This is a genomic window from Achromobacter sp. Root170 (assembly GCF_001428165.1).
GTDB lineage: Bacteria > Pseudomonadota > Gammaproteobacteria > Burkholderiales > Burkholderiaceae_B > Achromobacter > Achromobacter mucicolens.
This window is the reverse complement of sequence record NZ_LMHN01000001.1, coordinates 1157370-1214885: the sequence shown is the minus strand read 5'-3', so window position 1 is coordinate 1214885 and position 57516 is coordinate 1157370. Positions and strand designations below refer to the sequence as shown.

The 57516-nt window shown below is 66.6% G+C and carries 49 protein-coding genes and 1 pseudogene (1 of these 50 cut by a window edge); 23 read left to right on the top strand and 27 right to left on the bottom strand.

The window, feature by feature from the left end; all coding sequences use genetic code 11:
- The 6 genes from ASD87_RS05590 to ASD87_RS05565 all read left to right on the top strand — a co-directional run.
- Positions 1–492 carry the 3' portion of a DUF802 domain-containing protein gene (locus ASD87_RS05590; RefSeq protein ID WP_056318221.1) on the top strand. It extends 2805 nt beyond the left edge of the window, so 492 of the gene's 3297 nt are visible here — the last part of the coding sequence; the start codon falls outside the window, past its left edge; the stop codon is at positions 490–492.
- Positions 489–1139, top strand: a complete 651-nt coding sequence (locus ASD87_RS05585; RefSeq protein ID WP_056318218.1) for an OmpA family protein — start codon at positions 489–491, stop codon at positions 1137–1139. Before ASD87_RS05590 ends, ASD87_RS05585 begins: the two co-directional genes overlap by 4 nt.
- A complete protein-coding gene (locus tag ASD87_RS05580) occupies positions 1129–1848 on the top strand; it encodes a DUF2894 domain-containing protein (protein ID WP_056318215.1) in 720 nt (239 codons plus the stop codon). Before ASD87_RS05585 ends, ASD87_RS05580 begins: the two co-directional genes overlap by 11 nt.
- Before the next feature lie 74 nt (positions 1849–1922).
- Positions 1923–2168 carry a ParD-like family protein gene (locus tag ASD87_RS05575; protein WP_056318213.1) on the top strand — a complete coding sequence of 82 codons (246 nt, stop codon included), beginning with the start codon at positions 1923–1925 and terminating at the stop codon, positions 2166–2168.
- A complete protein-coding gene (map, locus tag ASD87_RS05570) occupies positions 2169–2960 on the top strand; it encodes a type I methionyl aminopeptidase (protein ID WP_056318211.1) in 792 nt (263 codons plus the stop codon).
- Between the two features lie 105 nt (positions 2961–3065).
- Positions 3066–4316, top strand: coding sequence for an MFS transporter (locus ASD87_RS05565; protein WP_056318209.1), 1251 nt, complete (start codon positions 3066–3068; stop codon positions 4314–4316).
- Here the strand turns inward: ASD87_RS05565 and ASD87_RS05560 are convergent.
- The 5 genes from ASD87_RS05560 to ASD87_RS05540 form a co-directional block, all read right to left on the bottom strand.
- Positions 4294–5160: a carboxylesterase gene (locus ASD87_RS05560; protein WP_082586198.1), complete on the bottom strand. Its 867-nt coding sequence runs from the start codon at positions 5158–5160 to the stop codon at positions 4294–4296. The genes ASD87_RS05565 and ASD87_RS05560 overlap by 23 nt on opposite strands.
- Positions 5157–6314: a glycosyltransferase family 4 protein gene (locus ASD87_RS05555; protein WP_056318208.1), complete on the bottom strand. Its 1158-nt coding sequence runs from the start codon at positions 6312–6314 to the stop codon at positions 5157–5159. Before ASD87_RS05555 ends, ASD87_RS05560 begins: the two co-directional genes overlap by 4 nt.
- Positions 6289–7245 (bottom strand): glycosyltransferase family 9 protein, encoded by a 957-nt coding sequence (locus tag ASD87_RS05550; protein ID WP_056318206.1) that lies wholly within the window; start codon positions 7243–7245, stop codon positions 6289–6291. Before ASD87_RS05550 ends, ASD87_RS05555 begins: the two co-directional genes overlap by 26 nt.
- Before the next feature lie 160 nt (positions 7246–7405).
- Complete coding sequence (locus tag ASD87_RS05545; protein ID WP_056318204.1) at positions 7406–8713, bottom strand: ATP-binding protein; 1308 nt, start codon at positions 8711–8713, stop codon at positions 7406–7408.
- Positions 8706–9407, bottom strand: a complete 702-nt coding sequence (locus ASD87_RS05540; RefSeq protein WP_056318199.1) for a response regulator — start codon at positions 9405–9407, stop codon at positions 8706–8708. Before ASD87_RS05540 ends, ASD87_RS05545 begins: the two co-directional genes overlap by 8 nt.
- A 243-nt stretch (positions 9408–9650) precedes the next feature.
- On the opposite strand from ASD87_RS05540, the gene ASD87_RS05535 reads away from it, so the two are divergent.
- Positions 9651–10274, top strand: a complete 624-nt coding sequence (locus ASD87_RS05535; RefSeq protein ID WP_056318194.1) for a glutathione S-transferase family protein — start codon at positions 9651–9653, stop codon at positions 10272–10274.
- A 46-nt stretch (positions 10275–10320) separates the two neighbouring features.
- Here the strand turns inward: ASD87_RS05535 and sodC are convergent, their stop codons facing one another.
- The 4 genes from sodC to ASD87_RS05515 form a co-directional block, all read right to left on the bottom strand.
- Positions 10321–10845: a superoxide dismutase family protein gene (sodC, locus tag ASD87_RS05530; RefSeq protein WP_056318192.1), complete on the bottom strand. Its 525-nt coding sequence runs from the start codon at positions 10843–10845 to the stop codon at positions 10321–10323.
- Positions 10846–11011: 166 nt separating this feature from the next.
- Positions 11012–12340 carry a DUF445 domain-containing protein gene (locus ASD87_RS05525; RefSeq protein WP_056318190.1) on the bottom strand — a complete coding sequence of 443 codons (1329 nt, stop codon included), beginning with the start codon at positions 12338–12340 and terminating at the stop codon, positions 11012–11014.
- A gap of 78 nt (positions 12341–12418) precedes the next feature.
- Positions 12419–13633: an AI-2E family transporter gene (locus ASD87_RS05520; RefSeq protein ID WP_056318187.1), complete on the bottom strand. Its 1215-nt coding sequence runs from the start codon at positions 13631–13633 to the stop codon at positions 12419–12421.
- Between the two features lie 53 nt (positions 13634–13686).
- Complete coding sequence (locus tag ASD87_RS05515; RefSeq protein ID WP_056318184.1) at positions 13687–14619, bottom strand: LysR family transcriptional regulator; 933 nt, start codon at positions 14617–14619, stop codon at positions 13687–13689.
- A 207-nt stretch (positions 14620–14826) separates the two neighbouring features.
- On the opposite strand from ASD87_RS05515, the gene ASD87_RS05510 reads away from it, so the two are divergent.
- From ASD87_RS05510 to ASD87_RS05480, 7 genes are all read left to right on the top strand, one after another.
- Positions 14827–16947, top strand: a complete 2121-nt coding sequence (locus ASD87_RS05510) for a 3-hydroxyacyl-CoA dehydrogenase NAD-binding domain-containing protein (protein WP_056318183.1) — start codon at positions 14827–14829, stop codon at positions 16945–16947.
- Positions 16948–16971: 24 nt separating this feature from the next.
- Complete coding sequence (locus tag ASD87_RS05505; protein ID WP_056318180.1) at positions 16972–18153, top strand: acetyl-CoA C-acyltransferase; 1182 nt, start codon at positions 16972–16974, stop codon at positions 18151–18153.
- Between the two features lie 9 nt (positions 18154–18162).
- Complete coding sequence (locus ASD87_RS05500; protein WP_056318178.1) at positions 18163–19359, top strand: acyl-CoA dehydrogenase family protein; 1197 nt, start codon at positions 18163–18165, stop codon at positions 19357–19359.
- A 9-nt stretch (positions 19360–19368) separates the two neighbouring features.
- Positions 19369–20502 (top strand): acyl-CoA dehydrogenase family protein, encoded by a 1134-nt coding sequence (locus ASD87_RS05495; protein ID WP_056318175.1) that lies wholly within the window; start codon positions 19369–19371, stop codon positions 20500–20502.
- A gap of 16 nt (positions 20503–20518) precedes the next feature.
- A complete protein-coding gene (locus ASD87_RS05490; protein WP_056318172.1) occupies positions 20519–22459 on the top strand; it encodes an acyl-CoA synthetase in 1941 nt (646 codons plus the stop codon).
- A 39-nt stretch (positions 22460–22498) separates the two neighbouring features.
- Complete coding sequence (locus ASD87_RS05485) at positions 22499–23482, top strand: tripartite tricarboxylate transporter substrate binding protein (protein WP_056318169.1); 984 nt, start codon at positions 22499–22501, stop codon at positions 23480–23482.
- 161 nt (positions 23483–23643) lie between these two features.
- Positions 23644–24330: a GntR family transcriptional regulator gene (locus tag ASD87_RS05480; RefSeq protein ID WP_056318165.1), complete on the top strand. Its 687-nt coding sequence runs from the start codon at positions 23644–23646 to the stop codon at positions 24328–24330.
- Positions 24331–24346: 16 nt separating this feature from the next.
- Here the strand turns inward: ASD87_RS05480 and ASD87_RS05475 are convergent, their stop codons facing one another.
- On the bottom strand, positions 24347–25219 hold the full coding sequence (locus tag ASD87_RS05475; RefSeq protein WP_056318163.1) for a LysR family transcriptional regulator: 873 nt from the start codon (positions 25217–25219) through the stop codon (positions 24347–24349).
- 137 nt (positions 25220–25356) lie between these two features.
- Here ASD87_RS05475 and ASD87_RS05470 point away from each other — a divergent pair, with 137 nt between their 5' ends.
- On the top strand, positions 25357–26877 hold the full coding sequence (locus tag ASD87_RS05470; protein WP_056318160.1) for an MFS transporter: 1521 nt from the start codon (positions 25357–25359) through the stop codon (positions 26875–26877).
- 50 nt (positions 26878–26927) lie between these two features.
- On the opposite strand, the gene ASD87_RS05465 is transcribed toward ASD87_RS05470, so the two are convergent.
- Positions 26928–28211: a cystathionine gamma-synthase family protein gene (locus ASD87_RS05465; protein WP_056318157.1), complete on the bottom strand. Its 1284-nt coding sequence runs from the start codon at positions 28209–28211 to the stop codon at positions 26928–26930.
- Positions 28212–28431: 220 nt separating this feature from the next.
- Here ASD87_RS05465 and ASD87_RS05460 point away from each other — a divergent pair, with 220 nt between their 5' ends.
- Genes ASD87_RS05460 through ASD87_RS05440 form a run of 5 tightly spaced genes read left to right on the top strand, consistent with a single transcriptional unit; the run spans position 28432 to position 32809 of the window.
- Positions 28432–29307 (top strand): NAD(P)-dependent oxidoreductase, encoded by an 876-nt coding sequence (locus ASD87_RS05460; protein WP_056318155.1) that lies wholly within the window; start codon positions 28432–28434, stop codon positions 29305–29307.
- A 59-nt stretch (positions 29308–29366) separates the two neighbouring features.
- Positions 29367–30332 (top strand): tripartite tricarboxylate transporter substrate binding protein, encoded by a 966-nt coding sequence (locus ASD87_RS05455; protein ID WP_056318153.1) that lies wholly within the window; start codon positions 29367–29369, stop codon positions 30330–30332.
- Between the two features lie 36 nt (positions 30333–30368).
- Entirely contained in the window at positions 30369–31040 is a 672-nt protein-coding gene (locus ASD87_RS05450) for an RraA family protein (protein ID WP_056318150.1), read from the top strand.
- 2 nt (positions 31041–31042) lie between these two features.
- Positions 31043–32095, top strand: a complete 1053-nt coding sequence (locus tag ASD87_RS05445; RefSeq protein ID WP_056318145.1) for an NAD(P)-dependent oxidoreductase — start codon at positions 31043–31045, stop codon at positions 32093–32095.
- A gap of 54 nt (positions 32096–32149) precedes the next feature.
- Positions 32150–32809: a GntR family transcriptional regulator gene (locus ASD87_RS05440; protein WP_056318140.1), complete on the top strand. Its 660-nt coding sequence runs from the start codon at positions 32150–32152 to the stop codon at positions 32807–32809.
- 30 nt (positions 32810–32839) lie between these two features.
- On the opposite strand, the gene ASD87_RS05435 is transcribed toward ASD87_RS05440, so the two are convergent.
- From ASD87_RS05435 to ASD87_RS05400, 8 genes are all read right to left on the bottom strand, one after another.
- A complete protein-coding gene (locus ASD87_RS05435; protein WP_056318137.1) occupies positions 32840–33853 on the bottom strand; it encodes a PleD family two-component system response regulator in 1014 nt (337 codons plus the stop codon).
- Between the two features lie 34 nt (positions 33854–33887).
- Entirely contained in the window at positions 33888–34898 is a 1011-nt protein-coding gene (locus tag ASD87_RS05430) for a chemotaxis response regulator protein-glutamate methylesterase (protein WP_056318132.1), read from the bottom strand.
- Positions 34895–37207 carry a hybrid sensor histidine kinase/response regulator gene (locus ASD87_RS05425; RefSeq protein WP_056318129.1) on the bottom strand — a complete coding sequence of 771 codons (2313 nt, stop codon included), beginning with the start codon at positions 37205–37207 and terminating at the stop codon, positions 34895–34897. Before ASD87_RS05425 ends, ASD87_RS05430 begins: the two co-directional genes overlap by 4 nt.
- Positions 37204–37854 (bottom strand): chemotaxis protein CheW, encoded by a 651-nt coding sequence (locus ASD87_RS05420; protein WP_056318125.1) that lies wholly within the window; start codon positions 37852–37854, stop codon positions 37204–37206. The genes ASD87_RS05425 and ASD87_RS05420 overlap by 4 nt, the downstream gene beginning before the upstream one ends.
- A gap of 4 nt (positions 37855–37858) precedes the next feature.
- On the bottom strand, positions 37859–39145 hold the full coding sequence (locus ASD87_RS05415; protein ID WP_082586197.1) for a CheR family methyltransferase: 1287 nt from the start codon (positions 39143–39145) through the stop codon (positions 37859–37861).
- Positions 39142–39684, bottom strand: coding sequence for a chemotaxis protein CheW (locus tag ASD87_RS05410; protein ID WP_056318790.1), 543 nt, complete (start codon positions 39682–39684; stop codon positions 39142–39144). Before ASD87_RS05410 ends, ASD87_RS05415 begins: the two co-directional genes overlap by 4 nt.
- 8 nt (positions 39685–39692) lie before the next feature.
- A complete protein-coding gene (locus tag ASD87_RS05405; protein WP_056318122.1) occupies positions 39693–41312 on the bottom strand; it encodes a methyl-accepting chemotaxis protein in 1620 nt (539 codons plus the stop codon).
- Positions 41313–41564: 252 nt separating this feature from the next.
- Positions 41565–43031, bottom strand: coding sequence for an amidase (locus ASD87_RS05400; protein ID WP_056318118.1), 1467 nt, complete (start codon positions 43029–43031; stop codon positions 41565–41567).
- Between the two features lie 366 nt (positions 43032–43397).
- On the opposite strand from ASD87_RS05400, the gene ASD87_RS05395 reads away from it, so the two are divergent.
- Positions 43398–43760: a group III truncated hemoglobin gene (locus tag ASD87_RS05395; RefSeq protein ID WP_056318787.1), complete on the top strand. Its 363-nt coding sequence runs from the start codon at positions 43398–43400 to the stop codon at positions 43758–43760.
- A 12-nt stretch (positions 43761–43772) separates the two neighbouring features.
- Here ASD87_RS05395 and ASD87_RS05390 read toward each other — a convergent pair whose 3' ends face one another.
- The 5 genes from ASD87_RS05390 to ASD87_RS05370 all read right to left on the bottom strand — a co-directional run bounded on the left by ASD87_RS05390 (position 43773) and on the right by ASD87_RS05370 (position 51771).
- Positions 43773–46043 (bottom strand): ATP-dependent DNA helicase, encoded by a 2271-nt coding sequence (locus ASD87_RS05390; RefSeq protein WP_056318116.1) that lies wholly within the window; start codon positions 46041–46043, stop codon positions 43773–43775.
- Positions 46040–47686, bottom strand: coding sequence for a VRR-NUC domain-containing protein (locus ASD87_RS05385; RefSeq protein WP_056318114.1), 1647 nt, complete (start codon positions 47684–47686; stop codon positions 46040–46042). Before ASD87_RS05385 ends, ASD87_RS05390 begins: the two co-directional genes overlap by 4 nt.
- A 260-nt stretch (positions 47687–47946) precedes the next feature.
- Positions 47947–49266 (bottom strand): cytochrome c, encoded by a 1320-nt coding sequence (locus tag ASD87_RS05380; RefSeq protein ID WP_056318111.1) that lies wholly within the window; start codon positions 49264–49266, stop codon positions 47947–47949.
- A gap of 12 nt (positions 49267–49278) precedes the next feature.
- Positions 49279–51054 (bottom strand): GMC family oxidoreductase, encoded by a 1776-nt coding sequence (locus ASD87_RS05375; protein ID WP_056318109.1) that lies wholly within the window; start codon positions 51052–51054, stop codon positions 49279–49281.
- 3 nt (positions 51055–51057) lie between these two features.
- Positions 51058–51771 carry a gluconate 2-dehydrogenase subunit 3 family protein gene (locus ASD87_RS05370; protein ID WP_056318785.1) on the bottom strand — a complete coding sequence of 238 codons (714 nt, stop codon included), beginning with the start codon at positions 51769–51771 and terminating at the stop codon, positions 51058–51060.
- A 350-nt stretch (positions 51772–52121) separates the two neighbouring features.
- On the opposite strand from ASD87_RS05370, the gene ASD87_RS05365 reads away from it, so the two are divergent.
- Positions 52122–53735 (top strand): NAD(P)/FAD-dependent oxidoreductase, encoded by a 1614-nt coding sequence (locus tag ASD87_RS05365; RefSeq protein WP_056318106.1) that lies wholly within the window; start codon positions 52122–52124, stop codon positions 53733–53735.
- A gap of 63 nt (positions 53736–53798) precedes the next feature.
- On the opposite strand, the gene ASD87_RS05360 is transcribed toward ASD87_RS05365, so the two are convergent.
- From ASD87_RS05360 to ASD87_RS05350, 3 genes are all read right to left on the bottom strand, one after another.
- A complete protein-coding gene (locus ASD87_RS05360) occupies positions 53799–54458 on the bottom strand; it encodes an imm11 family protein (protein WP_056318104.1) in 660 nt (219 codons plus the stop codon).
- Positions 54459–54474: 16 nt separating this feature from the next.
- Complete coding sequence (locus tag ASD87_RS05355; RefSeq protein ID WP_056318102.1) at positions 54475–55287, bottom strand: SDR family NAD(P)-dependent oxidoreductase; 813 nt, start codon at positions 55285–55287, stop codon at positions 54475–54477.
- 334 nt (positions 55288–55621) lie between these two features.
- Complete coding sequence (locus ASD87_RS05350; protein WP_056318100.1) at positions 55622–56872, bottom strand: IS256 family transposase; 1251 nt, start codon at positions 56870–56872, stop codon at positions 55622–55624.
- A gap of 102 nt (positions 56873–56974) precedes the next feature.
- Here ASD87_RS05350 and ASD87_RS27185 point away from each other — a divergent pair.
- Positions 56975–57516, top strand: a pseudogene (locus ASD87_RS27185) (hypothetical protein); the annotation flags it as partial.

The following is a 57516-nucleotide window of genomic DNA, read 5'->3' as shown; positions in this document are numbered from 1 at the left end:
AGCATGGTGCGCGACAACGACATGCTCGAAGAACGCAACCGCCTGCTCGAGACGCTCGGCACGCTGCTGGACGCCGTCAACCACACCGCGGCCGAGCAGCGCACGGCCGTCGATGCCCTGGTGGCGTCGTCGGCAGACATGCTGGAACGCGTGGGCGCGCAGTTCACCGACAAGGTCGAGTCCGAAACCGGCAAGCTGACCGAAGTCGCCTCGCTGGTCACCAGCAGCGCGGTCGAGGTCGCCAGCCTGGGCGAATCCTTCGGCGCCGCCGTGCAGGCCTTCGGCGAATCGAACGACAAGCTCACGGCGCACCTGCAACGCATCGAAGCGGCGCTGGACAAATCCATCGCGCGCGGCGACGAGCAACTGTCCTACTACGTGGCGCAGGCCCGTGAGGTCGTCGACCTGAGCCTCATGTCGCAAAAGCAGATCATCGAGAACCTGCAGCAGCTCGCCGCCCAGCGCGCCACGGCCGGAGCGGAAACGGCATGAGCGAGGATATCGACGGCGGCGTGGAGCCGACGGCGCCGGCCTGGGCCGTCTTTGGCGACCTGATGTCGGTGTTGCTGGGCGCCTTCGTCCTCATCCTGGTCAGCGTCGTCGCGGTGCAGTTGCAGTTGTCGACGCAGCTTGAGGAAGAGGTCAAGCAGCGCCAGGAAGAGACGCAGCGCCGCGAGACGCTGGAACAGGCGCTGGCCGGCCCGCTTGCCGCTGGCCGCGTGACGCTCGTGAACGGCCGCATCGGCATCAGCGGCAGCGTGCTCTTCGCCCTGAACTCCGATCAGCTTCAACCCGAAGGCCGCGAGATCCTGAAAAGCCTGATCGAACCGCTGTCCGCCTACCTGAAGACCCACAACGAAATCCTGATGGTCAGCGGCTTCACCGACGACCAGCAGGTGCGCGAGGGCAACCGCCGCTTTGCCGACAACTGGGATCTTTCCGCGCAGCGCGCCCTCACCGTGACGCGCGCGCTCATCGACGAAGGCGTACCGTCGTCAATGGTCTTTGCGGCGGCCTTCGGCGCCGAGCAGCCGGTCGCGTCCAACGCGGACGAGGAAGGCCGCGCCAAGAACCGGCGTGTCGAAATCACGCCCATCCCCAAACCCTCGAACGAAGCGGGTAAGCCCGGTGAGCAGTGACGGCAGCCGCGAGGCGGTCCTGGACCCGCGCGCCGTGCTGGACGGCTGGCGCGCCAGCGGCGCCGACCGCGCCGACCCGCTGCGTTTTCATCTGATCGACGCGCTGGCACGCCGCGCGGCTGCTTATGACGGCCCCGCCCGCGAGCGGATGGATGGGCGGCTGGCCGAGCTGATCCAGGCGTACGAATCGGCGCTGACGAACGCGGGCGCCGCGGAGGACCTCCCTGGTTCACCGCCTGCCCCCGAACACGGCCCCCTCGCCGGCCTGGTCGCCTACCTGGACAACCCCGGTGCACCCGGCCAACCGCAGGCTGCGGACGCGCAAGCCCACCGCGCGTGCGCCGAGCGGCTCGACCCGCTGGGCCTGCGCGCCGCCTATCCCGAGCTGCCGCTCCTCGACGAATTCCAGACGCTCTGGTCCCGCTTCAGCGCCGACCGCCAGGTTCGCCAGTCGCAGGAACAGGTCCACAAGAACGCCGGCCCGCTCAACTCCAATCAGCTCGTGCACCGCGCGCTCTCCCTGATGCGCGAAATGTCGCCCGGTTACCTGCAGCAGTTCCTGTCATACACGGACGCGCTGATGTGGATGGAGCAAATGACCGCGGCGGCCGCCCCGGCGCCCAAGGAAGCGCCCCGTGCCGGCGCCGCCAAAAAGTCCGCGCGCAGTAAGCCCCGCAAACCAGCCAAGGAAAGCAAGGAATCCGCCTGAGGCCGATTTGCACGCGGCGGCTCGGCGCAGTACGATACGTTCCATATACGAAACATATACGGATTACATCCACCATGGGTATCGTCAAAATTTCCGAGCAGATGCACGAGAACCTGCGCGTTGCCAGCGGCGCCCTCAGCCGCTCCATCAATTCCCAGGCCGAACACTGGATGCGCATCGGCATGCTCTCCGAGCTTTATCCCGAACTGCGCCATGCCGACATCTGCCAATTGCTGATCCGCATCGACCAGGCCGAAGGCTTCACCATCGCCTCCCTCTCGCAAGGGTTGCCGCAACCCGCGCAGCAGGAGGCCGCATAAATGGCCAAGAAGGTTTCCATCAAATCGGCCGCCGACATCGAAATGGCCCGCAAGGCGGGCGCCATGGCGGCCGAAGTGCTGCACATGATCGGCGAACACGTTCGCCCCGGCGTCACCACCGACGAGCTTGACCGCGTCTGTCACGACTACATCGTCAACGTGCTGAAAGCCACGCCCGCCAACGTGGGCTACCACGGCTTTCCCAAGACCATCTGTGCGTCGGTCAATCACGTGATCTGCCACGGCATTCCGTCGGCCAAGGTGCTCAAGAACGGCGACATCCTGAACATCGACGTCGCGGTCATCAAGGACGGCTGGTTCGGCGACACCAGCCGCATGTATTACGTCGGCCAGCCCAGCCCCCTGGCGCGCCGCCTGGTCAACACCACCTATGAAGCCATGCGCGCGGGCATCATGGCCGTCAAGCCCGGCGCCACGCTGGGCGACATCGGCCACGCCATCCAGACCGTCGCGCACCGCGAGCACTTCAGCATCGTGCGCGAATACTGTGGCCACGGCATTGGCCAGATCTACCACGACGATCCGCAGGTGCTGCACTATGGCCGGCCTGGAGAAGGCCTGGTGCTGCAGCCCGGCATGATGTTCACGATCGAACCCATGATCAATGCCGGCAAGCCGCAGACCAAGCAACTGCCCGACGGCTGGACCGTCGTCACCAAGGACCGCTCGCTGTCCGCCCAATGGGAACACATGGTCGTCGTCACCGAGACCGGCTACGACGTGCTGACCACCTGGCCCGACGGCTTCGGCGACTACCCGCCCATTCCCTGACCGAAGCGCGTCCTTGCCGCAGCGCAAGGACCGGAGTGCGGGGCCGCAAGGGTACGATCAACATCGTGCCCTTGCCGTTTGCGCGGCGCCCGCCGCTCCCTTCCCATGCCCGCCCTGCCCTCCGCCTTCCGCCGCCTTGCGGCGTCGAACCTTGCCGCGCAATTCTCCGAGCAGATCGCGCTGGCGGCTGCGCCCTTGTATGCCGTGCTGACGCTGGGCGCCACCGCGGCGCAGACCGGCTATCTGCAGACCGCGCAAACGCTGCCGTTCCTGTTGCTTTCCCTGCCCGCCGGTGTGCTGGCCGACCGGATGTCGCGCCGAACCCTCATGACTGGCGCCGAGTGCGTGCGCGCGGCAAGCCTGATTGCACTGCTGACGCTTTTGTGGACGGGCGGCCTCAGCCTGCAATGGCTGGCGGCGCTGGGCTTTGCCGGGGCGGTGGGCACTGTCGCCTACAACGTCGCGGCCCCCGCGTTGGTGCCCAAGCTGGTTCCACCTGCCGAACTGTCCAACGCGAACCGCTGGCTGGAGCTGGCGCGCAGCGCCGCCTTTTCTGCCGGTCCGGCCGCGGGCGGCGCACTGGTCGGGTGGATGGGCGCATCCACCGCTTACGTGCTTGCCACCACCCTGTCGCTGCTGGCCGCCGTGTTTCTTGCCGGCCTGCCGCAAGATGCGCCCAAGCCCGCCATGCGGCGCCATCCGCTGACCGAACTGCGCGAAGGTGCGGCATTCGTCGCCACACATCCCTTGTTGCGCCCGGTTCTCTTGACCGCCCTCTTCTTCAATACCGCGTGGTTTATCCTGCTGGCCATCTACGTTGCCTACGCCGTGGATCGGCTGGGCTTGTCGGCCGCGGGCGTCGGCATCACGCTGGGCATCTACGGCGCGGGGATGCTGGCCGGCGCGCTGGCGGCACCGTGGCTCGCGCGCCGGCTGTCGTTCGGCGCGATGATCGGCGCGGGACCGCTATCCGCGTTGCTGGCCAGCATCATCCTGCTGACGACGCTGGCCTTTCCATCGGGCGCATGGGCGGCCGTGGGCTTCTTCCTGTTCGGCGCAGGGCCCATCCTGTGGACCATCACCACGACCACCCTGCGCCAATCGGTCACGCCCAACGCCTTGCTGGGCCGTGTGTCATCCGTCATCGTGACGGCCAATTTCGGCGCGCGGCCCATTGGCGCCCTGATCGGCGCCACCCTGGCTGCGAAGTTCGGCGTAGAAGCCTGCCTCTGGGTATCGACCGCCGGCTTCTTCATCCAGTTCGCCGTGCTGTTCACGTCGCCGGTGCTGCGGTTGGAAAGGCAGCCGGAATTGGTTCCTGCGCAACCCGCTATCAAGGCCAAGCAATCCCGCTGACGAATGCCGTGGCTCGCGAGACGACATCGCCGCATCCGCGGCCCATCGTGATCACATGCTCACGGTCTGCCAGCAGCTGCAAGTGCACATTCGTGTTGCGCGCCGTTTTCGCGATCTCGAACGCGCCGGATACGGTCGCGACGCCGTCGTGCCGTGCATGGATGACGAGGCACGGCGCTCGCACCATGTCCATCCGGCGCAGTACCGCGGCCGCCAGCTTACGCATCTGGCCCAGCGCCCCCCACGGCGTGCCCGGCAAGCCCGCGCGGCGCTGCCGTCCCGGCAGCGCGCGATGCCGGGCGATGCCCAGCACACGCAACACCGGCAGCAGGAAGGCCCTGCTTGCCCGGCGCGGACCCGCACGGCCGTCATGACGGAGCACGGGCGATAACGCCAGGACGCCAGCCACGTGGAACGGCCGTTCCTGCGCCAGGGCAAGGGCCAGCACGGCGCCCGTGGCGATTCCGCCGACGACGATGCGATCGGTCCGGCTGGCCAGCATATCCGCCCCCCGGCGCACGCTGGCCAGCCAATCCATCCACCCTGCGCCGGCCAATTCTTGGAGCGACCCGCAATGGCCCGCCAGCTTGACCGCCATGACGCTGTAGCCCTGTTCATTCAGTCCGCGCGCCAGTTCATGCATTTCCCAGGGCGCGCCGCCCAGGCGGTGGATCAGCAGGATTCCCGTGCGCGCGCGCTCGCCCTTGCCCACAAGCAACTGCTCGCCCGCCTGGGGCGACAACGGCGGCAGTGGGCCGTCGCATGCCGTCGCCGTCCGGATGACGGACGTCGCGCACGGGTCCGGACACGCCGTCACCTTGCAGACCCTGTCGAGCGTGGTCATGCCGACGCCCCCCCGCGCTGATAGCGTTCGGGCGGCAAGCGTGCGCCCACGGCCACGCGATACGCCTCGAGCGTGCGGAACATCTTTTCTCCCAGGCGCAGATGCGCATCTGCGAACGCCCGCGCGTTGGCCACAATGGCCTGGGCATGCCAAGGCCGGTTCCGGATCTGCAGGATGCAGTCGGCATACGCCGCGACGTCGCCCCGCGCGGCAAGCCACCCGGTACGGCCGGGCACGACGATCTCCGGCAGGCCACCCACATTGCTGGCAACCACGGGCCGCTCGCCGGCGAAGGACTCGGGCACGATGCGCGACCAGGCTTCGGTCGCGGACGGAACCAGCACCACGTCCGCGGCGCGGATCATGTCGGGCACGTCGGTCCGATGACCTGCAAACACGACATGCTCCGCGATGCCCAGATCCACGGCCAGGCGGTACAGCGAATACGCATACGGTTGTGTGCGCGCGGTTGCCATGCCCACGACCAGGGCCACCGCGGGCACGCCTTGAATGCGCAGGCGTTGCACCACGTGAAGCAGATCGGCCTGGCCTTTCTCCGGGCGCAGCATCCCCACGGTAGCGATGACGTAAGACGCCTTGGGCACCGGTATCCCCAAGCCGCGACGGATCCGCAGGATGGCATCCGTCGCGTCACCGGACCGAAAGAACGCGTCGCCGGCCCACTCCCCGACCACGCTGATCCGGTCGTCCGGCACCAGCCGGGCCGCCAGCAGTTCTTGTTTGCCGACGTCGCTGGTGGCGATGACGTGGTCGCAGCCGAGTTTCCATTCCAGCCGGCGGCGCAAGGATGAACGCATGGGCTTGGCAAAATGACGCGTGCGCACGACGGCACACAGATCCCGGCACAGCGCGGCCGTCTTGGCGTCGGCGCGGCTATGGCTATCGATGACCTGGATGCGCATCGCCTGGACGGCCCGGCGCAGCGCCAGGACGGTCCTGGGCGAGTAGGCAGGGTTGAAGTCAATATCCACGGTCGTCAGCTTGCGCTCGCGCGCGGCGTGACTCACGGCGCTGCCCGAGGGCGACGCAATGGCGACTTCGTAGCCGTGAAGGTGCAGCCAGCTCGCCTGCTCCAGCGTGCGGAATTCCAATCCGCCCAGACTGCGCTCAGCCAGCGTGTGCAGTATGCGCATGATGATCCAATACATTCAGACAGGCCGCCAGCACTTCGCCGGGCGTGATCGAGTTGATGCCGCTTGGCGGATGCCGCGGCACCACGAACGCCGAACCGCGCCGGCGCCAGAACCACTCGGGATTCGCTTCGTTGAAAACGCCCACATACGGCACGCAAGCGCCTTGCGCGATGTGCGAAGGGCCGCAATCGTTGGCCACCACCAGCCGCGCGCGCAGCATGATGGCGCTCAGCTCGGCGATGGGCCGGCAATAGGCAATGGAGAAGTCGGGCCGCTGCATCGCGCGCAGGGCATCCCGCTCCGCGGCTTCCTGCTGGCCCAGCACAAAGAGAAAGCGGGTGCCGGCGCCCAGCAGCGGTTTCAGCCTGTCGGCCAGCCGCAGGTAGTTCGACAGGCTCCAGCGCTTGAAGTCGCCGGCGCCGCCTCCGGGAATCATCACCACGTCGCCGCCCAACGGCACGCGCAGGTGCGGACGCGCCAGCGTATAGAAACAGGCGCGAGTCGCCCCTTCCAGGTCGAATGGCCGGTACGACGCCAGCAAGCGCAGATTGGCCTGGCCGATGTATTCGGTGATGTCCTTGCGATGGCAATGCGTCCAGGCCACGTCGCTGAAGCGGGCATTGCGAAAGCCCAACCGGATCGCCGGGCGGCGCAGCAGATTGACCACGCCGAATCGCTCGCTGCTGTGATGCAGGCTGACGGACATGCGGGTCTCGGATTTCAGGCTGCGCAGGTAATCGATGAATGTCGAGGCACGCACGAACTCGTCGACCCACGGCAGCGCCCGGTAGAAATTGCCCACGTCGTCACGGGCGACCACCTTCAGCCGGCGCGATGGCCACCATGTCTTGAGCTGATACAGCGTTGGCATGGCGACGATCTGGTCGCCCAGCTGCGGCTGGCTTCTGACATACACAACGATCTCCGACACCTGCGGCCTCCGTATTGACGGCCAGTTGGCCGATGGCCGGCAATGTATCGGGAGCCGTCAGGCAAATTTCCCGGATCTCTTTAACAATTGTGAAGAAGCATTAAGCGGCCCGGCATACCACTGCACAACGCCGGCGGCCGCGCGCGGCGGGCGGGTCAGATCAGGCCGCGTGCCAGCGAATCACGAAGCGGGCGCCGCCCAGCGGGCTCTCGGACACCAGCGCCTCGCCGTTGTGCCATCGCGCCACGCGGCGCACAATCGCCAGGCCCAGCCCGGTACCGCCAGTGCCGCGCGCTCGGCTTTCGTCGAGCCGGATGAAGGGATCGAACACGCGCTCGCGATCGGCGGGCGGCACGCCCGGCCCGTCGTCGTCCACCGTCAGCACGTACTGCCGTGGCGCGGGGCTGGCAAGTCCGACCTGCACCTGCCCGCCGGCGTGGCGGATGGCGTTCTGCAGCAGATTGAGCAAGGCGCGCGTCATGTAGCGCGGGTGCAGCCGCACGTCGCCTGCATCGCAGTGCGTCACCACGCACTGCACCCCCGACAATTCGGCCTCGAACGACGCATGCTGCACAACGGAATCGAGCCACCCGCGGGCGTCCTGGGCTTGAAGCGGAATGTCGTCGCTCTTGTGTTCCAGACGGGCGTACATCAGCAATTCCGACGCCATGCTGTCCAGCTCGGCGACATCGTTCTTCATGTCTTCGACCAGTCGCCGGCGCGCGGCGGGATCGGCCTCTTGCTCGATCATGTCCAGCTCGAACGACAAGCGGGCGATGGGCGTGCGCAGTTCGTGCGATACGGCGTTGGTCAGTTCGCGCTGATTGCTGATCAGCGCGCTGATGCGTTCGGACATCTGGTTGAAGGTGTCGCCCAGCCCACGGATGCTGGAAAACCGCGACAGCTGGGCGCGCACCCGCAGGTCGCCCTGCCCCATCCGCTGCGCGGCGGTCTTCAGCGCCTCCAGGTCGCGCCAGACCGGCAGCGCCCACACCAGCATGAAGGCGCACAACAGCACGCCCAAGGCCGCGTAGATCGCGACGATCACCCACGTGCCGACGAGCGGCTCGGGCGGCAGCTTGACCATCAGCCACTGCGCGCCCGGGCCCGGTATGGCGGCCACGAAGCTCATCAGGTTGTCGCGCAGGAAGAACCCGCCCGCGTCGATGGTGCGCCGTTCATCGCCGGTCAGCGCGAAATCGGCCGCGTTGTAGTCGGCCGGCTCCAGCACCTGCAACGCCAGCCCGTAATGCGGCGCCAGCGTGTTGCGCACGTAGTCGGGGCGCGCGTCCGGCGGCACGTGGGCCAGCTCCTGCTTCAGGCTATGCAACTGGCCTCGCACGGCTTCGCGCGTGTAATTGGCCGTCTCCGACTCAAAAAGATAGTTTGCCGCCCGGTCGACGACTTCGTTGGACAGCACGAAGCCAATGGCCAGCACCACGAAGATGCGCAGGACGAACTTAAGCATCGTCCAGCTCGTGACCCTTGGGCGAGAACAGGTAGCCCTTGCCCCAGATGGTCTTGATGCGGGCCGGATCCCGCGGATCATCATCGAGCTTGCGCCGTAATTTGCTGATGCACACATCCACGGTGCGATCCAGCCCATTGAATTCGATGCCGCGCACCGCGTTCAGCAGATCGTCGCGCGTCAACACCTGCCCAGCCTGGCTGGCAAGCGCCCAGAGCATTTCGAATTCCAGTGTCGTCAGGTCGACCTCGACCCCAGACTGCATCACCGCGCGCGTCTGGCGGTCGATGGACAGCGCGCCGAAATCCAGGCGTTCAGGCTGCAGCTCGGTCTGGTTGTGGCGCCGCATCAAGGCGCGGATCCGCGCCAGCAGGACGCGCGGTTCCACGGGCTTGATGACGTAATCGTCCGCGCCGGACTCCAGGCCCAGGATGTGATCCAGATCGTCTTCGCGCGCCGTCAGCATCAGGATCGGCGCAGTCGAGAACGCACGCAGGTCGCGGCAGACCTGCAAGCCGTCGCGGCCCGGCAGCATCAGGTCCAGGATGGTGATGGCCGGCTCGTGGCGGCGGAACGCATCCACCGCGTGATCGCCGCGATAAGCCTGGGCGACATTGAAACCGTGTTGTTCCAGAAACTGCGCGATCAGGCGCGCCAGCTTCGTATCGTCTTCGACTAACAGGGCCTTGGTCATGGTGGGCAGACAGAGGTTCATGCACCGTCACGGTGCAATGGCGCGGCAAGCATACACCGAAGCCCGACCTCTGCCGCGCGCGCGACGCCGGCTCCCCACTCATACCGGGGCAGTCGGACACGTGTGATGTGACGGCATTCTGTTCTGGCTGCGCATCCCCCGATCTGTATCTGGCGATGGCCCTCGCCGCCCGCTAGACTTCGGCGATCCTGTACTTCCGAACGCCCCGCCGGGCTGGCTGCCATGCTGAAAATTCTGGGTAAGGCCTCCTCCATCAACGTGCGCAAAGTGCTGTGGACGTGTGCCGAACTGAACCTGCCCTTCGATCGCGAAGACTGGGGCAGCGGTTTCCGGCCGACATCCGATCCGCAATTTTTGGCGCGCAATCCCAATGCGATGGTGCCGGTGATTCAGGATGGCGACTTCGTTCTGTGGGAGTCCAACACCATCATCCGCTATCTGGCGGGCCAGTATGACGGGCGGCATCTTTATCCGGCCGAGCCCAAGGCGCGGGCCCGGGTGGATCAGTGGATGGATTGGCAGGCAACGGACCTGAACCGGTCCTGGAGCTACGCGTTCATGGCATTGGCCCGGCAGTCGCCAGCGCACCAGGACGCCGCCGCCATCGAGGCGTCGTGCAAGGAATGGGCGCGATTCATGGAGATCCTGGACCAACGCCTGGCCGGCACCCGGGCGTACGTGGCGGGCGACACCTTCACGTTGGCCGACATTCCCGTTGGGCTGTCCGTGAACCGGTGGTTCCAGACGCCTTTCAATAAGCCCGCGCTGCCGTCGGTGGCGGCCTATTACGACCGCCTGGCCGAGCGCGACGGCTACCGGCAGTACGGCCGCAACGGGACGGCCTGAGAACGGGGCGAGACCGGCGCCGGCCGGGCCGGCGCGGTCATCCTTGCTACTTCACGACGCCGCAAACCAGGCGTCCGCCCCCGCCGCCCAGCGGCTCGGGCTTGTCGCTGTAGTTGTCGCCGCCCGCGTGGATCATCAGCGCGTGCCCCTTCACGTCGGCCAGCTTCAGATGCGGCGCGAGTACGGTTTTCGTCGCGCTGCCGTCGGCCGCAACGGTGAGGAACGGCAGGTCGCCCTGGTGTCCGTCGGTCGCCATCGGTCCCTTGTGGGCCTTGGTGCCCTTCGGGTCCAGATGGCCGCCCGCGCCACCGCCCGGCGCGGTCTTGCCGTTCACCATGCCCGGCTCGCAGGAGCCTTTCTCGTGGACATGGAAACCCCGCTCGCCCGGCGGCAGGCCTTTGAGGTGCGGCGTGATTTGCAGCCCCTCCTTGGTGTCTTTCAAGGTGATGGTGCCGGCGCTCTTGCCCACGCCTTCTGGCGTCAGGAACGACATCGAGACGTCTTCGGCCAGCGCCGCGCTGGACGCGCCCGCCAAAGCCAGCGCCGTGACAAGCATCGAGAACTTCTTCATGAATTGCCTCCTGGAAAGATGCCCGCGAACTGCGGGCGGCCAACGGAGCGAGACGCGCGCCTCGCGCGATGGGTGGCGCCAATGAAGATAGCACCGGCGCCGGGCGGTCCGCCAGCAAACTTCATTCCTGATACAAGGTTTGACACGGCGTAGGACACCGCGCCGTTTATCCGTTCACCAGCAGGATCACCGCGTGCAGCAGCACGCCGATCAGCCCCCCGACCAGCGTGCCGTTAAAGCGGATGTATTGCAGGTCGCGCCCCACGCTGAGCTCAAGTTCATCGACCAGATGGCGCTCGTCCCAATTCTTGACGGTGCGTGAAATGTGCTCGGTGACGCCCACGCGCAGCCGGCCGGTCAGCCGCCGCGCGCCGCCCAGGATGTGGTTGTTGATGGCCTCGCGTAGCCGCGGGTCTTCGCCCAGCTTGCGGGCCAGCGCCAGCAGCGCGCTTTCCAGGTGCGCGGCCAGCGCGGAGTGTTCGTCCGCCAGGTCGCGCCGCAGCGCCGCATGGATGTCGTCCCACAGACCCTGGACATACTCCTGGACCTTGGGATGGTCGATGGCCCGCTGCTTCAGCGCTTCGACCTGGCCGGCCAGGGCGGGATCCGTCTTCAGGCGTTCGATGTAGTTCATCACCCAGGCCTCGTAGTCCCGGCGCACCGGATGATCGGGCTGGGACAGCACATCGCGCAGCTCTTCGACCAGCGCGCGCGCCAGGCGGTCGGCCAGGTTGTCGGCGATGTTGTCGACGGACTTGACCACGTCGACGGCGGCGATGATGCGCGGCCATTCCTTGCGGGCGAACTTCACGAGCAGCGTCGACGCCCGTTCCTTGACGTCTTCCTCGGCCAGATAGCCGCCCAGGCGTTCCAGCGCGGCGTCCAGCAATTCCTGGTGCCGCCCGTCGCGGGTCAAGAGGCCGAGGACCTCGCCCGCCGTGGCGGCCGCGTCCCAGCGGCGCAGATTGCTGACCACGAACTCCTGGATGACGCCCCGCACGGCGCGGTCGTCCAGCAGGTCCAGTGTCTGCAACGCCACCCGGCGCGCGCCGTCACTGAGGGCGCGGGCCTGGGCGGGCCGCGCCAGCCAGCGGCTGAGCCGCGCGGCGGGGTCAAAGACGCGCAGCTTCTCGATCAGGGTATCGGGGTCCAGGAAGTGATCGCGCACGAACACCGCCAGGCTGTCGCCGATACGGTCCTTGTTGCTGGGGATGATGGCGGTGTGCGGAATGGGCAGGCCCATGGGCCTCCGGAACAGCGCCACCACGGCGAACCAGTCGGCCAGCGCGCCCACGGTGGCGGCCTCGCAAAAGGCACGCACCCATGCCCACGCGCCCTGCCCGCCCATGACATGGCTGGTGATGAAGCCGCTGACCATGGCCGCCAGCAGCGCCAGCGCCGCGATCTTCATGCGGCGCAATTGCGTGCGCCGCGCATCCAGGGATGGCGCGGCGCGCACGCCGGAGAGCCGGTCGGAACGGAAAGTGTCGGTCATGGAGAATCCGGTGATTCGAGGTGCAAGCATACCAATCGCACGCCGCCCGGCCATTGCGGCCGGGCCTGCCCGCAAGGCCTACTCGCTCAGGAACTCGGACAATGCCTCCAGCCCTTCGATGTGGTCGGAAACCACCTTTGCGATGAACGCAATGGGCAGCGACAGCAGCGTGCCCCAGATGCCCCACAGCCACGTGAAGAGAAGCAGCACGATGAACACGGCGACGGCGTTCATGCGGGCGATCCGCCCCGACATCCAGGTGGTGACGAGCACGCCGATCAAGAGCGCGATCGCAACCGAACTCATCGAGATCGCCAGCGCCGGGCCAAGTTCTCCGAACTGGATCAGGCCGGCAATGCCCGTGCCGACCGCCGTCATCAGCGGACCGAAGTACGGAATGATGTGCAGCGCACCGGCCACCACCGCCCACGTCGCGGCGTTTTCCAGCCCAAGCCAGCGGAACGCCACCCACGACAGCAGACCCAGCGCCACGTTGGTCACCAGCATCATCGCCATGTACATGTGGATGGAGTTGTTGATCTGGTCCAGCATGTGCACGCTGATCTTCTTCTGCGACAGCGTGTTGCCCGCCATCTTCACGAACTTGCGCTTGAACGCGTTGCCCGACAGCAGCAGGAAAAAGACCAGGAACACGCACATGGTCGCCTGCCCCACGAAGGTCGCCAGGCCTTTCGAGCCCCACAACAAGATGTCGCTCAGGCCCGCATCCGGTTTCGCGACGACGACCCGCCCGCCTGCCTTGGGCGCGCCGGATTCCTGCAGGATGCTTGCTGCGTTGCGCAATTTTTCAAGAAACGACCCGTCCCCGCTCAACAGGCCGCCCAGCGTACGGGACAGCTTGCTCGATATCTCGGGCAGCGCATTGATGATGCCGGTGACCTGGTCCTGCGTGAAATAGATCACACAGCCAATTCCGACCGCGATGGCGCCCATGACGACCACCGTGCCCAGCGACCGGGGCACGCGGTACCTTTCAAGCATTGCCACCACGGGGTCCAGGGTGTAGGCGACCACGATCGCCATCACCACCGGCACGATGAATTCTTGCGCAGCCTTCAGGCCGAACAGCACCGCCAGCACCGTCAGCGTCACGAGGCAAAAGCCGCTGACGCGCACGAGCGGCGTCGGCGCGGGCGGCTTGATAAGGCCAGCGTCCTGGGCCGTGACCTTTTCTTCTGGCGGTTCGGGTTTATCGTCGGCCGGCGGGGCCGTCACCGGCTCCGGGCCCTGCCTCGGCGTCGAGGTGTCCACTGGCGTCGCGCTGTCCATCATTCCCCTCACATCCAATTTGCGAAGGCCTTCAGCAAGTCTCGTGCCCGCGCGGTTCAACCAGGGCTTACCGCCAGCAGACCGGGCTCGCCGTCATGCCTCCGCTGCGCGCGTTCGAGGATGAATTCGATCATCATTGCCAGCGCGCGCGGATGATGGCGGTTGGGCATGTACAGCATATACATGCCGCGCCCGAAAATGCTCAACCGCCAGTCCGTCAGCGCCGGTAACAGTTCGCCGCGCACGATGTCTTCATGCACCACGTAGTCCGGCACCACGCCCACGCCCAACCCCGCGCGGATGGCGTCGCGCAGGAAAGCGTAGTTGCGGGAAATGACGGTGGGTTCCAACACAACATGCTGGCGGGGCTGGCCGCCGTAGTAGGCCGACAGGCGCAGCGGCCGCCCGATCACGGCGGCGCTGATGACGGGCGTGCCGGCCAGGTCTTCCGGCCGCTGCGGCAGGCCGCGGCTTGCCGCATAGTCGGGGGACGCGCAGGCCACGTAGCGCACCTGACCCAGTTCCCGCGCGACCAGGTGCTGCGGCGGGTCGGACATGATGCGCACGGCGATGTCGACCTCGTCGCGCAGCAGGTCTTCGACGCTGTTCTCGAACAGCACGTCCAGCACGATGTCGGGGTATGTCTTCTTGAATTCAAGCAGCCAGGGCGTCATTACGAACTGCCCGTACCCGCTGGGCACACTCAGGCGCACCTTTCCCTGCGGCGTCTTGCCCAGCGTTTCGATCGACTCGCGCGCGGCCGCCAGTTCGTCCTGAATGCTGCGGCCGTGCTTGTACAGCTTCAGGCCAATCTCGGTGGGCTCCACGCGCCGGGTCGTGCGCCGCACGAGCTGCATGCCCACCGATCGCTCGAGCTGGCTCAGGTGATAGCTGACGTTGGCCCGCGTCATTTTCAGGCGGCGCGCGGCTTCGCTGAGATTGCCCGCGTCCAGGATTTCGACCAGCAGGGTGAGGGATTTGGTGTCCATGACGGCGCTCCTTGCCGTGCATTGTCAAATTTTCTTATCCGGAGTGTCAATTATCGATGCCATTGTCAAGACATCTTTGCTGGGAAAGAATAAAGCCATAACAGACGGGCCACGCCTGGCCCGCCCCAGGCTCCACTCGCGCAGCCGTCGGCGCTCCGGCATGCCGGCGCGGCGCGCGAGCAGGAAGCGATTAAGGAGACACTGTCCATGACAGACAGCGCAAGCACCGGCGCGGCCCAGACGCGCCGCCATGAAGACATTATGGTCGTCGTCATCGACCATCCTCCCGTCAACGCCCTGAGCGCCACCGTGCGCCGCACGTTGTCCGAGGCCATCGCGCAGGCGCAGACGGACACGCGGGTGCGCGCGATCCTGCTCATTGGCGCCGGCAAGAATTTCATCGCGGGCGCCGACATCCGCGAATTCGGCAAGCCGCCGCAACCGCCCCTGCTGCCGGACCTGTGCAACCAGATCGAAGCCAGCGCCAAGCCGGTCATCGCCGCCTTGCATGGCGCGGCGCTGGGTGGCGGGCTTGAGATTGCGCTGGCGGCGCACTACCGGGTGGCGCTGGCCAGCGCCAAGCTGGGCCTGCCCGAAGTGAACCTGGGCCTTTTGCCCGGCGCGGGCGGCACGCAACGCGCGCCCCGTTTGATGGGCGCCGCCGCGGCGCTGGACCTGATGCTGAGCGGCAAGCCTCTGTCCGCCGACGCAGCCCTGGCAGCGGGGCTGGTCGACGCCCTGGCCGCCGAGGACGATCCATTGGACGCCGGCCTGGCCTACACGCGCCAGCTGCTGGCGCTGAACGCAGGCCCGCGCCGCACGCGCGACGCGGGTCATGCGCTGGCGGACCAGACTGCGCAACGCGCGGCGGTGGACGCGGCGGCCGAACGCGTGGCCGACACCACCCGTGGCCTGTATTCCCCCGCCAAGATCGTGCAAGCCGTGCGCGCCGCGATCGACCTGCCCTTCGACGAGGGCCTGCGCACCGAACGCGCCCTGTTCCTGCAATGCCTGGACAGCCCGCAACGCGCCGCGCTCATCCACGCGTTCTTCGCCGAGCGCGACAGCGCCAAGATTCCCGAGCTCAAGGAAGCCCGTTCCCGCCGTCTGGAACGCGTGGGCATCGTGGGCGGCGGCACGATGGGCGCGGGCATCGCCGTGGCGGTGCTGGATGCCGGTCTGCCGGTGGTGATGGTCGAACAGGATGATGCGGCCCTGGCGCGCGGCCGCACCCGCGTCGAACAGGTGTACGACCTGCTGGTCAAGAAAGGCCGCATCACCGCTGACGAACGCGCGGCCCGCCTGGCGCGCTTTACCGGCGCCACGGATTACGACGCGCTCGGCGAGGCCGATCTCATCATCGAAGCCGTGTTCGAGGACATGGCCGTCAAGCAGGCGGTCTTTGCGCAGCTGGACCGCGTGGCCAAGCCCGGCGCGGTGCTGGCCACCAATACCTCTTATCTGGACGTGGACCGGATCGCCGAAGCGACGCGCGGGCCCGCCGACGTGCTGGGGCTGCACTTCTTTTCGCCCGCCAACATCATGAAGCTGCTGGAAGTGGTGGTCGGCCGTCATACCGCGCCGGATACCGTTGCCACCGGCTTCGAGCTGGCGCGCCGGTTGCGCAAGATTCCCGTGCGCGCGGGCGTCTGCGACGGCTTCATCGGCAACCGCATCCTGGCCGTGCACCGGCAGGCGGCCGACATGATGATGGAGGATGGCGCCTCGCCGTACGACATCGACGCCGCCGTGCGCGCGTTCGGCTATCCGATGGGTCCCTACCAGATGGCCGACCTGGCGGGCGGCGACATCGGCTGGGCCACCCGCAAGCGCCGCGCCGCCACGCGCGATCCCGCGCTGCGCTATGTGCAGATTCCCGACCGCCTCTGCGAGCGCGGCTGGTTCGGGCAGAAGACCGGCCGCGGGTTCTATCTGTATCCCGACGGAGCCCGCCAGGGCACGCCCGACCCCGAGGTGCTGGTCATCATCGACGAGGAACGCCGCCGCGCCGGCGTCACGCCCCGCCCATTCACGCAGGAAGATATGTTGCGGCGCTATCTGGCCGCCATGGTCAATGAAGCCGCCAACGTGCTGCATCAGGGCATCGCGCTGCGTCCGTCCGACATCGACGTGGTGTTCTTGTCCGGCTACGGCTTTCCGCGCCATCGCGGCGGCCCGATGCACTACGCCGACAGCGTGGGCCTGGCCAACATCCTGGCCGACATCCGCGGCTACGCGGCCGAAGACCCCGCGTTCTGGAAGCCATCGCCGCTGCTCGTGCAGCTGGCCGAATCCGGCCGCACCTTTGGCAGCCTGAACGCCGCCTGATCCAAACACCTTTTAGGAACCCCAATGCGCGAAGCCGTCATCGTCTCCACTGCCCGCACCCCCATCACCAAGGCGGGGCGCGGCGAATTCAACCTGATCGCCGGGCCCACGCTGGCCGCGCACGCCGTGCGCGCCGCCGTGGACCGCGCCGGCATCGACCCCGCCCTGATCGAAGACGCGTTCATCGGCTGCGGCTATCCGGAAGGCGCGACCGGGCGCAACATCGGCAGGCAGGCCGTCATCCGTGCCGAGCTGCCTGTCAGCGTCGGCGGCGCCACGATCAACCGCTATTGCGCGTCCGGCCTGCAGGCGATCGCCTCGGCCGCGAGCCGCATCGTGATGGATGGTGCGCCCGCCGTGATCGCCGGCGGCGTGGAGCTGGTATCGCAGATCCGCACGCGCGACGATGGCGTCAGCGGCATGGACCCGTGGATCGTGGCCAACAAGCCCGAGCTGTATCTGCCCATGATCGAGACCGCCGACATCGTGGCCGCGCGTTACGGCATCAGCCGCGAGGCGCAGGACCGCTTTGCCGCGCAAAGCCAGGCGCGCACCGAGGCCGCGCAGGCCGCCGGCCGCTATCGCGAGGAGATCGTTCCGGTCACGACCACCATGTCCGTCACGGACCGCGCGACGGGCGCCGTCACCGAGCGCGAAGTGACGGTGGACAAGGACACCTGCAACCGCCCCGGCACCACCTACGAGGCGCTGGCCGGCCTGGCCCCTGTCCGGGGCGAGGGCCAGTTCGTCACGGCGGGCAATGCGTCGCAGCTGTCGGACGGCGCAGCGGCCTGCGTGCTGATGGAAGCCGCCGAAGCCCAGCGCGCCGGCATCCGGCCGCTGGGCGCGTTCCGCGGCCTGGCCATCGCCGGCTGCGAGCCCGACGAAATGGGCATCGGCCCGGTGTACGCGGTGCCCAAGCTGCTCGCCCGCCACGGCCTGAAGGTGCAGGACATCGACCTGTGGGAACTGAATGAGGCATTCGCATCGCAGGCGCTGTATTGCCAGGAAAAGCTCGGCATCCCCATGGATCGCCTGAATGTGGACGGCGGCTCCATCGCCCTGGGCCATCCCTTCGGCGTCACGGGCGCGCGGCTGGCTGGCCATGTCCTGATCGAAGGCCGCCGCCGCGGCGCCCGCTACGCCGTCGTCACGATGTGCATCGGCGGCGGCATGGGCGCGGCCGGCCTGTTTGAAATCTACTGAGAGACCCGCATGGATCTGGAATTCACCCCCGAAGAAATTGCCTTCCGCGACGAGGTGCGCGCCTTCCTGGACGCGAAGCTGCCGCGGCGGCTGTCGGACAAGGTCAGCGAAGGCAAGCTGCTGACACGCGATGACATGACCGAGTGGCATGCCATCCTGAACGAACAAGGCTGGCTGGCCACGCATTGGCCCGTGGAATACGGCGGCACGGGCTGGAGCGCGTCGCAGAAGTACATCTTCGATAACGAATGCGCGCTGGCCAATGCGCCGCGCATCGTGCCCTTCGGCCTGAGCATGCTGGGACCCGTGCTGATCAAGTACGGCACCGAGGCGCAGCGCCGTTACTGGCTGCCCCGCATTTTGGACGGGTCGGACTGGTGGTGCCAGGGCTACTCGGAACCCGGCGCCGGTTCGGACCTGGCGTCGCTCAAGACCACGGCCGTGCGCGACGGCGACAGCTATGTCGTCAACGGCCAGAAGACGTGGACCACGTTGGGCCAGTACGCCAACATGATCTTCTGCCTGGTGCGCACCTCGCAGGAAGGCCGGCGCCAGGAAGGCATCAGTTTCCTCTTGATCGACATGAACAGCCCGGGCATCGAAGTGCGCCCGATCATCACGCTGGACGGCGAGCACGAGGTCAACGAGGTGTTCTTCTCGGACGTGCGCGTGCCTGCCGAAAACCTGGTCGGCGAGGAAAACCGCGGCTGGACCTGCGCCAAGTACCTGCTGACCTATGAACGCACCAACATCGCGGGCGTCGGCCAGTCCACGGCCGCGCTGGAACGCCTGAAGGCCGTGGCCGCGCGCCAGAAACGGCACGGCCGCCCGCTGGCCGAAGACCCGGATTTTGCCGCGCGCCTGGCGCGCGTGGAGATCGAGCTGGCCAACATGCGCACGACCAACCTGCGCGTGGTCGCGGCGGTGGCTGGCGGCGGCGCGCCCGGCGCGGAGAGCTCGATGCTGAAGATCCGCGGCACGCAGATCCGCCAAGAGATCAGCGCCTTGAACCGTCGCGCCATGGGCCCGTACGCGCGCCCCTTCGTGCCCGAGGCGTTGCACGACGGTTACGACGCGCCCGCCATCGGTCCGGACGGCGCAAACAGCGCCGCGGCGCAGTACTTCAACAACCGCAAGCTGTCGATCTTCGGCGGCTCCAATGAAATCCAGAAGAACATCATCTCCAAGATGATCCTGGGACTGTAAGGGCTGGCCATGAATTTCGAACACACCGAAGACCGGCGCATGCTCTCGGACATGCTGCGCCGCTTTGTCGCCGAGCAATACGACTTCACCACGCGCATGCGCCACGCCGAATCGCGCGAGGGCTACAGCCCCGAGTTCTGGCGCCGCTACGCCGAGCTGGGCGCCATCGGCGCACTGTTCACCGAGGCCGATGGCGGCCTGGGCGGCGCGGGCTTCGATATCTCCGTCGTCTTCGAAGCCCTGGGACGGGGCCTGGTGGTCGAGCCCTTCCTGGACGCCGTGATGGTCGGCAGCGCCATCGCCGCGGCGGGCTCGCCGGTGCAGCGCGAAGCCCTGGACGGCCTGATCGCCGGCAGCCTGACCGCGGCACTCGCCCATGCCGAACCGGCGTCGGGCTACGACCTGAATCAGGTGGCCACGCGCGCCGAACCCAGCCCCGACGGCTGGGTGCTGAACGGCGCCAAGGCCGTCGTCTACGCGGGCGAACATGCCGACCTGTTCCTGGTATCGGCGCGCACGGCGGGCAATGTCGACGACGAATCGGGCATCGGCCTGTTCCTGGTGACCCGAGGCACGCCGGGCCTGGCGCTGCGGGGCTACGGACTGATCGATGGCGGCCGCGCCGCGGAACTGGTGCTGGACAACGTCAAGCTCGCCCCCGACGCCCTGCTGGGCGAGGCGCACGCCGGTCACGCGCTGCTGGAACGCGCCGTCGGCCGCGGCATCCTGGCGCTGTGCGCGGAAGCCGTGGGCGCCATGGACTGCGCGCGCGACGCCACGCTGGAATACCTGCGCACGCGCCGCCAATTTGGCGCGCCGCTCGGCAGCTTCCAGGCCTTGCAGCACCGCATGGCCGACGTGCTGCTGGAAATCGAGCAGGCTCGCTCGGCCGTCATCAACGCGGCGGCAGCTGTGGACCATCCGGATCGCGCCACGCGCGAACGCACGCTGTCCGCGGCCAAGGTCACGATCGGCCGCATCGGCACGCTGGTGGCCGAGGAATGCATCCAGTTGCATGGCGGCATCGGCATGACGTGGGAACTGCCTCTGGCGCACTACGCCAAGCGCCTGGTCATGATCGACCACCAGCTGGGCGACGAAGACCACCACCTGCGGCGCTACATCGCGCTGGGGCAAGCATGAGCGCGCAGGCACGGCCATGATCGACTCCCCTTCCTTGACCCGCGCCCGCCCCATTGCCGCGCCCTTTGCCGCGCCGTTTCCGGTACGCACGGCGCAGGACGTCCAGCGGCTGCAGGCGCGGCCGCTGGCGGACACGCTCACGGTACAAAGCACCTACGAGATCTTCTGCAACTCCGCGGCTGCATTCGGCGACAGGCGGGCGCTGACCTTCCTGCGCAGCGCCGACCCGGCAGACGATGCCATCAGCTGGACCTACCGTGAACTGCTGGCCGGCATCCACCAGACCGCCAACCTGTTGCATAGCCTGGGCATCCGCGAAGGCGACGCCGTGGGCGTGCTGCTGCCCGGCTGCCTGGAATACCACCTGGCGCTGTGGGGCGGCGAGGCGGCGGGCATCGTGCAGCCGCTCAATCCCCTTCTGACCGACGACAAGCTGGCATCCTTGATGACCACGGCGGGCGCCAAGGCGCTGATCGCCTATGGGTCCGACGTGGAATGCGGCTCGTGGTCCAAGGCGCTGCGCCTGATGGAACGCGTGCCGACCCTGAAAACGCTGCTGCGCGTGGCGCCGTGGCACGAGGCCGAAGCCGACCGCCCCGCGCTGCCGGACTTCGCGCGCGATTTCAACGCGGCGCGCGCGGCCCAGCCCGCCGACCGCCTGGTCAGCGAACGCGTCATCCGTGCCCGCGATGTGGCTGCCTACTTCCACACCGGCGGCACCACGGGCGCGCCCAAGCTGGCCATCCACACGCACGCCAACCAGGTGTTCTCCGCGTGGGCGGCCGTGCAGCTGCAAAACGCGGGGCCGGGCGACGTGGTCATCAACGGCTATCCGCTCTTTCACGTGGCGGGGGTGCTGCCGGCGTCGCTGGCAGCGTTGTCGGCTGGCGTCGAAACCGTCATCCCGACCACCCTGCTGCTGCGCAACCGCGATGTGCTGCGCAACTACTGGCGTCTGGTCGAAAAGCACCGCGCCACCTCGCTGCAAGGCGTGCCGACCATCCTGGCCGCGCTGGCCGAGGTGCCGCTGGACGGCGCCGACATCTCGTCCCTGCGCTACTGCCGCACGGGCGCGGCGCCCCTGCCCGCCGAGCTGGCCGCGCGCTTCAAGCGCCTGTTTGGCCTGCATGTCAGCGAAAGCCTGGGCATGACCGAGATGGCCGGCATCACGTCGATCTCGCCGCCGGGCTGTGAATTTCCGGTCAATTGCGTGGGGTTTCCGCTGCCCTACGTACAGGTGCGCATCGTGGGGCTGGACATGCCCGCGGGCCAGCCCGCGCGCGACCTGCCCGCCGGCACGCCGGGCATGGTGCTCATCAAGGCGCCCAACGTCATCCCGGGCTTTCTGGATCCCGCGGACACCGCGCACGCCTTCACCGAGGACGGCTGGCTGATCAGCGGCGACGTCGGCTTCATGGATGCCGAGGGCCGCCTGCATCTGCAAGGGCGCGCCAAGGACCTGATCATCCGCGGCGGCCACAACATCGATCCCAAGACCATCGAAGACGCCCTGGCCACGCATCCGGCCGTGCAATTGTGCGCGGCGGTCGGCGCCCCCGACGCCTACGCGGGGGAATTGCCGATCGCGTTCGTCACGCTGGCCGAAGGCCGAGAGGCGACCGAAGCCGAACTGGTGGCCTACGCCGCCGCGCACGTGGACGAAGGGCCGGCACGGCCCAAGCGCGTGGTGATTCTGGACAGCATGCCCATGACCAACGTGGGCAAGATCTACAAACCCGATTTGCGCCGCCTGGCGACCGCCGTGTCGGTCGAGACCGAGGTGGCGCGCACCCTGCAAGCGGCTGGCCGCGCCCAAGACGATCCCGTCTTTCGCGTGCTGGCCGATGCGCAACCGGATGTCGCCGTAGAAGCCGGCGCCGGTGCGCCCGCGCCGCTGATCGCCAGCCTGCGCGAGGCGCTGTCCCGGCTGCCTGTCAAAGTCGACGTGCGCGATTGACTGGCATCCCATAACAACACCCACCAGGAGACAACACCCATGGCCCGACTGCCCCTGCGACGCGCTTGCCTCGCCGCCCTTACTCTCACCCTGGCAAGCGCCGCCTTGCCTTTTTCCGCCAGTGCGCAGACCGACTTTCCCACCAAACCCATCACGCTGATCGTGCCCTTCCCGGCCGGCGGCTCGACCGACCGGCATCTGCGCATCGTGGCGCAGGATGCCTCGAAGTATCTGGGCCAGCCCGTCATCGTGGAGAACCGCCCCGGGGCGGGCGGCACGCTGGGCACCGCCACCATGGCCAAGACGGCCAAGCCGGACGGCTACACCATCGCTCTGTACACGCTGGCAATGCTGCGCATGCCTTACATGCAGAAAAGCAGCTGGGATCCGATCAACGACTTCACTTTCATCCTGGGGCTGTCGGGCTATACGTTCGGCTTCACCGTCCGCTCGGACTCGCCCTACAAGACGTTCAACGAGTACATCGAGGCCGCGCGCAAGGCGCCCGGCAAGATCGACTACGGCTCGACCGGCATCGGCTCGTCGCCGCATCTGATCATCGAAGAGATCGCCATCAACGCGAACGTCAAGCTGAACCATGTGCCGTTCAAGGGCAACGCCGACATGCAGCAGGCGCTGCTGGGCGGCCACGTCATGGCGCAGAGCGACGCCACGGGCTGGGACCAGTTCGTCGATTCCGGCAAGATGCGCCTGCTGGTCACCTTTGGCGACAAGCGCACGACCCGCTGGCCCGACGTGCCCACCGCGCAGGAGCTGGGCTACAAGGTCGTGTCCACTTCCCCCTACGGTCTGGCCGGTCCCAAGGGCATGGACCCGGCGGTCGTGAAGATCCTGCATGACGCGTTCAAGAAGGCCCTCTTCGATCAGGCCAGCATGGACGTCATGAAGCAGCTCAATCAGGAGCCGGCCTATCGCAGCAGCGAGGACTACAAGGCGTGGGCGCAGGCGACCTTCGTCAAGGAAAAGGACCTGATCGAGCATTTGGGGCTGATGGCCAAATAACAGTGGCCTGACCGGGCGCCGGGGTTGGCGCCCATTTGGGCCCGGCAGCCGGCGCGGCGTGCGGACAGATTTTGCATGCAAGAAATGTCCACCGCCGCGCCTGCCTTTTGTTAGACTGGCTGCCCGATGATTTTCCACACCGGCAGCCCCTGCCGAGCCTCATGATCCAGGACGCCCAGCCAGACCCCAGCGCCGACGACATCGCAAGGGAAGTGTCCGCCGCCATCGTGGCGCACAAGCTTCCGCCCGGCACCCGGTTGCGCGAAGAGGCCCTGGCCCGGGTCTACAAGGTCAGCCGCACCAAGATCCGCGCGGCGCTTCTGATGCTGTCCAAGGACAAGCTCATCAACATCGTGCCGGACAAGGGCGCCTTCGTCAGCAAGCCGGATGCGAACGAGGCGCGCGAGGTCTATGCGGTGCGCCGCATCCTGGAGGCCGCGCTGGCCCGGGAATTCGTGGCGCGCGCCGGACCTGACGATTACAAGCGCATCGACGACCACCTGGCCGAGGAACGCCGCGCGCTCGACAGCGGCGACGTGCAGACGCGCAACCGCCTGCTCAGCCATTTCCACATCCTGCTCGCCGAAGCCGTCGGCAATTCCGTGCTGACCGGCATGCTGCGCGAACTGTCGGCGCGCAGCGCGGTGATCACCGTGCTGTATCAGACCTCGCACGACGCAAATTGCTCGTCGCGCGAGCATCACGCCTTCATCGAGGCGGCGCGCGCGGGCGACGCCGAGCGGGCCTGCGCCCTGATGGACGAACACCTGGAGCATGTGTTGACCGCGCTGGACTTCACCGGGGACAAGCAGGCCGGCAGCGACCTCGTCGCCGCGCTGCTGAGCTGACGCCCTTTCCGTCCCGCTATCCCGCGCGCAGCAATTGTTCCATGCGCTGCTGCAGCCAGCGCTCCGTCTCGTTGAGCACCGCCCCCTGCATCCATAGTGTGCGCACCGACAGCATGGGCAACGCCAGTTCCGCGCAGGGCAGCGGCCTGAGCGTCGTGCGAAAACTCTCGTACTCCGCAATGTTCAGGGGCAGGATCGCAAAGCCCAGCCCGTCGGCCACCATCCCCGCAATGCTGTAGAAGCTGTCGGTGCGCCAGACTGTCGGGCTCAGCACCATGTCCTCCACGCCTTCCATCTGCATGACCAGCTGGCGGTGACGCGCCAGATCCTCGCGCGACACCTGCGGCAAGCCCGCCAGCGGATGGCCGGACGCCACGAAAATCCCCTGCGCCACGTTGCCCAGGGATTGGTGCGCGAAGTCGCTGCCGGGATCGCCCCGGTCGAAGTGGAACGCGATGCTTGCCCGGCCCTGGCGCACGTAGTCGGCGACCTCGGTCGCGGTGCCGTTCAGTTGCGTCAGCTCCAGCGCCGGAAACCGCTCGGCCAGTTCCACCACCAGCGCGCCCAGCACCAGATAAGGCAAGGCTTCATCCAGCGCAATGGACAGTCGCGCCTCCTGTCCGCCGGCGAACGCCAGCGCCCGCTGCGACAACCCGCCGGCCTGGCGCAGCAGTTCCTTGGCCTCCAGCAGCATCACCTCGCCGGCCGGCGTCAGCACCGCGTTGCGGCGCGACCGGTCAAACAGTTCCACCCCAAGATCCGCCTCCAGCAGCCCCACCGCCGTGCTGACGGCCGACTGCGCGCGCCCGATGCGCCGCCCCGCCGCCGAAAACGAACCCGCTTCCGCCGCCGCCACGAATTGCCGTAATTGATCCAACGTCCACTGCATGGGGTGCTCCTGATTAATCATCTATTTTATAGATGGAATCCAACTTTTTATGGCCAATATCTAGATGGATAATGCGATCCGTGATCCCGAGCGCGCCCGCCGCGCCGGGATCATGGTTTTCAATAAGGAGTAGAACCATGCAGCGGACTCATTCGAACGCTGTCGCCGCGGCCGCCCCCGGCCGCTGGCTCGTGCTGGCCATCGTGTCCAGCGCCTTGCTGCTGATCGTCGTGGACATGACGGTCCTGTACACCGCCCTGCCCCGGCTCACCCACGAACTGGGCGTCACGGCCTCTGCCAAGCTGTGGATCGTGAACGTCTACGCGCTTGTCGTGTCCGGCCTGCTGCTGGGCATGGGCACGCTGGGCGACCGGCTGGGGCACAAGCGCCTGTTCATGATGGGGCTGGCCGTGTTCGGCGCGGCATCCCTGGCTGCCGCCTACTCGCCCGGCGCAATCGTCCTGATTGCCGCGCGCGCGTTGCTGGGCGTGGGCGCGGCGATGATGATGCCCGCCACCCTGTCCATCCTTCGTCTTGCGTTTGCCGACGAGCGCGAGCGCGCCGTCGCGATCGGCGTCTGGGCGTCGGTCGCCTCGGGCGGCGCGGCGCTGGGGCCCGTCGTGGGTGGCCTGCTGCTGGAGCATTTCTGGTGGGGTTCCGTGTTTCTCATCAACGTGCCCATCGTGCTGCTGGCGCTGCCGCTGGCATGGCGCTTCATTCCGGCCAGCCGGCCTGACGCGTCGCGCCCCTGGGATCTGGCCGGCTCGCTGCAAGTGATGGCAGGCATGGTCCTGTGCGCCTACGCGCTCAAGGAGCTGGGCCGCGCGTCGCCTTCCTGGCTGCAAGCCGCGCTGGCCTGCGCGGCAGGCGCCACCATGCTCGCCATCTTCGTGCGGCGGCAGCGGCGGCGTCCCTACCCGCTGATCGACTTCTCGATCTTCCGCAATGCGTCCTTCAGCTCTGCCGTGGCGGCCGCGCTGTTTGCCGCAGCGGCGCTATTGGGCATGGAACTGGTGTTCAGCCAGCGGCTGCAACTGGTGCTGGGCATGTCTCCGATCCAGTCCGCGCTCTTCATCCTGCCGCTGCCGCTGGCCGCGTTCGTGGCCGGGCCGCTGGCCGGCCTGCTGCTGGGGCGCATCGGCAGCCGGCGCCTGCTGTTCCTGGCGCTGCTGGTGTCGGGCCTGGGCATGGGCGGCTATCTGCTGACGTACGATGGAGCCGTGATGCCGCAACTGATCAGCCTGTGCGTGCTGGGCCTGGGCATTGGCGCCACCATGACAGCCGCCTCCAGCACCATCATGCAAAGCGCCACCCCCGAGCGCGCCGGCATGGCCGCGTCCATCGAGGAAGTCTCGTACGAGCTGGGCGGCGCGCTGGGCGTGACCTTGATGGGGTCCATCCTGTCGGGCGTCTACGCGCAATCGCTTTCCGTGCCGGCAGGCGTGACGGCCACCGGTGCGGCGCGCGACAGCCTGGACGAAGCGCTCGTCGTGGCCGAAACCCTGCCTGCCGACCTGGCGGCCACGCTGACGTCGCTGGCCCGAAGCGCCTTCGAAACCGGCTACGCCGCGGTGATCGCCACTGCCACGATCATGCTGCTGGGCACGGCCGCGTTCGTGCTGCTGAACCGCACCCGGCGGACAACACAACCCGGCTGAAGGCGCGCCCGCCCGGCCGCAACGTCAGCACACCGCCCGGCCCGCGCCGCTCAGCCGTTGCGGAACGCGTGATCCAGGTCCGCGATCAGGTCTTCCTCGTGTTCCAGGCCAATCGACACCCGGATCAGCCCTTCGGACACCCCCGCCGCATCGCGTTCCTCGGCGGGCACGCCGGAATGCGTCGTCGATGCCGGGTGGCACACCAGCGTTTCCGTGCCGCCCAGGCTGACGGCCGAGCGGAACAGATGCAGCGCATTGATGAAGCGGAACGCGCGCTCGCGGCCACCTTCCAGCACGAAGGCGAAGGTCGAACCCGGTCCGGTGCACTGGCGCTTGTAGACCTCTTGATAGGCGCGGTCCGCAATGAGTTCAGGGTGGAACACCTGCACCTTTTCGTACGGGTTTTCCGCCAGCCACTGCGCGACACGCGTCGCCGTGCGCGCCGCCTGCTTCATGCGAAGCACCACCGTTTCCATCGACCGCGTGATCATCCAGCATGAATGCGGGTCCAGTTGCGAGCCGAAGGCGCTGCGGATGGCGCGCACCTTCTTGATGAGCGCCTTGCTGCCGGTGACCGCCCCCGCCACCAGATCGCTGTGGCCGCCGACGTACTTGGTCAGCGAGTACACCGACAGGTCCACCCCGTGTTCCGCCGGCTTCTGAAAGATGGGTCCCAGCAGCGTGTTGTCGCATACCGAGATCGGCCGGTAACCATGCCGCGTCTCGAACGCATCCAGCTCGTTCTTCATTGCCTCGAAATCGAACAGCGCGTTGGTCGGATTGGCGGGCGTCTCGACATAAAAGAGCTTGACCGGGCCTTTCTCGGCCGCCGCGTCCAGCGCCGTGCGCATGCTGCGCGGCGACAACCCGTCCGCGACGGGATGCGAGCCAATGCCCCACTCCGGAAAGATCTTGCCGATCAGCGTCTCGGTGCCGCCATAAAGCGGCACGGACTGCACCAACTGGTCGCCCGGCCGCAAAAAAGCCATCAACACCGCGCTGATCGCGGACATGCCGCTGGACGTGACCGCCGCGTCCTGCGAGCCGTCCAGCAGCGACAGCCGGTCCTCCACGATCTCCAGGTTCGGATGATTGAACCGGCTGTACACCAGCCCCGCCGTCTCGCCCTGCGGCAAGGGCTTGCGGCCCGACACCAAATCAAAGAACGCCGCGCCGTCTTCGGCCGTGCGGAACGCAAACGTGGACGTCAGAAACACCGGCGGCTTGACCGCCCCCTCGGACAGATAGGGATCGTAGCCATAGGACATCATCTGGGTTTCGGCATGCAGGGGACGGCCGAAGATGTCCTTCTTGTGGTAGCTCGAGTACGTCATGGTGTGCCTCTTTCTGGTGTTCCAGCCAAGCGGGCAGGCGCGTCACGCATCTTTCAGACAATAACGCCGGGGCGCGAGCCAGGGGTTGCAGGTTGTGACCCGCTGGAGCGAATGTTTTTTTAATGTACCCGCAATGACAAAAACCTAGGGTAAACACCTTCTATTCCCCAAGAAATTGGCGATCTATAAACACACATTGTTTTTTTTATGTGTTTTTAAGATGAAAATCGCACTGATTGGATGCGGCGAAGTCGGGCACTGCTACACCCGCGCCTGGACCGCCGCAGGTCACCGCATCGTCGGCATCTGCGAACTGCGCGCGGACGAAGAAATGGCAGCGCGCGCCCGGGAAGCCGGCGCCGCCCTGCGCACCGAACCTGGCCCCTGGCTGGCCGAGGCGGACGTCGTGGTTTCCGCCGTGTACGGCTACAACGCCGCCGAGGTCGCGGCCAAGGCGCTACCGCATATGCGCGCCGATGCGGTTTACGCCGACTTCACCACCGCCAGCGCCCCCGACATGCAGAAGGCCGCCGCCGCGGCTGCCGCACACGGCATTCCCTTCATGGACGTCGCCATCATGGGCGCCATCGCCCTGCTGGCCGAGAAGACGCCGCTGCTGTGCGCCGGCGATGGCGCGGCGGTTGTGACGGCGCTGGGCGAAAGCGCGGGCGCGACGGTCCGGATCATCGAAGGAAAGCCTGGCGATGCGGTGCGCCTGAAGCTCCTGCGCAGCATCATGACCAAGGGCATGGAAAGCCTGGCGGTCGAATGCCTGGTGGCGGCCGAACGCATGGGCCTGCGCAATTCGCTGTACGAAGTGCTGGCCGACATCGACCGCACGCCGCTGACGGCGTTCATGGATTCGTTCGTGCGCTCGCACGTGCTGCATGCGCCGCGCCGTCTGGCCGAGGTGCGCGAAGCGCGCGACCAGTTGCACGAAGCAGGTCTGGAGCCGCTGGCGCTCAATGGTGTGGAAGCGCTCTTTGCCCGGTCCGCCCGCGGCATCGAGGCCGCGCGCGCGAACGGCGAGGCCCCGGCCGCCGACACGGTCCAGGCGCGCCTTGCCTGGCTGACCACGCTGGCCCGCCAGTCCTGACACCCCACCGCGCCCCAGAGCGCGGACCGAATCCGCAATAACACTTAGTGAGGAAGACAATGAAACTGTTCAAGAAACTGCTGGCCGCATCCCTGGTGCTGGGCTGCGCCGCGGCACAGGCCGCCGACCTGGGCTCGGCGCCGATCACCCTGATCTCGCCGTTCCCGCCCGGCGGCGGCACCGACACGCTGACGCGCATGATCGGCAGCGCGATCAGCCAGGACGCCGGCTGGAACATCGTGGTCGAGAACAAGCCCGGCGCCGGTGGCAACCTGGCGCTGGACGCCACGGCCCGCGCCCGCCCGGACGGCCACACGCTCGTCATGGCGCAGACCGACAACATCGTGCTGAACCCGTGGCTCTACAGCAAGCTCAGCTACGACACCTTCAAGGACTTCAAGCCGGTAGGCCCCGTGGCCTCCTCGCCCAGCGTCTTCGTCGTGCTGCCCGACTCGCCCTTCAAGTCGCTCGGCGACGTCGTGAAGGCCGCCCAGGCCAAGCCCAACCTGGTTTCGCTGGGGATCCCCGGCATCGGCGGCACCGGTGACCTGACCGGTTATCTGTGGCGCAAGGCGGCCAAGATGGAACTGATGCACGTGCCCTACCGTGGCTGGAGCCAGGCCTTCCCCGATCTGGCCAGCGGCCGGATCGACATGTACGTCGGCTCGGTGGCGTCGCTGCTGCCGCAGATCCGCGGCGGCAAGGTGCGCGCGCTGGGCGTGGTCGCCAATGAGCGCTCGCCCGCCCTGCCGGACGTGCCCACGTTCCCGGAAAGCGGCTTTCCGACCATCAACCAATCGATCTGGTGGGGCCTGATGGCGCCTGGCAAGACGCCCGACGATGTCGTCGCCGCGCTGAACACCGAATTGCAGAAGGTGCAATCCAACCCCGAATTGATCAAGAAGCTTGAAGAGGCCGGCTACAGCGTCCTGAAGGGCTCGCCCGAGGACCTGGCGCGCCGCCATCGCGCCGATCACGACGCCTTCGGCAAGGTCGTGCAAGAAGCCGGCATTCCCAAGCAGTAAGCCCCACACATATCCATCCAGCGATCAGGAGCAGAGATGACAGGTTTTGAAATCCACGCCCGCCAACGCGCGGTCAGCAAGGAACTCGTCGAGAAATTCCGTCAGGTGCCGGTGGCCAACGTCAGCGACTGCATGTCGCGTATGACGGCCGGCGGCGCTCGCCTGCGGCCCATGCACGACGGCACGCCCCTGGCCGGGCCGGCCCTCACGGTGCGCACACGTCCCGGCGACAACCTGCTGGTGCACAAGGCGCTCAGCCTCGCGCAGCCGGGCGACGTCATCGTGGTCGATGCCGGCGGCGACCTGACCAACGCGATCATCGGCGAGATCATGACCACCTATGCCGAGTCGCGCGGCATCGCGGGCATCATCATCAATGGCGCCATCCGCGACTGCGGCACCATCCGCCGCAGCGCCTTCCCCGTCTATGCGGCGGGCGTCACCCACCGCGGGCCGTACAAGGACGGCCCGGGCGAGATCAACTGCGTCGTCGCGCTGGACGGCATGACCATCGCGCCGGGCGACCTGATCCTGGGTGACGACGACGGGCTGCTCGCGGTGCCGTACGAACAGGCCGAAGCCATCTATCAGGCGGCAGCCGCAAAGCACGACGTGGAAACCAAGATGCTGGCCGATATCGCCGCCGGCACGCTGGACACGTCGTGGATCGACGCCCGCCTGCGCTCGCTGGGTTGCACGGGAGTCTAGCCATGCGCGATGCGGCAGTCAGCAGGCCCGATCTGCGCGTCGTGCGCCTGGATCTGTGGATCGATCCCGCGTTTGACGAGGCGATCGCGCGGGACGCCACGCTGGACCTGCGCGTGCTGCCGGCGCAAGGCGACGCGGTGACCGCGGCCGGCTTGGCCGGCGCCCACGCCTACCACGTCAGCGCGGCCAAGGACGAAGTCCCCGCGCGGTGGCAGGTGTCCGCCGACCTCTTGGCCCAGTGCCCCCAGCTGCTGTGCGTATCGTCCGGCGGCGCCGGTTACGACACGGTCGACGTGGCCGCCTGCACCCGCGCGGGCGTGGCCGTGGTGAACCAGGCCGGCGCCAACGCCGCGTCGGTGGCCGAGATGACCTTCGCCTTGCTGTTGTCGCTGGTCAAGCGGTTGGGCGAGTCGGAAGCCACGCTCAGGGCGGGCACCGCCGTCAGCCGCGAGGCGCTGATGGGCCGCGAGATCGAAGGCCGCGTGATCGGCATCGTCGGCATCGGCGAGATCGGGCGTCGCGTCGCCCGTATCGCCGCGGGATTCGGGTTGAAGGTCATTGCCTACGATCCGCTGTTGGCCGACGCGCAGATCGCCGAACGCGGCGCCGCGCCTGTCGGCTTCGATGCGCTGCTGGAACAGGCCGACATCGTCAGCCTGCACTGCCCGCTGAACGCCGTTACGCGCGGGATGTTCGGCGCGGCCACGCTGCGCCGGATGAAACGCGGCGCGCTGTTCGTCTCCACCGCGCGCGGCGGCATTCATGACGAGGACGCGCTGCTTGCCGCGCTTGAGTCCGGCCATCTTGCCGGCGCGGGCCTGGACGTCTGGCAGGTGGAGCCGCCCCCGCCTGGCAGCGGCCTTTTGCATCGCCACGACGTGGCCGCCGCCTTTCACACGGGCGGCGTCACGCACGAAGGCCGCCGCAAGGTGGCGCAGGGTTCGGCCACGCAGATCATCGACATGCTGGCCGGACGCAAGCCCGCTCGCCTGCTCAACCCCGAGGTCTGGCCGCGCTTTCTGGCGCGTCTGGCCGAGCACGGGGTGAAGGTATAGCGTCCGCCGTTGGTATAGTCGCAGCTTTGAAAACCGGGAAGAGCCAGCCTCCTCATGTCGAGCGCCAGTGATTACGTCTACGGCGAGTTGCGCCGCCGCCTGATGGCCGGATCGTTCCTGCCCGGCGAGCCGCTGCGCGAGGAACACATCGCCACCCAGCTCTCGGTCAGCCGCACGCCCGTGCGCAACGCGATCGAACGCCTGATCGCGGACGGCTTGGTCACCCGCGAAGGCCGGCGCGGCGCGGTCGTGCTGGGCTGGCAGGACCGCGACATCGACGAAGCCTTCGAGCTTCGCATGCTGCTCGAACCCTACGCCGCCAAGACCGCCGCCGAGCGCGCCACGTCCGAACAGATCGACGAGCTGGAACGCATAAACCAGTGCATGCTCGACGCGGTCAACTCCGGCGCGCCCGACCACGTCGCCCAGGTCCAGCACTACAACAACCTGTTCCACCACGCCCTGCTCGAGGCCGCGCAGTCCGCACGCGTGCGCTCCCTGGTCGAGAACCTGCTGGACATGCCGATCATCATCGGCTCGTTCTATTTCTACGGCCGCGAAGACATGCTGCGCAGCGTGGAACACCACCGCCAGATCATCGCCGCGATCCGCGCGCGCGACCCCGAATGCGCGCAGATCGCGGTGCGCTTCCACCTGGCGTCAACGCATCTTCTGTTCCGCTCGCACCGGAAGGACGGGAAGACGGGCGGGTAGGTTCTCGCAGGTCGGCGGCGGCCAGACGCCTCAGATCTGTCCCGGCACCACCCGGTTGCGGCCCTGCCGCTTTGCTTCATACAGGCCCCGGTCGGCCGCCTGGATCAGCTCCGTGCACGGTTGCCCATCCAGCGGCACGGCGGTCGCCAGGCCGATGCTCACCGTCAGCCACGGCCCGAAGCCCGCGTCGCGTTGGGGAATCTGCATGGCCTCCACTGCGCGGCGCAGCTTTTCGGCGGCCAGTCGCGCGCTGCCGCCGGGCGTGCCCGGCAGCACCAGCGCAAATTCCTCGCCGCCAAAACGCGCCGCCAGGTCGGTGGACCGGTCGCAACTGGCGAAGATCGTGTTGGCGACGCGCTTGAGGGCTTCGTCGCCCGCAATGTGGCCGTAGGTGTCGTTGTAGGACTTGAAGTGATCCACGTCGATCATCAGCATGCTGATCTCTCGGCTGTCCCGGCCCGCGCGCTGCCACTCGGCATTCAGGTACTCATCGAAATAGCGCCGGTTGCCCAGCCCGGTCAGGCCGTCCGAATTGGTGAGCCGGCGCAGTTCCATGTTGCTTTCCAGCAGTTGCTGCTGGCTCTGGCGCAATGCCTGATAGGCTTCGTCGCGCTGCACCAGCGCCATGTAGGAACGCGAGTGGTAGCGGATGCGCGCAATCAGCTCGATCGAATCCGGCAGTTTCACCAGGTAGTCGTTGGCCCCCGCCGCGAAGGCCGCGCTCTTGATGGCGGGATCTTCCTTGGTGGACAGGACGATGATCGGGATGTCGCGCGTCACGGGATGGCCGCGGTATTCACGCACCAGGGAAAGGCCGTCCACGCCGGGCAGCACCAGATCCTGCAGGATGACCGTGGGCCGCGTCTGGATCGCCACGCTCAGCGCCTTGTAGGGATCCGAGCAATAGTGAAAATCGATGTTGGCTTCGGGCACCAGCGCACGCCGGATGGCTTCTCCCACCATGACCTGGTCATCGACGAGCAACACCATCGCCCCGTGCGAATTGAGATCCGCGGAAACCGTGTCTTCAGGGGATGGCAGCATAGTGGGTCCTTGATGTCCTACGTTGTGCCGCGCCTCAGGCAAACGCCCGGATGACGCGAGACGCAATTTGATCGAGCGGCCGAATCTCGACCGCGGCCTTCATGGCGGCAGCCGCTTTCGGCATGCCATAGACTGCGCTGGTGGCCTGGTCCTGCGCGATGGTGAGGCATCCGCGTTCGCGCAGCGCCTTCAGGCCGCGCGCCCCGTCCTGGCCCATGCCGGTCAGCAGCACGCCGACCGCAATGCCGCGCCAGTGCTGCGCCACGCTATGGAAGAAAACATCGATGGAAGGCCGATACAGGCTTTCCCGGGGGCAGTCGGTGTACCGCAGGGTACCATCCTCGCAAAGCGCCAGATGATCATCCGTGCCCGCGAGCAGCACCTGGCCTGGCAGCGGCGATTCGCCTTCGCGCGCCAGCCTGACCGGCAGCGGCACCTGGTCATTGAGCCAGTCGGCCATGCCGGCCGCGAACGAGGCGTCCACATGCTGCACCAGCACGATGCCGGCCGGAAAATCCAGGGGAAGATCGCGCAGCAGCTGCGCCAGCGTGGCCGGGCCGCCGGCCGAAGCGCCGATGGCAAGCAGGCGCCGCGCGCCGGCGGACGCGGCGGGCTTGCTGACCGGGCTGAGCGCCGGCCGGTTGCCGTAGCGGCCGATCAGCCAGCCGATGTTGCGGATCTTGCGCAACAGCGGCGCCGCCGCCGTGCGCATGTCCGTCGCGCCCACCATGGGCGTGTCCACGGCATCCAGTGCGCCGTGCCCCATGGCATCGAACACGCGCGAGGTGTGGCCCGCCACGTCGGAGGTCACCACGACGATGGCGCACGGCGTTTCCGCCATGATGCGGCGCGTGGCCTCGACGCCGTCCATGACGGGCATGATGAGGTCCATCAGCACGACATCGGGACGGTCGCGCGCGCATTGCTGCACGGCCTCCAGGCCGTCGGACGCCGTCCAGGCAATCTCCAGCCCCGGTTCCAGCGCGATGACGCGCCGCAGGACTTCGACGGCAAGCGGCATATCGTTGACGATCCCGATTCTCACGTCCGAGCCTTCCCAATGAGGTCTTCCACGGCGTCGAGCAGCGCATCATCGTGAAAGCTGCCCTTGGCCAGGTAATAGTCAGCGCCGGCGTCCAGCCCGCGCTGCCGGTCCTCTTCCCGGTCCTTGTAAGACACCACCATGACGGGCAGCGCCTGCAGCCTGGGGTCGGCCTTGATGCGCGTCACCAGTTCGATGCCGTCCATCCGCGGCATGTCGACATCGGTCACGATCAGGTCGAAGTCCTCGTTGCGCAACATGTTCCAGCCATCCATGCCGTCCACGGCGACTGCCACATCGAACCCGCGGTTCAGCAGCAGCTTGCGCTCAAGCTCGCGAACCGTCAACGAATCGTCCACCACCAGCACGCGCTTGCGGCGGCGCGCGGCCGCCGCGCCCGACCCGCTGTCGACCCGCGACAGGCGCCCGCCCTCGATAAGCTTCTGGACGGAAACCAGCATGTCCTCGACGTCCAGAATCAGGAGCGGCGTGCCGTCGTCCATCAGCGAGCCGGCCATGACGTCCTGCACCTTGCCCAGCCGGGGGTCCAGCGGCTGCACGACCAGCGTGCGCTCGCCCACGTACCGGTCGACGGCGATGCCGTAGAGGCGGTCATGATCGCCCACCACCACCACGGACAAGGTATCGGCGGCCGGGGCGGCCTCGCCGGCGCGCAGGATCTGCCGCGCCGACACCAGGCCGATCTGCCGCCCCTGGAATCGGAAGTGCTGCTGGCCTTCCAGTTGCTCAATGTCGGTGGCGTCCACCTGCAACGCGTGGCTGACGTAGGCCAGCGGAAATGCGTAGATCTCGTCCTGCACCTGGACCAGCAGGCTGCGCACCACCGACAGCGACAGCGGCATCTCCAGCACGAAACGCGTGCCCCGGCCCTGCTGCTGGTGGACCCGCACGGCGCCGCGCAACTGGCGCACCATCGTCTGCACCACATCCAGCCCCACGCCGCGCCCGGAGATTTCAGTCACCTCGTCGCGCGTGCTGAAGCCCGAGAGGAACAGGAATTCCAGCAGTTCGGCTTCGCTCAGGCGTGCCGCGGTCTCGGCGTTGGTCAGCTTGCGTTCGACCACTTCCTCGCGCAGGTGATCCAGCGATATGCCGGAGCCGTCGTCGGCCAGTTCGACCAGCAGCATGCCCGCCGAATGGCGCGCCGACAGTGTGATCAAGCCCTCGGCCGGTTTGCCCGTCTGTTCGCGCTGCGCAGGCGACTCGATGCCGTGGTCCACGGCGTTGCGCAACAGGTGCATGAGCGGCGCATCCAGTTTTTCCAGGATGTCCCGGTCCACCTGCGTGTCTTCGCCCTCGATCTCCAGGCGGACCTGCTTTCCCAGCGAGCGGCCCAGGTCGCGCACCATCCGCGCCATGCCGCCCACGCCGTCGCCAAAGGGCCGCATGCGGCACGCGAGCGCGGTGTCGTACAGCCGCCGCGTCAGGTGATTCATGCGCCAGCCGAACTCGTCGACTTCACTGGCGCGCAGCGTCAGTTCCCGCTGGCATTGTTCGAGGATGCGGTGGGCATCGTCCAGCGCCGCCTGGCCGCGCGCATCGAGCTGCTGTTCGGCCAGCACGGCGCGCACCCCGTCCAGCGCGTGCGCCGCGCCCGCCTGCAGCCGCCGCAGCCGCAGCATGGCGGCGCTGAAAGGCCCTACCCATTGCGACTCGACCAGCGTTTCGCTGGATAAGCCCAGCAGCTTGTTCAGCGTATCGGCCGTGACTCGCAGCACCCGCTCGCCCTCGCCCGCGCCGCGGTCCGAACTGCGGCGCGCGGGCGGGACCGCGGCGGCCGCGTCCAACACTTGGGGCTTGTCTGCGGGCGCCGGGGCTGCCGGGACGGGCGCGTCTTCCGTCAGAACTATCGGCGGCAGATGGCCGGCCGGCCGGGAAGAACGTGCCACCGCGGCCGGCGTGGCGGGCAGATTGGGCGCGCTGCTCAGCCGCGCCACCAGGTCGCCGATCTCGGCATCCAGCTCCACGCCAGGCGTGGCCACGCGCTGCAGCAAGTCCGTGCCCAGCAGCAAGGCGTCGATGTCGCCGGCCTGCAAACGCAGACGGCCCTCCTGGGCGGCCACAAGGCAGTCTTCCATGGCGTGCGCGATACGCACGGCCGGATGCAGGTCCACGATGCGCGCGGCGCCCTTGAGCGAGTGGGCGGCACGCATGCAGGCCTCGAGCTGCGGCGCGGACGTGGGATTTTTCTCCAGGGCGAGCAGCCCGTCGTTGAGCACCTGCACCTGGGTGCGGGTCTCGATCTGGAACAGTTCGAGCAGCGAGGCATCGCGCATCTGATCGGGATTCACGCGAGGCTCCGTTCCAATGCCTGCATCAGCAGGGTTTCATCCAGCACGCCCACCGCGCGGCCGCCGCAGCGCGCCACGCCGCGCGAGTACTTCAGGCTGGCGCCCTGCACCGTCGAGGGCAGCGGCTCAAGCGCGTCCAGGTCCACCTCGTGCATGCCCTCCACTTCGTCCACCGGCAGCACCACGGCACGGCCCGCGCCGCCGAATATCAGCATGCGCGCGGTGGCGGGCCGCTCGCGGGCCTGCGGCGCCGCGGCGTCCAGTCCCAACAGGCGCGTCAGCGATACGCAGACGGTCAGCGTGCCGCGCACGTTGGTCATGCCAAGCACGGCGGGATCACGCCGGTGCGGCAGGCTGATGATGCCTCGCGTGCCGGCAACCTCGTCCAGCGATCGCGTCGGCAGGCCTATCCATTCACGATGCAGCCTGAACACCAGGAGCGACGACAGGTTGGCCGCGTGCTGCGGCGGCGCGGCTTCCTCGTCTTCCTGCATGGCGGGCGGCAGACGGTCAAGGATGCGCTTGGCCGCCGCGGCATACACCGGACAGTTGCGGCAATGCACGTGTTCGGCCAGCTGCGCGCAGCTTTTGTCGCCGCGGATGCCGATGCGGTTCCAGCAGTCGTCCACGCCCGAAAGCGATGCCATTGCGTCAGTCACGTCGCGCCTCCCCGCGCGCCGCGCGCGCCTGCAGGCGGCGGGCGCCCTCTTGATCCCCGTCCGACGCCACCAGCGCGGCCAGATGCAGCAACGCCTCGCGGTGGTTCGGATCCAGGTAGAGCGCTTTGCGGTAGGCAGCCTGCGCCTGCCGCGACTGACCTTGCGCATCCAGCAGCAAGCCCTGCAGATGCAGGGCCTCGGCGCTGGCGCCATGAATGTCCAGATGCGCCTGGCACTGCGCCATCGCGTCGCGCACCCTGCCCAGGTCGGCCAGCGCGGCGATCTCGCGCAGCGACGCCTGGGCCGCCTGCCCCGCGCCTTGCGCGGACGGCGCGTCGGCGATCGCGGCATGCGGCACGGGCAGCCGGGGCGCGGGCGTCTGCGCCACCGGACGGCGCGGCGGCGTCCAGGCATGCACGAGGGGCCGCTGGCCGGCCAGCGGCGCGCGCGCGGGGGTCGGCAACCCGGCCGGCGCTGGCGCGGGCGTGGCGCGAAATGCAAAGGACCGCGCCAGCGGCACCGCCGGCAGGCGGCGGCCCGTCAGAAGACTGGTTTCGGCGGGTCCCACGAACAGCAAGCCGTCCTCGCGCGCGAACCGGCGGAGCACTTGCACGGCGCGTTCCTGCGTGGCCATGTCGAAGTAGATCAGCAGGTTGCGGCAGAACACGAAGTCATACGGCGCGGCCCCTGCCAGCAGGTTGGGATCGAACAGGTTGCCGGGCTGAAACCGGACCTGCCCGCGCACCCGCGCCGCCAGCTGATGGCCTTCCGGCACTTCGGAAAAATGGCGGTCGCGGAACGCCAGATCGCCCCCGCGAAACGAATTGCGCCCGTACACGGCGCGCTGCGCAAATTCGACCATGCGCACGCTGATGTCCACCGCATCCACCTGGAACCGATGCGCCGGCACGCCCGCATCCAGCAGCGCCATCGCAATGGAATACGGCTCTTCGCCGCTGGAACACGGCACGCTCAACACACGAAGCACGCGGTTTTCGCAGCCCGGCGCAAACAGGCGCTCGCGCGCCAGCGTCGCCATGGCGACTTGGGATTCCGGATAGCGGAAGAACCAGGTCTCCGGCACGATCACGGCTTCGATCAGCTGCTGCATCTCGTCGGGCCAGGCCTGCACGCGCATCAGGTAGTCCTGCTCGTCGTCCACGCCGGCCGCGTGCATGCGATGCCGCACGGCGCGCTCGACGGCCGCCTGACCGATGGACCCGCTGTCCAGTCCCATGCGGCGCTTGAGCAGCCCGCTGAATTCCTCGATCAGGCTCATGGCTGCGCCTCAGTCATCGCAGCCTCGCCACCAGCCGGAAACAACATTGCCCGCACGAAATCGGGCAACAGGTCATCCACGCTGACGGCTTGCACCAAGCCGTGCGCGTCGGACAGAACAGGACCCAGGTAGCGCGCCTCTGCATTGTCCAGCGCATGCGGCTGAAACGCCGCCGGGTCGTAGTGGACGGTTTCGGTGGCCTGCTCCAGGATCAGGCCAAGCAGGCGCTCGGCGCTGGTCGGACCAGCGCGGTAGCGCACCAGCGCAAGCCGCGTGCTGGTCACCGCGGCGCAAGCCCCTGCACCGGCCAGCGCGCTCATGTCGATGACCGGCACCGCCGTGCCGCGGCGCGCCATCTTGCCCGCGACCCAATGCGGCGCACCCGGCACCTGCTTGAAGACGCGCAGCCCCAGCACTTCGGCGATATCCGCGGCGTCCAGCGCATAGCGGTCAGCGCCGATACGGAAAAGCAGATACAGCCGGCGCGCCGGGCCGGCATGGCCCGCGGCGGCACGTGGGCGGACGGCGGAAGCAGTCATGGACGCGATCACACCTTGAAGCGCGACACGCCGCTGCGCAGGTCATTGGCCACCAGCGTCAGTTCTTCGATGGCAAGGCTGGACTGCCGCAGCGACTCCACCGTCTGCTGGGCCGCGTCGCTGAGCTGCTGCAAAGCCTGGTTGATCTGTTCGGCGCCGGTGGCCTGGGCCTGCATGCCTTCATTGACCATCTGCACGCGGGGCGCCAGCGTCTGCACTTGCTGGATGATCTGCGACAGCTGGTCGCCCACCTGCTGCATGTCGGCCATGCCGCGGCGCACTTCCTCGGAGAACTTGTCCATGCCCATCACGCCGGCCGACACCGACGACTGGATCTCGCGCACCATCTGCTCGATGTCGTAGGTGGCCACGGCCGTCTGGTCCGCAAGGCGGCGGATCTCGGTGGCCACCACGACAAACCCGCGGCCGTACTCGCCGGCCTTCTCGGCCTCGATCGCCGCGTTCAGCGACAACAGATTGGTCTGGTCCGCAACCTTGGTGATCGTGGTCACCACCTGCGTGATATTGCCGGCCTTTTCATTCAGCACCGCCAGCTTGGCGTTGACCGAGCCCGCTGCCCCGACAACGTTGCGCATCGTGTCTTCCATGCGCGCCAGCCCCACCTGGCCGCTGCCCGCCAGCGTGGCGGTCTGCTCGGCCGCGCTGGAGACTTCGGTCATGGTGCGCACCAGTTCGCGCGACGTAGCCGAGATCTCACGCGAGGTGGCGCCGATTTCAGTCGTGGTGGCGGCCACTTCCGACGCGGTGGCCTGCTGCTGCTTGGACGTCGCGGCAATTTCCGTCACCGACGTGGCCACCTGCACGGCCGACCGCTGCGTCCTGCCCACCAGGCCGGTCAGTTCGTCGACCATGCCGTTGAAACCCGTTTCGATGGCGTTGAATTCGTCCTTGCGCGCCAGCTTCAGGCGCCGGGTCAGATCGCCGCTGCCGGTGGCTTCCAGCGTCTTGACGATGTCGCGCATGGGGTTGGCGATGGCGCGCATGAGCAGGTAGCCGCACACGATCGACGCGGCAATGGCCATCACCAGCGACACCAGCATCCCGGTTTCGGCCGCTTCCACGGATTGCTGAATGCTGACCGCGGCATCGTCCGCCTGCTTCTTGTTTTCGCTCACCATCTTTGCCAGGACGTCGCGCCCCCGGTAGAACGACGGGCGCAGTTCGCTCACGATGCGCGCCTGGGCGCGCGCCGCGTCCGCCGCCACCGCGGGCGACAGGATCTCGGTGCGGATGCGCTTGTACTCCTGCAACTCTTTCTGGAACGCGTCGAACATCTGTTGGTCGTCCTGCCGGGAAATCGTGCGCCGGTAGAACTCGATGTTCTCTTCAAGCTGCTGGTCGTTACGCGGCAGGGCTTCCAGCGCGACACGGCGGTCGGCCTCGGTCGGCGCATTGAACGCGTCCTGCACCACGACGAAGCCGGCGAACCACGACGCCCGGATCGACGTGCTGTAGTAGATGCCCGGCACCGCGTCGTTGTTGATCATCTGGGCCTCTGCTTCGACATGCAGGAGCCGCCGGTAGTCCACCACCACCATCAGCGTCATGATGGCCAGAATGGCCAGGAAACTGACCAGGATTCTTTGGCGGAGCGTCACATTCTTCATACCGGGAGACCTTTGTCCTAAATCGACTCGTCGACGCCCTGCCGGGACGCCCCTGGGTTATTCCCGCGCCGGCCAAGCCGCACCCGGCGTTTTTTACGGGAATATGGGAAATTTCGACAATTATTACAAAGGTGCCGCGCCGCAGCCATGAAAAACGCGGGAAAACGCCAAACATGGCGGCCTTGTCGGAAAAAAGCAAAGGTCTCTTACATAAAATCAACCGCGCGTTTGTCTGAACGGTTACATCTGCGGTCAGCCAGCGGCGCGCCACAGCGCGACCGGCGGCCGGTCCTGGACCCAGTCGCGGGCCTTTTCATAGGCGTGCGCCAGTTGCAGCACAGCCAAATCGCCCCGGGGCGGACCGATCAGCTGCATGCCCATCGGCAGCCCATCGGCATTGAAACCCACCGGCACGCTGATGACGGGACAACCGGCCAGCGTCCAGGGCGTGACGGTTTCCATCCAGCGGTGATACGTGTCCATGGGCCGCCCCGCGATCTCCTTGGGCCAATCCAGGTTGACGTCGAACGGGAAGACTTGCGCGGACGGCACCGCCAAAAAGTCCACGTCTTCAAACATGCGCAGCACGGCCTGATACCACGCACTGCGTTCTTCCGTGGCCTGATAGACCTGCCGGGCCGTCATGCCTTCCAACCCTTCGACCTCCCAGACCAGCGCGGGCTTGACCAGCTTTCGCGTGTCGGGATTGTGGACCAGGTCGTGGAACTGCCCGCCCACCATCAGGTGACGGTGCGCCAGCCAGATGCGCCACAGGCGGTCGCCCGCGAACGGCACCCGATAGGCGTCGACCTGGCAGCCGGCCGTCTCCAGATCCTTCAGCGCCTGCTCGCACAGGTCCAGAATGCCCGGCTCCATCGCCAGGTAGCCGTCCCAGTCGCCCAGCCAGCCGACCCGCTTGCCTGCAAGGTCCGCGTCCAGCGGCTGCGCGTACAGAGCCGGATCGTCCGTCAGCGACAGCGGCGCGCGCTTGTCGTGGCCGGCGATCACCGACAGCAGCAAGGCCACGTCGCGCGGCGTGCGGCCCATCGGGCCTTCGTAGGAAAGTTGCTTGAGAAAGACTTCGGGCGACGGGCCGGACGGCACACGGCCGGCGGACGGGCGCATGCCGTACACGTTGCAAAAGGCCGCCGGGTTGCGCAGCGAACCGCCAAAGTCGCTGCCGTCCGCCACGGGCAGCATGCGCGCGGCCAGTGCCGCCGCCGCTCCGCCGCTGCTGCCGCCCGCCGTCTTGGTGGCGTCGTAGGGATTGCCGGTGGCGCCATACACGCGGTTGTAGGTGTGCGAGCCCAGGCCGAACTCCGGCACATTGCTGCGGCCGATGAAGATTGCGCCGGCGGCGCGCATGCGCTCGACCAGGATGGAGTCATGCTGCATCACCGTGTCCTTGTAGACCAGCGAGCCCATCGACGTGACCATGCCGCGCACGGCGGTCAGGTCCTTGGGCGCCTGCGGCATGCCATGCAGCCACCCCTGCCACTGCCCCGCGGCCAGCTGCGCATCGCGCGCATCGGCTTCGCGCAGCAGCTCGTCGCTGTCGCGGCGCGCGACGATGGCGTTCAGCTTGGGATTGACCTGGTCGATATGCGCCAGATACGCCTGCATCACTTCGCGGCAGGACACCCGGCGGCCACGGATGGCGTCCGACAGCGCATGCGCGGGCATGGCCACGATGTCATTGAGCGGGGCGGAAGTCGGCATGGCTATTCGTCTCCTGGGCGCACGCCGCGGATCCGCCGGGCGCGCATATTGTCATGGGGCGCAGCGCGGCGGCCGGCCGCGCGCATCGCGACAATACTACGCAAATCGGCGGCTCCGCGCCTGGGAAAAGCGCCGGATGTCAGGCGCGGCGGACGCCGCCAGCGTGACAGCCCGCACAGCCCCATCCCGGCAATTTCCGCCAGGCGGGTCTTAACGATTGGCTCAAGCAACCCTGCTGACAATTGCGCCAGGTCAAACCGCGCGATTCGCCCCCCGTCCTAACATCGCCTCCTGCCATCCCGCCCGGAGACCCTCTTGACCACCACCGCCCCCGACGACATCTGCACCGAAGCCGAAATTCAGGACATGGTCCACACCTTTTACGGCAAGGCGCGCGCCGACGAAGCCCTGGGCCCCATCTTCAATGGCATGGTCCACGACTGGGACGAGCACCTGTCCACGCTCTCGGATTTCTGGTCCGCCGTGATTCTGGGCACCCGGCGCTTCACGGGCATGCCCATGCCCAAGCACGCGGCCATGCCCAACCTGAAGGCTGAACTCTTCGAACGCTGGCTGGTGCTTTTTGGCGAAACCACCGACGCCCTGCCCAATCGCGCCCTGGCCGACGCCGCGCAGGAAATGGCCAAGCGCATGGCCCGCAGCCTGTGGTACGGCTACCAGTTGTCGCGCGACCCCAACCAGCCGCTGACCGAACTGCGCCCCGCCTGACGCCTTGCAAGGTCAGTCCACCCGCCACCACCCCGGCAACAGCCCGCGCACCTTGGCACGCCGGTAGCGGTCATCGATGAGGTGCACGGTGCCCTCATCGTGTTCGGTCCGGATCACCCGGCCGGCCGCCTGCACCACCTTCTGCATGCCCGGGTACAGGTACGTGTAGTCGTACCCGTTCTCCTCGCCATAACGCATGTCCATGGCGCGCTTCATGTTCTCGTTCACCGGATTGACCTGCGGCAGGCCCAGCGTCGCAATGAAGGCGCCGATCAGCCGCTTGCCCGGCAGGTCCACGCCTTCCGAGAACGCGCCGCCCAGCACCGCAAACCCCACCCCCTGCCCCGTTTCCGTAAACCGCGCCAGGAAGGCCGCCCGCCCCGGCTCGTCCATGCCCGGCGTCTGCAACCAGATCGGCACGTGCGGATGGCGTTCCCGCATCAGGTCGGCCACACGTTTCAGATAGTCGAAGCTGCTCAGGAAACCCAGGTAATTGCCGGGCCGCTCGCCGTACTGCCGGGCGATCAGGTCCGCGATGGGCGCCAGCGAATGTTCGCGATCGCGAAAGCGCGTGGACACGTTGCCCACGACGCGCACCGCCAGCTGGTTGGCCTTGAACGGCGCGGCCACATCGATCCACGGGGTGTCCTTGGGCAGGCCCAGCGTGTCCCGGTAGAACTGCTGCGGACTCAGCGTGCCGGAGAACAGCACCGTCGCGTGCGCCGCGGCATGCCGGGCGGCCAGATACGGCGCGGGAATCACATTGCGCACGCACAGCGTCGAAGGCGGGGTCTTGGCACTGCTGACGCCGGCGTCGCCAAGCGTCACATCGAATAGCGCGTGCGAGCCGAACTGCTCGGCCAACCGCATGAAATGCAACGCCTCGAAATAAAACCCCAGCAAGGGATCGTCCTGCGGCAGCGGCGTCTGGCCGATGAACTCGGTGATGGCGGCCACCGCCTTCTGCACCGCCGTCAGCACGCCGGCTGGCGCGGCATCGTAGGCCTGATAGCGTTCGGCCTGCTTCTTGTTCAGCGCATTCCAGGAGCGGTGCAGCCCGTCCAGCGATTTCTTCAGCGCCTTGGGCGCCGCGTACCGCGCGGCGGTCAGCCGGCTCTGGTCGAGTTCGCCGGTGTACATGCGCCGCGCACGATCCACCAGGTTATGGGCCTCGTCGACCAGCACGGCCACCTTCCATTGATGCGCCTGCGTCAGCGCATGCAGCATGGCCGTGGCGTCGTAGTAGTAGTTGTAGTCGCCCACCACCACGTCGCTCCAGCGGATCAGTTCCTGCGACAGGTAGTAGGGACACACGTCGTGTTCAAGCGCGGTGGCGCGCACGGCGGGCGCGTCCAGCCGCGTGTACTCAAGCGCCGCGGCGCGGGCCTGCGGCAGGCGGTCGTAGAAGCCGCGCGCCAGCGGACAGGAATCGCCATGGCAAGCCAGATCCGGATGCACGCAGCTTTTATCGCGCGCTTGCAGATCCAGAATGCGCAAGCCAGGCTTGGCGGGCTGCGCATTGATGGTTTCCAGCGCCTCGACCGCCAGCCCCCGGCCCGACCCCTTTGCCGCCAGGAAGAACACCTTGTCCAGGCCTGTGCCCGGACCGGCCTTGAGCAGCGGAAAGATCGTCCCCAGCGTCTTGCCGATGCCCGTGGGCGCCTGAGCCATCAGGCAGCGCCCATCGCGCGCCGTGCGGTACACGGCCACCGCCAGATCGCGCTGCCCCGCGCGGAATTCGCCATGCGGAAACGCCAACGTCTCCAGCGCTGCGTCGCGCGCCTGCCGGTGCGCGAGTTCGGTCTTGGCCCACGCCAGGAAACGCTCGCATTGCAGCTGGAAGAATGCGGCCAGGTCGGCCGCCTGGTGGGTCTCAACCAGCACGGTCTCTTCCTCGGTCGCCACGTTGTAGTACACCAGCGCCACCCGCACGTCGGCCAGGCCACGCGCCTGGCACAGCAGATGGCCGTACACCTTTGCCTGCGCCCAATGCACCACGCGATGGTTTTCGCGCACGCTGTCGAACTGCCCGCGGTAGGTCTTGATCTCTTCGAGCTGATTGGCTGCAGCGTCATAGCCATCGGCACGCCCCCGGACCAGCAGATCGCCAAACACGCCCGACAGCGACACTTCGGTTTCGTAGTCCGGCCCGCGCCGCCCTGTGACGGCCGCATGGCCAGCCATGCCTTCCAGGCCGCTGGGCGCGGGCGTGAAACGCAAGTCCAGATCCCCCGCCCGCGCCGTGAATTCGCACAACGCCCGCACCGCCACCGCATAGCTCATGCGGCCTCCTGCAACCAGCTCACGTGGCACACGCGCACCGGCATGCCGTGCGCGACGCAATATTGCAGCCAGCGGATCTGGTTGTCCTGCAGCTTGTCGCCCGGTCCTTTCACCTCGATCAGTTCATAGCGGCGCTCGGCGGGCCAGAAGCGCACCAGATCGGGCAGACCGGTGCGGTTGCCCTTGACGTCGCGCAGCAGCCGCGTGAAGAAAAGCTTCAGGTGCGCGGCCGGCAGGCAATCCAGCGCCTGCGCCAGCAACGCATCTGACAAGGCGCCCCAGAACACGAACGGCGACTGCAGACCGGCCTTGTCCGCATAACGCTGCAGAATCACGTCCCGGTAAGCCGGCGTATCAAGGAGGGCCAGGCAGGCCTCGAACTGCGCCTGACGACGGGCATGAAAGTCCGGCGCTTCCAGATCCGCCGGACCGCGTTGGAACGGGTGAAAGAACGCGCCCGGCAGCGGTGCGAACACGGCCGGCCAGCACAGCAATCCGAACAGCGAATTGATCAGCGCGTTCTCGACATAGTGCACCGGCGCGTCGTCGTGATGCAGGTGATCGCGCGTCACGTATTCGACCGCGGACGGTTGCGCCGGGCGGGCCAGCGCCAGCTCCGTGCGCGGCAGGATGGGTGCCGCGGCGCGTGCCGCCGCGCCCTGCCCCAGCCCGCGCCGCAACCGCGGCATCATGCGTGCCACGCGCTGGCTTTCTTCCTCGCTTTCGGGCGCGCTGGCGGCTTGCTGGGCCAGCGCCATCGCGTCTTCGAAGCGCTGCATCCTTTCATAAACGCGGATGCGCCGATGCCGCGCGCCAGGATAGCCGCAGGCCGCGTACACGCGCTGGGCGGCTTCCCAGTCCTGTGCGCGTTCGCAGGCTTGACCAATGCGCAGCAACACCTTGGCGCGGCGCTTTTCCAGCCATGCGTTGCCGCTGATGCACGCCTGCGCCGCCTGCAACAGATCGTCCACCGCCCCGCCCTCGTCCAGCGCCTGGCGGCAGGCGTGCAGCGCCAGATAGCAATCCACGTCCGCCCGCGTCTGAAAGGCCCGCGACGCCGCATCGAACGGCACCGTTTCGTACTGGAACACGCCCAGGTCCGCCAGCACGAACTCCGACCAATCCTGATGCAGATTGCCGAAGAACATGAGGCGCAGGCGTTCGCAACGGTCCGCCACCATCACGCGCCAGACGGCTTCCGCGGTTTGCGGCGCCCAATCGCAAAATGGCCGGGCTTGCGTCAGATCGGCGCGCAGCGCTTCAAGCATGTCGGCCTTGCGCACGCCCGGCCTGGCTGCCGCGTGCGAGGCGAACACCCGGCAGAGCTCGGGCTTGGTCAACAGCACGAACAGTTCATCCAGCGCCATCGGCGCGCGCCGGTCCAGCCACCCCAGCGCTTCGAGCGGCCCGGCGGCCTCTTCAACGGCCGGAATCTCTTCGTACACCAGCCGGCTGGCCCGAAACCACGGTCCGCGCCGCATCAGCATGCGCACCATCAACGCCTGCGACGCCTGCGGCAACGCCGCGAAGTCCGTCAGAAAGCGGCAATCATCCTCGTCCAGCAGATCGGCGTAACGGTCCGAGACCCACGCCAGCGCGCGCTGGAAATTGTGCAGATAGTAGTAACGGTGCGGGGGCAACATCGGCGGCGGCCGGCTGGACTGTTTATTTATCCAGTAATCATAGCAGGCCGGCAGTCTTCGCTGAACCGCAGGCCCGGGGCCGCCCGGCAACCCGCCGCCCGTCCCAAACTGCCCGCACCGCCTTTCGCGCAGGGAAAACTCGGCAGGTCGGCGGCTCATCTGCTCACGCATGAAAAACGGCGCCGGAAAGCCTGAGCTCTCCAGCGCCGTTTGCGTCCCGCCCGTCACAAGGCGGGACAGTCAATCACGACATCGTCAGATCACTGCGCGCGCACCGGTTGCGGTGCCGCACCGATCTCCTTGCGGACCTTGGCCACGTCGGACGCGCTGACCGCCGCGCCCTTGTTGCCCCAGCTCGACCGGACAAAGCTCACGACATCGGCAACTTCCTTGTCGGTCATGCGCCAGTCGAAGCCCGGCATCGCGTACGCGGTGGGCGCCGAGGCCGTGCCCGGCATCTGCGCGCCCTTGAGCACGATGTGGATCAGCGAGGCCGGATCGGCCGAGTTGACCGTCGAGCTCAATGCCAGTTGCGGGAACGTTTCGGTATAGCCCTTGCCCGTGCTGCGATGGCAGGCCGCGCAGTTGTTCAGGAAGGCCATCGCGCCGTCGCTCTTGTCCTTGCCGGACCGCAGCGCTTGCGCCACGGTTTCGTCATAGGCCAGCGGCTTGGTCGCGTCCTTGTTCACGGGCGGCAGGCTCTTCAGGTACACCGCGATGGCGTTCAGGTCGTCATCGGTCAGGTGCTGGGTGCTGTCCTCCACCACCTGGGCCATGCCGCCAAACGCCGCCGAATGACCGTTGCGGCCGGACTTCAGGAAGGTCGCAATGTCTTCCTTGCTCCAGCTGCCCAGGCCGTCGGTCGCGTCGCCGCGCAGGTTCTTGGCCAGCCAGCCTTCCACCACGCCGCCCGACAGGAAGGCCGAGCCGTCCGCGTCGGTCAGCGCCTTTTCCTGCAAGGCCACGCCGCGCGGCGTGTGGCAGGTGCTGCAATGACCCAGGCCCTCGACGAGGTACTGGCCGCGCAGCAGCGCCTGCTTGTCCGCACCGCTCGTGTTCACCGTGACAGGCGCCGTCGCAACGTCAGGCGCGAACATCCAGCGCCACACCGTCAGCGGCCAGCGCATGGACATCGGCCAGACAATGTCGGTGTCCTTGTTCTCCTGCTTCACGGGCTCGACGCCGTGCATGAAGTAGGCGTACAGGGCCTTCACATCCTCGGGCGTGACGTTGGCGTACGCGGTGTACGGCATGGCCGGGTACAGCGAATGTCCGTCTTTGGCCACGCCGTGGCGCACGGCCCGGTCGAAGTCCTCGTACGAATAATTGCCGATGCCCGTTTCCTTGTCCGGCGTGATGTTCGTCGAATAGATCATGCCCAGCGGCGAATCGATGCCCAGGCCGCCGGCAAAGGGCTTGCCGCCCTTGGCCGTGTGGCAGGCGATACAGTCGCCGGCGCGCGACAGGTATTCGCCCTGCTTGATCATCTGCGCGTCGCCGGACGCTGGCGTGCCGTCGGCCGCGAACGCGGCGCTGGCAACGAGGGCCGAGAAGGCCGCAACAATGGTGTGCTTGATCATTGTTCCGTCTCCTTAAGCCTGGACCAGCGGGCCGGGGTTCTTCAGGTACTGGTCGCGAATCGCCTGCGCCGCCCAGTAGGCCAGCGCGCCGACCAGACCGGTCGGGTTGTAGCCCATGTTCTGCGGGAACACACAGGCGCCCATCACGAACACGTTCGGCACGTCCCAGCTCTGCAGGTACTTGTTGACCACGCTTTCCTTGGGATTGGAGCCCATGATGGCGCCGCCCGTGTTGTGCGTGCTCTGGTAGACGCGCGTGTCGTAACGGGCGCCCTTCTTGCGCACGGCGACGAAGTGCTTTTCAGGATTCATGGCCTTGGCCACGGTCTCCATGCGCTTGCCCATGTAGCCCAGCATGTCGAACTCGTTGTCATGCCAGTCGAACGTCATGCGCAAGAGCGGCTGACCATAGGCGTCCTTGTACGTCGGATCGAGCGACAGGTAGGCGTCGCGGTACGACATCACCGAACCGGAAATCCCGATCGTCATGAAGCGCTGATAGGCGTCCTGAACGCCCGCCTTCCAGGCCGTGCCCCACGTCGGAGTGCCCGGCGTCGTCGGCGTCTGCTTGATGGGACGGCCGCCGTAGCGCACGTGGCGGATGCTGGCGCCGCCCAAAAAGCCCAGCGGACCGTGGTCGAACTGGTCGCCGTTCAAGTCGTCCATGCCCACGCCGCCCGCGCCGGTGCCGACGAAGGGGTTGAGCTGGGTACCCTTGGGCAACAGCACGTTGACCGCGCCGTTCATCTGGTACGCGTAGTTCTTGCCGACCACGCCTTCGTTGGTCTTCGGGTCATACGGCTTGCCGATGCCCGACAGCAGCAACAGGCGCACGTTGTGCATCTGGTAGGCCGACAGGATCACCAGATCCGCGGGCTGATCGATCTCGTTGCCGTCCGCGTCGATGTACGTTACGCCCACGGCCTTCTTGCCGGTCGAATCCAGATTGACCTTGATGACCTGCGAACGCGTGCGCAGCTCGAAATTGGGCTTCTTCAGCAGCACCGGCAAAATGGTGGTCTGCGGCGAGGCCTTCGAATACATGTAGCAGCCGTAGTTCTCGCAGAAGCCACAGAAATTGCAGGGGCCCAGGCGCACGCCGTACGGGTTGGTGTACGGACCCGAGGCGTTGGCCGCGGGCGTGGGATACGGGTTGAAGCCGACTTCGCGCGCGGCCTTCTCGAACAGCGACGCGCCGTAGGTCGTGGCCAGCGGCGGCAGCGGGAATTCCTTGCTGCGCTTGCCTTCCAGCGGGTTGCCGCCTTCGACGATCTTGCCGTTCAGGTTGCCGGCCTTGCCCGACGTGCCGCAGACGTATTCGAACTTCGAGAAGTACGGTTCCAGTTCGTCGTAGGTCACGCCGAAGTCCTGGATCGTCATGCCTTCCGGAATGAACTTCTTGCCGTAGCGCGTTTCGTAGCGGGTGCGCAGTTCCAGCTCTTCGGGCAGCACGCGGTAGTGCATGCCGTTCCAGTGAAAGCCCGCGCCGCCCACGCCCGTCCCCAACAGAAACGAACCGTTCTGGCGGTACGGCACGGCCACGTCATCCACGCCATGGCGGATCGTCACGGTTTCCTTGGACAGGTCCTGGAACAGATAACCGCGCACCGAATACTTCAGCTCGTCGATCACCTTGGGGTACTCGGCGTCCTTGGGCGTGTCCTGCATGCCGCCGCGCTCCAGCGCCAGCACCTGCAAGCCCGCTTCGGTCAGCTCCTGCCCCAGGATCGCGCCGGTCCAGCCGAACCCGACCAGTACCGCATCCACTTTGTCTTTCTTGATCGCCATGATTTAACCCTTCTCCCCAGAGATCGACACGGGGCCATAGGGATACTTCACGTTGGGCTGGTCGACCCAGTCCATGAAATCGGCGCGCGCGCCGGGAAAGCCCACCATCTTCCAGCCCACCATGTTCTTATTGCCGCCGTAGATCGGATCGGCAAAGAAGCCTTCCTTGGTATTGGCCAGCAGGAAGCTGAAGAACGTCTTGGACGGCACGGATTCGAATGCGATCTTGCCCGACTGCAGGTCCTTCAGGATCTGTTCCTGCAGGGCCTTGTCCAGCTCGGCGTATGCCTTGCCGTGCGTTTTCACGCACCAGGCATCACAGGCCTCGATGCCGTTGCGATAGACCTGGCGGGGATTCTGGTCGAGCTGATAGCCCAGTTCCGGCACCTGGTCGGTGTGGAACGGCCCGTCCATGTACCACAGCTTGCCGTGGCCAAAGGGCGTTTCCATCTGACGATCGATGAACTCCGGCACGCCGGCCGCGATGGCGCCTGGACCGTACTCGTCGGCAGGAATCAGATGATCCACCGCGGCAACGATGAAGGCCCATTCGGCCTTGGTGAAATAGGTGGGCTCGTAAGCCTTGGCCGCCTTTGCGGCATTGCCGTCGGCGGCGTTGGTACAGCCGACGGTCAGGCCGCCGACCGCCAGCGTCGACGCTGGCACAATGGCCATCGCCTGCAGAAACCGCCGGCGCGGTTGTGCGTCATCAGTCATGGACATCTCCGTGAATATTCCAAGTTGTCCTAGCGCGCTACCGAACATGCAACCTGGAAACACGAACTGCCCGAGCTAGTGACAACACGCTCTTTTCTTGCTCAAGATCAAGACTGCTCTTTGAAAAGGGACGTAAGAGCAGGTGTCGGCATTATGCGCTTCTGATCCGCTCGTTCGACCGTATCAGATGGAATTTCTTGACGTGGAAAAGTCTTTTGCATTAAGGACAACGTAAGAACATCGGAAATGCATTGCTTTCTGACAGCAAGGTGAACAAAAACCGTCGTCGCCCGTCCAGTACAATCCGCGTTTGGCGACGTTGTGATCGCCCATCTGTCTGGACCCCAAGCATGTTGCGTCTGTCTGAAATCAAGCTGCCGTTGAACCACACGCCCGAGGAACTGCCCGCGGCAATCCTCAAGAAACTGGGCATTCCGGCCAGCGACCTGAACGGCTTCACCATCTTCCTGCGCAGCTACGACGCGCGCAAGAAGCACAACATCCTGCTCATCTATGCGCTGGATGTGGACGTGGCCAACGAAGCCGCAATCCTCGAGCGCTTTCACGACGACCGCAACGTCAAGCCGTCTCCGGACACCGAATACAAATTCGTCGCTCAAGCCCCCGCCACACTCGCCAAGCGCCCCATCGTCATCGGCACCGGCCCCTGTGGCCTCTTTGCCGGCCTGGTCCTGGCGCAGATGGGGTTCAAGCCCATCATCCTGGAACGCGGCAAGGCCGTGCGCGAACGCACCAAGGACACCTGGGGCCTGTGGCGCAAGCGCATCCTGAATCCCGATTCCAACGTTCAATTCGGCGAAGGCGGCGCGGGCACGTTCTCGGACGGCAAGTTGTACAGCCAGATCAAGGACCCCAAGCACTACGGCGAAAAGGTCCTGAAGGAATTCGTTCTGGCCGGCGCGCCTGAAGAAATCCTTTACGTCAGCAAACCCCACATCGGTACGTTCCGCCTGGTCGGCATGGTCGAAGTCATGCGCGACACCATCACCAAGCTGGGCGGCGAAGTCCGCTTCTCCAGCCGGGTTGAAACCCTGCACCGCGAGAACGGCAAGGTCACCGGCGTCACGTTGGCAAACGGCGAACACATCGAAGCCGACCACGTCGTCCTGGCCATCGGCCACAGTGCCCGCGACACCTTCCAGATGCTGCTGGACCAGGGCGTCTTCATGGAAGCCAAGCCCTTCTCCATCGGCTTTCGGATCGAACACCCGCAATCCCTCATCGACCGCGCGCGCTTCGGCCCCAACGCCGGTCACCCCATCCTGGGCGCCGCCGACTACAAGCTGGTGCATCACGCCAGCAACGGCCGCTCCGTCTACAGCTTCTGCATGTGCCCCGGCGGCACGGTCGTCGCGGCCACGTCGGAGCCCAACCGCGTCGTCACCAACGGCATGAGCCAGTACTCGCGCAACGAACGCAATGCCAACGCCGGCATCGTCGTAGGGATTTCCCCAGAGGTCGACTACCCCGAGCACGTGCTGGCCGGCGTCGACTTTCAGCGCAAGTGGGAATCGCAGGCGTTTGAGCTGGGCGGCCGCGACTACAGCGCGCCGGGGCAGTTGGTCGGCGACTTCCTCGCGGGCAAGGCATCCACCGAGTTCGGCGCCGTCAAGCCCTCGTACACGCCCGGCGTGCACCTGACCGACCTGGCCACCGCTCTGCCCGACTTCGCCATCACCGCGATCCGCGCGGCCCTGCCTGCGTTCGACAAGACCATCAAGGGTTTCAACATGCCCGACGCCGTACTGACCGGCGTCGAAACCCGCACCTCTTCGCCCATCCGCATCAAGCGCGATAACGACACACTGCAGAGCATCAACACGCAGGGGTTGTTCCCGGCCGGTGAAGGCGCGGGTTACGCGGGCGGGATTCTGTCGGCGGGGGTGGACGGGATCAAAATCGCCGAGGCTGTGGCGTTGAGCATCATGGGCCGTCAGGGATAAAGGATCAGGGATACACGCAGATCGCCAGTGACGCCCAGCGCACTCGCCGGGCGTCACTCGCGATCACAAATCCGCCGCGTCCCGCAGATCCACCCCATCCAGGTCCGCAGCGCATAGCGCGTCATACATCACCCGGTCGCAAACCGGGTCGATCGACATCTGCGTCTGGCAAAAAATGTGCGCATCGCCGATGCGTTCCTCTCGAAAGACGAGATTGGCGCCGCCCAGGATGCTGTAGTACAGCTCGTCTTCGCCCGTCAGGAAATTCCGGTCGTACTTCTTCTTGACCCGCGACGCTTCCACATCCAGCGCATCAAGCGTGCGCATCACATTGCAAAAATAGTATTGCGGTCCCGGCGAGCCGTCGGCCTGCGTGTAGTCGCAAGCGCTGAATACAAAGGCCTCGGGATCGACCGATTCGAATACCCGCTTCAAAGGCTCCGAGACGATCCAAATGCCGGCCCACTGCTCGAATTGCCGAGGCGCCCCGCCCTGCTCTGGCACATGGACGATGTGCGGCCGTTCGCAGTACTGCGAAGGATCGCCGTTGGGCGGATCCATCGTGTACATGCCGGGCTGAATCAGCTTTTCCTCGTTGGCGATCACAAGGCCCGGGCCAATGCCATCACGCCAAAGGCCCGCGCCAAGGACGAAGTATTTCCCCTTCTGCGATTCAAACGTCATCACGTGAGCATTCTCCGGGGCAGATGCAAGGCTCACCATCGTAACGCCAACGCGCTTATTCAGATGGCCGCGTCTGCGTCAGCCCCGTGGGCGGCCCATCAATTGCCGTCCACCCAGCATCCACCGCCAGGCTGCTGCCCGAGATATAGCTCGCGGCATCCGACGCCAGAAACGCCACCGCCGCGCCCACCTCGGACGGCTGACCCCAGCGGTTCAGCACCGTATGGCCGGCGTACTTGTTGTAGATGTCGGGACGTTCCTTCAGCGGCTGGGTCAGACGGGTCTCGATGATGCTGGGCATCACTGCGTTGACGCGCACGCCGTAGGGGCCGACCTCCGCCGCGAACGCCTTGACCATCTGCTCGATGCCCGCCTTCGTGGCGGCGTAAATGCCCAGGCCGGGCTCGATCGTCACGGCACGCATCGACGAACACAGGATCATGCTGCCCGCGCCCTGCTTCATCATCGGCCGTCCGAAGTGGCGCATGAAGTGAAACGCGCCGCGAAGATTCAGGTTCACCACCTGGTCGAACTCGTCTTCCGTGTAGTCCACGATGAGCTTGCGGATGTTCAGCGCTGGTGTGGACACCGCGATGTCGATCCTTTTTTGCTCGGTTAAAACCCTGGCGGCCAACTGCGCGATGGACTCGCCGCTGGCCGCATCGGTCTGCATCCAGTTCGCCGCGCCGCCGCCGTCGATGATCTGCTGCGCCGTGGCCTGCGCGCCAAGTTCGTCGCGGTCCGCGCACATCACGTAGGCGCCCATCGCACCCAATGCGTGCGCCGACGCTTGCCCGATGCCGGAAGCGGCGCCGAGTACGACTGCGGTTTTGCCTTGGAGACTGAATAGTTGGGGGTAGTTGGTCATGAAGCTTCGATGAAGACTGTTATGGATACGGACTGGCTTGTTGCGGCCGTCGGACTGCTCAAAATGGATTCGGACCGCTCGCGGAGGCCATCCGACTGCGCAACGCGCAAACGCTTGGCTATTATCCTTGCATGATCCAAGCCCCGCCCATCGCCATCGCAGCGCAGATTGATGACGCCAGACGCGTCATCGAAGGGGGTGTCAGAAATTCCGTGTTCAAGGCGGTGTTAAGACTTACACGGAAGGTCTGATAAATCGATCTGCATAGAGGATAGCGAATTGATTCATGGCCNTGGGGGTGTCAGAAATTCCGTGTTCAAGGCGGTGTTAAGACTTACACGGAAGGTCTGATAAATCGATCTGCATAGAGGATAGCGAATTGATTCATGGCCTGCTTCCAGTCGCGAGCAGGCCGTCCCCAGTCTGCGGTGATATTGCGCAGGGCCAGCCAGATAAGCTTCGTGGCGGCGTCGTTAGAGGGGAAGTGCCCGCGGGTCTTGATGATTTTGCGCAACTGGGCGTTGATGCTCTCGATGGCGTTGGTCGTATAAATCACCCGGCGCACTTCAGGCGGAAATGCGAAGAAGGGGATCACCCGGTCCCAGGCGTTGCGCCAGGCGGCGCGGATCGTCGGGAATTTCTGTCCCCATGGGCCTTCAGAGAATGCATCAAGCTCGGCCTGAGCCGCCTCCGCACTCGTGGCGGTATAGATTGGCCGGATAGCCGCGGCAAGCGCCTTGCGGTCCTTCCAGGTGGCGTAATCCAGGCTGTTGCGGATCAGATGCACGATGCAGGTTTGCAGCGTGGTTGCGGGAAATACTGCGCTCAGGGCCTCAGGCATGCCCTTCAGGCCGTCAGTGACGGCGATCAGGATATCGCCCACGCCTCGCGTCTTCAGGTCGTTGAAGACCTTCATCCAGAACTTGGCCCCTTCGGTGCCTTCGATCCAAAGGCCCAGGATCTCCCTCGATCCATCTGGCAACACGCCCAGCGCCAGGTAAATGGCCTTGTTGCGCACGACCGCGTCCTCGCGGATCTTGACCCGCAGCGCGTCAAAGAACACGACCGGGTACATGGGTTCCAGAGGCCGGGACTGCCAGGCGGTGACCTCGGCCATGACCTCATCGGTCACCGAGCTGATGAACTCTGGCGAGACCTCGGTGGCATATTGCTCCAGAAGAAACCCCTGGATCTCGCGCACCGTCATGCCTCGGGCATACATGGCGACAATCTTGTCGTCAAAGCCCGTGAAACGCCGCTCGTGCTTCGGGATAAGCAGCGGCGCGAAGCTGCCGTCGCGGTCGCGCGGTACTTCGATACGCACAGGGCCTTCCCCGGTGAGCACCGTCTTGGCTCCCTTGCCGTTACGCTGGTTGGCGACATCGGCCGGCTTGGCGGCACCGCTCGGGTAGCCCAGGTGATGGTTCATCTCACCGCCGAGCGCACGCTCGATCAGGGCCTTCTTGAAGGCCAGTGAGGCAGCGTTGATCGCTTCGGCCGTCATCGGGCCGTCGCCGAACGACGCCAACAGCTCAGGGGGAATAGCCGGCAGATCCGCCAGCTTGGACTTCGGGTTGCGTGGCATAAATGCTCCTTGGACGCATGTTATGCCTTGAACACGAAATTACTGACAAGCCCGNAATAGCCGGCAGATCCGCCAGCTTGGACTTCGGGTTGCGTGGCATAAATGCTCCTTGGACGCATGTTATGCCTTGAACACGAAATTACTGACAAGCCCGGACCAATTCTCTTTGCAGTGCTGCTCGGCTCGATGAAGTGGTATGACAGTTCAATCGGGTGGCAGCAGTACTTTGATTTGGCGTTCGACGTCATTATTTTTGGCGTGCCGCTTTGGCTCTACTTCAGGCACGCATTCCGCTTCAGTCGTCTAGAGGTGTTGACGTCCCGTCACTTGCTGGTTCGGTTTAATCGGATTACTCGTCAAGTCTATCTTCATCGACCTTCGCATTGTGGCGGTGTCCTTGTCTTGCCCTGGAACGGCACAACCTCGATGGAGATGGCGGGTCAGCGCCTTATGCTCGGATGGTTTCCAGACGATACGCCGTTGCCGTTTCCGAACTTTGCGTTGGTGGGAAAGCCAAGCAGTCGTCTGTACGACTTGCAAGCTGAGTGGGAATTCATCCGCCGGTACATGGACGAGGGCGGTCTGCAAGCTGTCGAGAGACCGCGCATCAGCTCGCAGCTGCCTTTGCCCTGGCCAGCCTTCAC

Bases quoted from the DNA above. Each gene is read 5' to 3' on its own strand.
- ASD87_RS05585 (WP_056318218.1), top strand. From the start codon at position 489: ATGAGCGAGGATATCGACGGCGGCGTGGAGCCGACGGCGCCGGCCTGG.
- ASD87_RS05365 (WP_056318106.1), top strand. From the start codon at position 52,122: ATGTTGCGTCTGTCTGAAATCAAGCTGCCGTTGAACCACACGCCCGAG.
- ASD87_RS05395 (WP_056318787.1), top strand. From the start codon at position 43,398: ATGGTCCACACCTTTTACGGCAAGGCGCGCGCCGACGAAGCCCTGGGC.
- ASD87_RS05450 (WP_056318150.1), top strand. From the start codon at position 30,369: ATGACAGGTTTTGAAATCCACGCCCGCCAACGCGCGGTCAGCAAGGAA.
- ASD87_RS05405 (WP_056318122.1), bottom strand. From the start codon at position 41,312: ATGAAGAATGTGACGCTCCGCCAAAGAATCCTGGTCAGTTTCCTGGCC.
- ASD87_RS05535 (WP_056318194.1), top strand. From the start codon at position 9,651: ATGCTGAAAATTCTGGGTAAGGCCTCCTCCATCAACGTGCGCAAAGTG.
- ASD87_RS05485 (WP_056318169.1), top strand. From the start codon at position 22,499: ATGGCCCGACTGCCCCTGCGACGCGCTTGCCTCGCCGCCCTTACTCTC.
- sodC (WP_056318192.1), bottom strand. From the start codon at position 10,845: ATGAAGAAGTTCTCGATGCTTGTCACGGCGCTGGCTTTGGCGGGCGCG.
- ASD87_RS05350 (WP_056318100.1), bottom strand. From the start codon at position 56,872: ATGCCACGCAACCCGAAGTCCAAGCTGGCGGATCTGCCGGCTATTCCC.
- ASD87_RS05400 (WP_056318118.1), bottom strand. From the start codon at position 43,031: ATGCCGACTTCCGCCCCGCTCAATGACATCGTGGCCATGCCCGCGCAT.
- ASD87_RS05480 (WP_056318165.1), top strand. From the start codon at position 23,644: ATGATCCAGGACGCCCAGCCAGACCCCAGCGCCGACGACATCGCAAGG.
- ASD87_RS05525 (WP_056318190.1), bottom strand. From the start codon at position 12,340: ATGACCGACACTTTCCGTTCCGACCGGCTCTCCGGCGTGCGCGCCGCG.
- ASD87_RS05380 (WP_056318111.1), bottom strand. From the start codon at position 49,266: ATGATCAAGCACACCATTGTTGCGGCCTTCTCGGCCCTCGTTGCCAGC.
- ASD87_RS05455 (WP_056318153.1), top strand. From the start codon at position 29,367: ATGAAACTGTTCAAGAAACTGCTGGCCGCATCCCTGGTGCTGGGCTGC.
- ASD87_RS05385 (WP_056318114.1), bottom strand. From the start codon at position 47,686: ATGTTGCCCCCGCACCGTTACTACTATCTGCACAATTTCCAGCGCGCG.
- ASD87_RS05470 (WP_056318160.1), top strand. From the start codon at position 25,357: ATGCAGCGGACTCATTCGAACGCTGTCGCCGCGGCCGCCCCCGGCCGC.
- ASD87_RS05475 (WP_056318163.1), bottom strand. From the start codon at position 25,219: ATGCAGTGGACGTTGGATCAATTACGGCAATTCGTGGCGGCGGCGGAA.
- ASD87_RS05370 (WP_056318785.1), bottom strand. From the start codon at position 51,771: ATGACTGATGACGCACAACCGCGCCGGCGGTTTCTGCAGGCGATGGCC.
- ASD87_RS05545 (WP_056318204.1), bottom strand. From the start codon at position 8,713: ATGCTTAAGTTCGTCCTGCGCATCTTCGTGGTGCTGGCCATTGGCTTC.
- ASD87_RS05375 (WP_056318109.1), bottom strand. From the start codon at position 51,054: ATGGCGATCAAGAAAGACAAAGTGGATGCGGTACTGGTCGGGTTCGGC.
- ASD87_RS05445 (WP_056318145.1), top strand. From the start codon at position 31,043: ATGCGCGATGCGGCAGTCAGCAGGCCCGATCTGCGCGTCGTGCGCCTG.
- ASD87_RS05505 (WP_056318180.1), top strand. From the start codon at position 16,972: ATGCGCGAAGCCGTCATCGTCTCCACTGCCCGCACCCCCATCACCAAG.
- ASD87_RS05420 (WP_056318125.1), bottom strand. From the start codon at position 37,854: ATGGCATCGCTTTCGGGCGTGGACGACTGCTGGAACCGCATCGGCATC.
- ASD87_RS05360 (WP_056318104.1), bottom strand. From the start codon at position 54,458: ATGGTGAGCCTTGCATCTGCCCCGGAGAATGCTCACGTGATGACGTTT.
- map (WP_056318211.1), top strand. From the start codon at position 2,169: ATGGCCAAGAAGGTTTCCATCAAATCGGCCGCCGACATCGAAATGGCC.
- ASD87_RS05440 (WP_056318140.1), top strand. From the start codon at position 32,150: ATGTCGAGCGCCAGTGATTACGTCTACGGCGAGTTGCGCCGCCGCCTG.
- ASD87_RS05465 (WP_056318157.1), bottom strand. From the start codon at position 28,211: ATGACGTACTCGAGCTACCACAAGAAGGACATCTTCGGCCGTCCCCTG.
- ASD87_RS05410 (WP_056318790.1), bottom strand. From the start codon at position 39,684: ATGACTGCTTCCGCCGTCCGCCCACGTGCCGCCGCGGGCCATGCCGGC.
- ASD87_RS05560 (WP_082586198.1), bottom strand. From the start codon at position 5,160: ATGACCACGCTCGACAGGGTCTGCAAGGTGACGGCGTGTCCGGACCCG.
- ASD87_RS05490 (WP_056318172.1), top strand. From the start codon at position 20,519: ATGATCGACTCCCCTTCCTTGACCCGCGCCCGCCCCATTGCCGCGCCC.
- ASD87_RS05555 (WP_056318208.1), bottom strand. From the start codon at position 6,314: ATGCGCATACTGCACACGCTGGCTGAGCGCAGTCTGGGCGGATTGGAA.
- ASD87_RS05575 (WP_056318213.1), top strand. From the start codon at position 1,923: ATGGGTATCGTCAAAATTTCCGAGCAGATGCACGAGAACCTGCGCGTT.
- ASD87_RS05565 (WP_056318209.1), top strand. From the start codon at position 3,066: ATGCCCGCCCTGCCCTCCGCCTTCCGCCGCCTTGCGGCGTCGAACCTT.
- ASD87_RS05390 (WP_056318116.1), bottom strand. From the start codon at position 46,043: ATGAGCTATGCGGTGGCGGTGCGGGCGTTGTGCGAATTCACGGCGCGG.
- ASD87_RS05435 (WP_056318137.1), bottom strand. From the start codon at position 33,853: ATGCTGCCATCCCCTGAAGACACGGTTTCCGCGGATCTCAATTCGCAC.
- ASD87_RS05500 (WP_056318178.1), top strand. From the start codon at position 18,163: ATGGATCTGGAATTCACCCCCGAAGAAATTGCCTTCCGCGACGAGGTG.
- ASD87_RS05495 (WP_056318175.1), top strand. From the start codon at position 19,369: ATGAATTTCGAACACACCGAAGACCGGCGCATGCTCTCGGACATGCTG.
- ASD87_RS05460 (WP_056318155.1), top strand. From the start codon at position 28,432: ATGAAAATCGCACTGATTGGATGCGGCGAAGTCGGGCACTGCTACACC.
- ASD87_RS05515 (WP_056318184.1), bottom strand. From the start codon at position 14,619: ATGGACACCAAATCCCTCACCCTGCTGGTCGAAATCCTGGACGCGGGC.
- ASD87_RS05520 (WP_056318187.1), bottom strand. From the start codon at position 13,633: ATGATGGACAGCGCGACGCCAGTGGACACCTCGACGCCGAGGCAGGGC.
- ASD87_RS05355 (WP_056318102.1), bottom strand. From the start codon at position 55,287: ATGACCAACTACCCCCAACTATTCAGTCTCCAAGGCAAAACCGCAGTC.
- ASD87_RS05415 (WP_082586197.1), bottom strand. From the start codon at position 39,145: ATGAGCCTGATCGAGGAATTCAGCGGGCTGCTCAAGCGCCGCATGGGA.
- ASD87_RS05540 (WP_056318199.1), bottom strand. From the start codon at position 9,407: ATGACCAAGGCCCTGTTAGTCGAAGACGATACGAAGCTGGCGCGCCTG.
- ASD87_RS05510 (WP_056318183.1), top strand. From the start codon at position 14,827: ATGACAGACAGCGCAAGCACCGGCGCGGCCCAGACGCGCCGCCATGAA.